Below are 57,671 nucleotides of genomic sequence, written 5' to 3' on the forward strand. Positions count from 1 at the left end.
TTGGCAGTTTTTCCAAGTACATTTGGGGCTTTGTCGATGGAAAACCAATCGTAAACAACCGAAAAAGCCTGAGCGAAGTTCAAGCTACAACTCCCCTCTCCGATGCCATCAGCAAAGACTTAAAAAAGCGCGGATTCAAGTTTGTCGGCTCCACCGTAGTGTACGCCCACATGCAGGCCACCGGAATGGTCGACGACCACGTAGCCGATTGTTGGAAAAGAAATTAACACACAATTACCGTTTTAATCCTCCAAAACACAAGTTACACCTGTAACAACTTTAAACTTTTAAACGTTTAAACTTCTAAACTTTTTTAATTACATTTGCTTCACACTTTAGGGGTGTCTGCAATCGCAGGCTGAGATTTTACCCTCTGAACCTGATCTAGTTCATACTAGCGTAGGGAAAAGTAAGATGACTTCCATGTACCATTGCGTGTACTATTCTAGCCATTCCTAAAGTATAACTTATACTAAATTCAAAAAGGAATGGAACTAAAAATCAACAATCAAACCAAACAATTCCCCCTTGACAGTCTCACTGTGCAAGCGCTTCTTGACTTGGAAATTCCCGAAAAACAAAACGGAATCGCCCTAGCCATTAACAATACCGTGATTCCAAAATCCGATTGGAATTCTCATTTCCTAAACCCAACAGACGACATTCTCATCATTTCTGCCACACAAGGCGGGTAAAATAATCATGTCCTTTTGGGCGTGCCACCATTAGGAAAAGGGGGCAACCAAGCTTTACGCTTATTCGCCCCCTTTCCCCAATGCTGTCGGGCTATCCGCGCTACTTCGGTAGCCAGCTTCTATCCCTCACGCAATCCCCCAAACCAAGAACTTTTCATTTTCAACTAAAAAGATAACTACTCACAACATAAAAGCAAAAGCTATGAACAACGAAGAAAAAATCTCTAGAACCCCCTTTCCAAACTCCAAAAAAATATATATCGAGGGAGAAATCCACCCGATAAAAGTAGCCATGCGAGAAATCTCCTTGGCTGACACCAAAATGTCCAACGGACGAATCGAAAAAAATCCACCCGTAACCGTTTACGACACTTCCGGCCCTTTTACCGACCCCAATATCGAAATCGACATCAGAAAAGGATTGCCCCGTATTCGCGAACAATGGATACTAGACCGCAATGACGTAGAAGAACTAACCGAAATCTCCTCAGAATATGGAAAAACACGCTTGAATGACGAAAAATTAAACGACTTACGTTTTGAATATTTACACAAACCAATGCGTGCCAAAAAAGGAGCCAATGTTTCACAATTGTATTACGCCAAACAAGGTGTCATCACTCCCGAAATGGAATATATAGCCATTCGAGAAAACCAGCGCATCGAACAACTGAACGAGCAAACCCAAGCCATGCAATGCCAACACCAAGGCCATAGTTTTGGAGCCCAAACCCCAAAAATCAAAATCACCCCCGAATTCGTAAGGAGTGAAGTCGCCAGAGGTCGCGCCATTATCCCAAACAACATCAACCATCCCGAAAGTGAACCTATGATTGTGGGACGCAATTTCTTGGTAAAAATAAACGCTAACATCGGGAATAGTGCCGTAACGTCAAGCATCGAGGAAGAAGTTGAAAAAGCCGTCTGGGCCTGCCGTTGGGGAGCCGATACCATTATGGATTTATCCACAGGAAAAAACATACACGAAACCAGAGAATGGATTATCCGTAATTCCCCAGTTCCAATCGGAACTGTGCCTATCTACCAAGCCCTCGAAAAAGTAAACGGAATCGCCGAAGATTTAACTTGGGAAGTATTTCGTGACACCCTTATAGAACAAGCCGAACAAGGAGTTTCCTATTTCACTATTCACGCCGGAGTATTATTGCGATACATTCATTTAACCGCAAACCGAGTTACTGGAATTGTTTCCCGAGGCGGTTCGATTATGGCAAAATGGTGCTTATTTCATCACAAAGAAAACTTCCTTTACATCCATTTTGAAGAGATTTGCGAAATCATGAAACAATACGATGTCGCTTTCTCTCTAGGAGACGGTTTACGCCCAGGCTCCATCGCCGATGCCAATGATGCCGCACAATTCGCCGAATTGGAAACACTTGGCGAACTGACAAAAATAGCCTGGAAACACGATGTCCAAGTTTTCATCGAAGGCCCCGGTCACGTCCCAATGCACATGATCAAAGAAAACATGGATAAACAATTGGAACATTGCGATGAAGCGCCTTTTTATACTTTGGGCCCATTAACAACTGATATTGCTCCAGGTTATGACCACATCACTTCTGCCATTGGAGCTGCAATGATTGGTTGGTACGGATGCGCAATGTTATGCTATGTAACGCCAAAAGAACACTTAGGCTTACCCAACAAAAAAGATGTCAAAGACGGAGTGATAACCTATAAAATTGCCGCACACGCTGCCGACTTGGCCAAAGGTCATCCCGGTTCGCAATACCGCGACAATGCCTTGAGTAAAGCGCGTTTCGAATTCCGTTGGGAAGACCAGTTCAATTTATCTCTAGATCCAGATACAGCAAGAGAATTCCATGACGAAACATTACCGGCAGATGGCGCCAAAGTAGCACACTTCTGTTCGATGTGCGGCCCTAAATTCTGTTCAATGAAAATATCACAGGAAATCCGTGATGTCGCCGAAGCCGAAAAAGGTATGGCTGCAAAATCAGAAGAGTTTATTGAACAGGGTAAAGAAATTTATATCTAAGAAAATAGATTATGATTGTAATCACAAATCCAGTTTCGATAGCCAATGAAATCGACACCATTCATTCTCTTTTTGGGAATGGATTGGAGTTGCTTCATATTCGCAAACCTGATTTATCTGCCGCAGAAATGAGATCATACTTGTCGGAAATAAAATCGGATTTAAGAGGACAATTGGTTTTGCACAGCCATCATCATTTGACTTCGTCATTTGGTATAAATCGTATTCACTTTAGCGAAAGCGAAAGAAAAAAAACAGCAACCATATTCGGAAAATCAGCATTTGAAACATACAAAACAAAAGGTTTCCATTTATCGACTTCGGTTCATAATATGGAAGATTTCAATGCTTTGGATCACGTGTTTGAATATGCTTTTTTGAGCCCTATTTTTCCAAGCATTTCTAAAGAAAATTATTTTTCAAAAATAGATTGGTTTCAAGTCATTAAAAGCAGAACTAATTATTCGACAAAACTCATCGCTTTGGGCGGAATAGAATCAAAAAACGCGGAGCAAACATTACAAAATGGCTTTGATAATGTAGCCTTGCTAGGAACCATTTGGAATCAAAACAATCCCATTAAAAACTTTAAATCATGTCAGAAAATCGTCCAATCGTCTTAACAATCGCAGGATTTGATCCTTCGGGTGGAGCGGGGGTTTTGGCAGACATCAAAACTTTTGAGCAACATAAAGTGTATGGTTTTGCCATCAACACTGCCAATACCATTCAAACCGAAAATGTGTTCCATAAAATCCAATGGACAGCTATCGATTTTGTTTTAGAATCCATAACAACCCTTTTGAATAGTTATGTCATCAGCGCTGTTAAAATAGGCATTGTACCATCATTGGATTATTTGAAACAAATTGTTTTTTGCCTAAAAAAGCATTCACCATCAATCAAAATTATTTGGGATCCAATTTTGAAATCTTCAACCGAATTTGATTTTTTGTCCATAGAAAATCAGGAGACTTTGATCGAAATCCTGCAACAAATTGTGTTGATTACTCCAAATTACAACGAAATCAAACATTTTAATCCTGAAGAAAAAGACCCGCAAAAGATAGCAAAATTCTATTCTGATTATTGTCCAATTTTACTAAAAGGCGGACATAACAGTAATGAAATTGGAGTCGATTATTTATTTACTACAAATAACATTTATACATATCTGCCAAAAACAATCGAATGTTATGAAAAACACGGCTCAGGCTGCGTACTATCTTCCGCAATTACGACCCACCTTGCATTGGGTCAAAATCTGCAAACAGCTTGTGGAAATGCAAAAACATATACTGAAAACTATTTACTATCTAACCCAACTAAACTAGGATTCCATCATGTATAACAAACTACAATACATCTCTCAAGGAGAAAGCGTCGAAGAACAATTGTACAACATTCATCAAGCCCTCGACAATGGCTGTGATTGGATACAAATGCGATTCAAACATCAAAAACCGAAAAAAGCACTGGCTTTGGCGGAAGCCACCAAATTTTTGTGTGAAGAATATCTAGCCAATTTCATCATCAATGATGATGTGCATTTGGCAGAGCACATTAATGCTGACGGTGTTCATCTTGGCCTTTCGGATATGGGCGTTGCAGATGCACGAGCCATACTGGGTAAAACAAAAATCATCGGTGCGACCGCAAACACTTATGAAGATATAATCCGTCAAGCCAACAACGGCTGTGATTATATTGGCTTAGGGCCTTTCCAACACACAAAAACCAAGGACAATCTCAGTCCAATACTTGGAATAGAAGGTTATCGTTCCATAATTATTCAAATGGAACAGGCGCAAATTGATGTACCCGTTTATGCTATTGGAGGCATTACCTTGGGAGATGTTAATACTCTGATTAAAACAGGAATTCATGGAATTGCAGTTTCTGGAATTATTACCAAAAGCGATGACAAACAAGAACTCATTACACAACTTAACGAGAAATTATATGGCAATGTCATTGTTTAGGATAGGAGACAAAACACTAGAGTCCCGATTATTTTTAGGAACTGGGAAATTTGGTTCCAATATAGAAATGAAAGAAGCAATACTGGCTTCCGAAAGTGAATTGGTAACCGTGGCCTTAAAACGAATCGATCTGGAAACCGACACCGATGCGATTTTAAATCACTTGAAACATCCGAGAATAAATTTATTGCCCAATACTTCTGGAGCACGGAATGCCAAAGAAGCTATTTTTGCGGCGCAATTGGCCAGAGAAGCACTGGAAACAAATTGGTTAAAACTCGAAATTCATCCCGACCCGAAATACTTGATGCCCGACCCCATAGAAACCCTGAAAGCCACTGAAGAACTGGCTAAATTAGGATTCATCGTTTTGCCTTACATTCACGCCGATCCGGTTTTGTGCAAACATTTGGAAAATGCAGGAACAGCAGCTGTAATGCCATTGGGTTCCCCTATCGGAAGCAACAAAGGATTGAAAACTATAGATTTTCTGGAAATAATCATCGAACAAAGTTTGGTTCCGGTTATTATCGACGCTGGAATTGGAGCACCATCCGATGCCGCAAAAGCAATGGAAATGGGAGCTGATGCAGTACTAGTCAATACCGCAATTGCCGTAGCCGGAAATCCAAAATTGATGGCCGAAGCCTTTAAGGAAGCCGTAATCGCTGGACGAAAAGCATTTGAGGCAAAACTGGGACAACAATACAAACATGCAGTTGCTTCAAGTCCTTTGACTTCGTTTTTATATGAATAATATTTATTTAACCGCAAAGTTCACAAAGAAAGAACGCTAAGCCCGCAAAGCTTTGCGAACCTTGCGAAAAACTTAGCGCTCTTTGCGTTTAAAATTATGAACACATTCAAATCCGTTTTTGAACAATACGACTGGGATACTATTCAAACCAAAATATACAAAACGACCATCAAACAAGTGGAACAAACATTGGCAAAAAGCAAAAGAAACCTTGACGATTTCATGGCTTTGATTTCGCCGGCAGCAACAACCTATTTGGAGCAAATGGCACAAGAATGCCATGAATTGACCAAAAAGCGTTTTGGAAAAACCATTCAGATGTATGCTCCGCTTTATTTAAGCAATGAATGCCAAAACATTTGCACCTATTGCGGATTCAGTTTGGATAACAAAATCAAACGCAAAACATTATCAGATTCTGAAATAAAACTGGAAGTCGAAGCCTTGAAAACAGCAGGCTTTGATCACGTTTTATTGGTTACGGGAGAAGCCAATTACACCGTAAACATCAATTATTTCCTAAATGCAATTGATCAAATAAAAGAGCAGTTCTCAACCATTTCGGTGGAAGTACAGCCCCTTTCCACCGAGGAATACCAAAAACTGCACGAAGCTGGAGTGTATTCAGTTTTGGTGTATCAGGAAACCTATCATCAGGAGGTGTACAAAAAGTACCATACCAGAGGCAAAAAGTCCAATTTTGATTTTCGTTTGGAAACACCCGACCGAATTGGAAAAGCTGGAATTCACAAGATTGGATTGGGTGTTTTATTGGGGCTGGAAGATTGGCGAACGGACAGTTTTTTTAATGCTTTGCATTTAGAATATTTGCAAAAAACCTATTGGCAGACAAAATATTCAGTTTCCTTTCCGAGATTGCGGCCTGCTGAAGGAATTATCGAACCCAACTTTATTATGGACGATAAAGATTTAACGCAATTGATTTGTGCGTATCGCTTGTGGAATGAAGATTTGGAGATTTCTATTTCCACTCGTGAGAATGAAATTTTCAGGAATAATATCATTCCAATTGGCGTAACGAGTATGAGTGCAGGATCCAAAACCAATCCGGGCGGTTACATCGTTGACCCACAATCTTTGGAACAATTTGAGATTAGCGACGAACGTTCGGCCCAAGAAATTGCCAAAATAATTACTGGCAAAGGATACGAACCGGTTTGGAAAGATTGGGATAGAAGTTATGATTGCAGATTTTTGATTAACGATTTTTGATTGCAGATGTATAACCCTAAAATTATAATTAATTATCAAATCTAACTCAAAATAACAATAAGGCATAGCAAACCTATAGCTTTCATTTCAATCAAAAATTATGAAATCGTTAATCTAAAATCTAAAATCCCATGAGTATAGTTCAAGAATATTTAAGATACAACCGCCAAATGATGCTAGCCGAAATAGGAGACGAAGGGCAGGTAAAACTAAAAAAAGCAAAAGTACTGGTCATTGGTGCCGGCGGATTGGGCTGCCCTATCTTGCAATATATCGCTACCGCAGGTGTTGGCACTATCGGAATTGTAGATTTTGATAAAATTGAAATTCATAACCTCCATCGTCAAATTTTATATACACAAAACCAGGTCGGCAAAAGCAAAGCCATAACAGCAAAAGAAACATTGGAAGAAATGAATCCTTTGATTTCCATCGTGGCATTCGAAGAAAAACTGACCTCCGAAAATGCCGCTACAATTATCAAGAATTATGATTTTATTGTTGATGGATCGGATAATTTTGAAACCCGCTATTTGGTCAATGACACTTGCGTGGCTTTAGGAAAAACATTGGTTTATGGAAGTATTTTGAAATTTGAAGGGCAATTGGCCGTTTTCAATCACAACGGAAGCAAAAATCTTCGGGATTTATTTCCGGAACCTCCCAACCCGAAAGACGTGCCCAATTGCAATATGAATGGCGTGTTGGGAACTTTACCCGGAATAATTGGCACCATGATGGCTCACGAAACGTTGAAACTTATAATGGATTTACCTTCTTTAAAGAACGAATTGGTATTGTTCAGCACTTTGAATTGGAGTTTTACAAAAATAAAATTTTAACCATATAAGTAATATAAGTTCATTTAAGCTAGAACGTTAAACTCTTATATGTCCTTATATTACTTATATGGTAAAACTTTTAACAATGCTGTCTTTTTTAAACTATTTACTCTTCAAAATTACCATAAACGCTTCCCGATCTATTTCTCTGCAGCCCAAACTTTCAAGATGCTCGTTATAAACTTGGCAATCTAACAGACGATAATTATCTTTTTTAAGCTGACTTACTAAAGCAATAAACGCCACTTTAGAAGCATTGGAAACCAACGAAAACATACTTTCTCCACAAAAAATATGCCCCAAATCGATTCCATACAATCCGCCAACTAGTTGGTCATTTTGCCAAACTTCAACCGATTTTGCCATTCCAAGTTCGTTGAGCTTGCAATAAGCTTCAATCATTTCATTGGTAATCCAAGTTCCTGTTTGTCCATCGCGTTTTACTTGCCGGCAATTGGAAATAACATCCCTAAAGTTTTGATTGAAAGTAACTGTAAAAATGTTCCTGTTTAGGATGTTTCGCATACTTTTGGAAACAATCAATTCGTCCAAGAATAATACCATTCTTGGATTAGGTGACCACCAAATAATGGGTTCCCCTTCATTAAACCAAGGAAAAATTCCGCTTCTATAAGCTAGCAGCAAACGCTCTGGAGTCAAGTCACCTCCAAAGGCAAGAATTCCATCGCTGTCGGCGTGAGAAACTGGAGGAAAGAATAAATCTTTAGATAAATAATACATTTCTAGATTTCAATATCAATGGCAATTTCAAAAACAAAAAAGCCAGAAATTCAAGTAAACTCAAACTTCTGACTTCTAACTTTTGACTTCTTTTTGTCTTAGAATGGCAAATCGTCTGCTTCTTCTTCATTTAAGTTAGTTGCTGGCGCAAAAGTTGCAGCAGCTGGCATTGCTGGCGCTTGTTGAGCTGGTGCATCTGCAGCCAATCTTTCAATTCTCCAACCTTGAATACTGTTGAAATATCTTGTTTCTCCTTGTGGATTAACCCATTCTCTTCCTCTCAAATTGATAGAAACCTTTACAGCTTCACCAATATTATAACTGTTTAGCAAATCACATTTATCTTGAGTAAATTCAATTAAAATGTGTTGTGGATATTGCTCATCTGTAGTAACAACAAGTTCTCTTTTTTTGAATGCCGCACTTACTTGTTGCTCAGGATTAACAACTTTAACTTTTCCTAATACTTCCATCTTCTTTTTGTTTTATTATTGTTACTTTGATTCTATTTTTTTAGCTAAAAGCACTTTCCATGCCGAAAGTACATCATTGTCTAAAAGATATCTTTTGGCTTCTAAGTGCTGTTTTTCAAGGTCATCAGAACTCAAAACGGCCTTTACTGCAAAATTTTGGTTTACAAATATACTAACTTCCTCTTTAGTAGGCAAGGCTTCAATATTCCCTAACATCCCTAAATCGTTTCCATCAAAAACGGAACTATTTTTAACAAAATCAGGTATTGAATCAACTCCAACTCCCAGAGTTGTAAGCGGTTTTGGCACCTCAAACAATCCTTGATTTGATCGGGAATACCAATTGGCTCCCAATCTTGAAACCAAGTCAATTTTATGTTGATCGATAGCTCCATTTTCATTTAACACCGCTTCATTAATATGAATACGAACCACTTCACAAAGAATTAAATTCCCTGCACCACCTTCTGTTCCCAAAGGAATTATCTGCGTCACTTTGCATTCAAACTGCACAGGCGATTCTTTTACTCGGTATGGTTTTACCACATCGGAAGGAACCGGCGTAAATCCAGCTTTTAAAAACTCGTCAACACCTTCCGCGTATTCTGTACTGGCCAAAGAAGTTTGCTGCACCATATCATAATTCACTACATTGATTACGACTTCGGAAGTGGCTTCGGCATTTATCAAGGTGTGTTTAACCGTATTGTCCCTTACGCGTCTTGCAGGTGAAAAAATAAGCACTGGCGGATTGGCACTGAACACATTAAAAAAACTAAAAGGAGACAAATTTGGAATTCCATTTTTACCGATAGTACTAGCAAAAGCAATAGGTCGAGGCCCAACTGAGCTTTGTAAGTAACCCTGTAGTTTTACGGTGTCTATGCTTTTTGGATCAATGCTAATCATAAAATTTTTATTTGGACAAAAATAACAAAATAGCAGTTAGATTATCGATAATTCAACAATTATATTAGGAGAATAAATGCCCTAGCCCTGATGGAAACGACATCCTTTTGTGCCGGGGTTCGGCACAAAAGATATAGTGGACAGCAGGAATTAGCTCCAAAGAACAATGATGATCGATAAAATGAATACAATGATTTTTCGCACCTACACAATCCAAAGTCCATTATTTCGTTATATTTATACCACAAATTTACTTTTATGAATTTTTCTGAAAATAGCAACCCCATACGTTGGATCATTATTTTTATTTCTTTTTTGATAATTACCATTATTCTTTGGAATACCTATACTTTTTTTCAAATATTCAAAAATGAGGAGCGAATAAAAATGAATCTTTGGGCTACAGCCGAAAAAACATTAATAAATGCCCAAGAAAATACCGAAGTGGATTTACCACTACAAATTTTCAACAATAACACCACGATTCCGCTTATATTGACTGAGAATGACAGCATTATTAACTCCGTAAATATTGACGAGGAAATCATAAAAAACAAAAAAAGGGCTATTGAATATTTGAACGAATTAAAAAGCGAAAATGAGCCTATCAAAATCATTTATGCCCCAGGAAAATCACAGGAATTATATTATGGCAATTCTTCCTTGATAGACAAACTGAAATATTATCCAATCGCTTTGTCACTAATCATCGTTTTGTGTGGCATTCTTATTTATAATTTTTACCTCAGCCACAAAATGTCAACCCAAAACAAATTGTGGGCAGGAATGGCTAAAGAAACGGCTCACCAAATAGGAACTCCTCTTTCTTCCTTAATCGGTTGGCTGGAAATTTTAAAAATGGAAAATATTGATGAATCCATAACTCTTGAGATCGAAAAAGATATCGAACGTTTACTGACTATTACCGATCGTTTTTCTAAAATTGGTTCCGAACCCAAATTAGAATTAAAAGACGCAGTTGAAGAAACCAAACAATCTTATAATTATTTAATTTCTCGTTTTTCGGACCAAATTGAATTTTCATTCAAAGCGCCTTCCAAACCAATACGCATTTTTCTGAATCCCACTTTACACAGTTGGACGATAGAAAATCTAGTCAAAAATGCCATTGATGCGATGAAAGGAAGAGGAAAATTGTCAATGGAAATTGAAGAAGACAATCATCATCTAAAAATAAACGTAACCGATACTGGTAGTGGCATTCCTAAAAAAGAATTCCATCGTATTTTTGAAACCGGTTTTACCACCAAAAAAAGAGGATGGGGACTTGGGCTTTCCTTAACCAAAAGAATTGTTGAGGAATACCACAAGGGCACTATCAAAGTACTGCATTCTGAGATAGGAAAAGGAACAACGATGCAAATTATCTTAAGGAAAACGTAGATTTTATCAGCTATATTTAATTTTTAACATATAAGTCACATAAGTTTTTTAAAACTGTTTATTCGCTTAGTCGTTAAAAAGAGAATATAAGTCAAATATCTTTACTTGAATGAACTTTTAATTTTACTTCATTTGTTTCGACTAAAAACTTATATGACTTATATGTTTAACAATTCGTCTGACAAAATACTGTCACCTGAAGCAGCAAGCGCTCTTATCTAACCGGGATTCCGAAAAAAGTCGTCGTGTTAAACATTCCTTTTCTCCCAGATTTACTTTTGCTTAAATAGTCGTTTACAAATTTTTCTTGTACTTCGATTTGTTTGAGAACATCAATGATAGAATTTTTTAATGATTTTACACTTGCAGTATTGCTGTCATTATAAGCACCAATTTTATAAATGCGGCTTTGACAATCCATTATTTTCTGTTTTGGAGATTCAATCATAGCTTTAATCTCTTCGTCTGGCAAGACTGGTTTGAATCTATTATTCCTATAATAAATAAAATCATTAAACATTGCTATCGCTTGATTGTAATCGTCACTTATTGCCTGCATCTTATCCATCGCTTCATTATTCTGCAAGGCATCAACATCACTCTTTTTTGAAAGAGCCATCTCTTGAATCAATTTATTTCTGATTCCATTTTTCTCCATTCGACTTAAAGTCATTTTTGCTTTATCCAGATCCGACATATTATCATACTCCCCTATTTGAGTAACGAAATCAAAATTGACTTTAGTTTTATTCAACTGAATCTTTCCGTCAATAAATTCTTGATTCGTAATTGGCTGATTTAAAAACTGCCATAAATAATCAAAAGGCATATGCGATGCAATAAATTGATTTGGGGCAACCTTATAATTTAAATTGCTTATTTTCTTAAAAAACTTTCTTTTGTCAACATAACCCGCTCCCCAAGTGGGGTCAAAAAGCCACCAAATATTGTCAATTCTAGCGGCACACCAAGCATGTGAGAGTATATCTACTTTCCCATTTTGTTTGGTATAACCGTAAACGAGATAGGATTTGACTCCCACTTTTTTGACAATATCATTAAAAACCTCAGCATAATGGATACAAACTCCTTTTTTGGTTAGCACCGCGTTTTTTATTTTATCCTGAGAAATCTCTTTGTAATCAATGGATTCTATATTCTCAATATCGTAGCTGATGTTTGAGGCTGTCCAATAGAAAGCAGCTCTTACTTTATCATTTTCAGATTTGAAATTAGCATTGATATATTCTGCAATTCCAACAGTTGTGTTACTCAAATTATTAGGAATCTTGTCCATTTTAGCATCAACCAAATCATAAATTCCTTTTGTTTGACCAAAACTGACAACAGTAAACATCAAAAATAAAAACATGTTTTTCATAACTATCCCTTTTTTAGGCATAAAAAAACACGAACCTTTTAAATTACTTTCAAAAGATTCGTGTTCTTAGCCTTTATACTTTTACAAATTTGCCTGAATACTTTTCGCCAAAGATTCAAATTCTTCTTTTGTCAAACTCACTTTGTGTCTGAATGTCATTTCTCCCATTTCATTCAAAGGAATTAAGTGAACATGTGCATGAGGTACTTCAAGTCCTATAACAGCCATTCCAATTCTTTTGCAAGGAACCGTTTTCTCCAAGGCAATGGCCACTTTTTTGGAAAAAGCCATCAAACCAAGATACAAATCATCTTCAATATCAAAAAACTTGTCTACTTCTTTCTTAGGAATACAAAGTGTATGTCCTTTTGCATTTGGGTTAACATCTAGAAAAGCCAAGAAATTTTCATCCTCTGCTACTTTGTAACAAGGGATTTCTCCGTCGATTATTTTTTTAAAAATAGAACTCATTTTGATTGATTTATTTCTAAAATCGATTATTTAGATAAACGATTTAACAATTAAAAACTATTCTCTTGAAATCTCAAGAATTTCAAATTTTAATACACCGTTAGGCACTGTAATTTCAGCAACTTCGCCTACTTTTTTACCCAATAAACCTTTCCCGATAGGAGAAGTAACCGATATTTTACCAGTTTTCAAATCAGCTTCACTTTCGGCTACCAATGTGTATTTCATTTCCATTCCATTGGTTTGGTTTTTGATTTTCACAATCGACAAAACCAACACTTTAGAAAGGTCCAAATGTGTTTCATCAATTAATCTTGCATTAGAATGCACCTCTTCCAATTTTGCAATTCTCATTTCAAGCATTCCTTGAGCTTCTTTGGCTGCATCATATTCTGCATTCTCCGATAAATCTCCTTTATCTCTTGCCTCAGCTATATCTGCAGATGCCTTTGGGCGCATCACACTTTTTAAATAATCTAATTCGTCTCTTAATTTTTTTAATCCTTCCGCTGTGTAATAAGATATTGCGCTCATAATTTCGTCATTTATATAAAATAGAAAAAATCCCATCAGGACGGGATTTCTTTCCACAAAGATAGTATATTTTTGTTTTTAGTTTACAATTATATGTTAATCATAACAAATTCAAAGTTAAATAAATTAAATTTGTTTCGCTAATAGTTTACACTTAATTTTTGACATGAAAAAATACTTCCTTATAATTATTATCTCGCTTTTTTTCCTGGGATGCAGCAACAATGAAAACTCCAATAAAAACCCATATATACCCAATTATTCTTTCTCAGTAGACTTGAATCTGAACTTTCCCCTTTATTCAAACTTAAAGTACGTTAGTAATCCAATTTATTATGCTGATGCGGGTGCTAGAGGTATAATTGTCATCTATACAGGAAGTGGCTACAATGCTTTTGATGCTGCTTGCCCTAATCAAGAATTAAGTTCTTGCTCAACAATGACTATCAATGGGATCAATGCCGTTTGTTCTTGTGACAAAAAAGAATACAATCTTTTCACAGGTCAAGCAACTACAGCAGCGACTTACCCAATGAAACAATACCGCGTACAAGTAATAAGTGAAACCCTTATTCGTGTTTATAATTAAGTCCGTTCGGGCGTGTCACCATAAAGAAAAGGGAGCTACTCATCGTACTGGTGAGTCGCTCCCTTTCCTTTATGCTGTCAGGCTGTCCGCGTTACTTCGGTAACTTGCTTCCATCCTTCACGCGTAACCAAGATATTATTTTCTAAAACTTCAAACTCAATCCTACCAAGAAATTAATACCAGCTTGAGGATAATATCCCGCCCCTTCAATTGTTGTAATAGCAGGCGGATTACTGTAATCATCATCATACGTGTAAAAATATCCATTACTCACATACTTCAAATCAAAAATATTATTGACTAAAGCCGAAATCAAAATTGATTTGAAAATAGTTTTAGGTCTAAACTCATAAGACACATTCAAATCATTGACAAAATAGCTATCCAATTTTGAACCTTCAGAGTCTATGTTTGCCATATACTGCTCTCCCACAAACTTGGAATACAAGGATATTTGAAAATCACGAATAGGTGTAAATCCCAAACGGTTACCTGCCACTACATTTGGCGAATAAGCAATATTAGTGTCTCCTAAATTTTGCAAAACACCGTCTCTTGTAAAATAAAAATCTTTGTTTTTGTTTTGGCTCAAAGTCAAATTCGGTTGCAACACCCATTTTTCCGAAAGTTGAAAAGTAGCATCCAACTCCACTCCGAGCCTGTAACTGTCACCACTATTGGCTCTTATTGGAGCGCCCACATCATTCAATTCTCCTGTCAAAACCAATTGGTCTTGGTATTTCATATAATACGCATTGGCATTCAGCTTAATTTTATCCGAAATATAACGCCATCCCAACTCAAAATCATTTAGCTTCTCTGGTTTTGGACTTCCATTTTCATAATCGGTTCTATTGGGTTCTCTGTTCGCTCTAGCGTAGGAGAAATACAAACTGTTGATTTCATTCAATTCATAAGTAACACCCGCTTTTGGATTAAAGAAATTAAAATTATCGTCCACCAAACCTGTTTCTGTCGAATTTGCTTTATACGTAACGTTTCGTAATTGCAAATCGGCAAACAAACTCCATTTATCAGCTACTTTATAATTCGCTTTTGCAAAAATATTACCATCCGTTTTCGAAGCAAAATCATCATAGTAATGATCACCCAACTCGGTTTGTGAAGCGTATCTTGCCCAGATAACTTTTCCAAAATGGTCTCCTTGATATTTATTCCATCCACCTCCTAAAATGACGTCCCAATTGTCTTTTTTATAATTGGCAGAAAAAGTCGTTCCGTAAAAATCATTATCCAACCATTTTTGACGCACAAGATCAGTCGTATTTACAGTTGGCGCAACAGGAATTGGTGCTAAACCATAATCAGTAAAACCCTGATCTTCTTTATACTCTTCATAGTATCCTTTACCCTTTGTATAATGAAATGCCAGATTCGTACTCCAATTTTCAGAAATTCTTTCATTCCAATGCAATTGATAATGATCTTGTTGGTAATTGTCAGTTTGATTGTCATAAAAACGAATATTACCAAACTCATCTGTAAACATGCCGGCAGCATTGAACGTTCGGTCACTTTCTAAAGTAGTCGCATCGACGCCAAACCAAGATTGGTACGTTTTTTCGGTTCCACCAAAAGCCAGTGCTTTGATTAAAGTCGTTTTCCCCACATAAGTTCCTTGAAGAAAATACGATTTAAGATCAGAACTTGCACGATCAACATATCCATCCGATTTCAATACCGACAAACGACCTGCAATTTCAAAATGATCATTCATCAAACCTGTGCTAAATTTCACAGTATTTTTAAAAGTATTAAAACTTCCGTAAGAACTGGAAATTTCACCCGAAGCCTTATCTGAATAAGAATCGGTCAACATATTCAAACTCGCGCCAAAAGCTGCAGCTCCATTTGTAGAAGTTCCCACACCGCGTTGCAATTGCAAACTCTCTACCGACGACGCAAAATCAGGCATATTTACCCAATAGGTTCCTTGGCTTTCAGAATCGTTGTATGGAATTCCGTTGATAGTTACATTCACACGGGTAGCATCACTACCACGCACACGAATTCCAGTATAACCCACGCCATTTCCGGCATCCGAAGTAGTTACCACAGAAGGCAAGTAATTCATCAAAATAGGGATATCCTGACCTAAATTTCTGGCTTTAATGTCTTTTTTATCCAAATTACTGAACGTTACAGGCGTTTTTGTGGTCACACGTATAGCCGAAACCAAAACTTCATCGAGTTGATTGACTTTTGTGCTGTCTTTTACTTGCGCAAAAGAGAGTAACGATGTTATAGAAAAGAAAATAGAAAATAGAAAACGTTTTGAGAATTGAGTCGTTTTCAAGTTGGTGCTTTTAAAGCTAAATAAATTTTTCATCCGTAAAAAATTACGAATAAAAGGGGGAATTATTCTTTTGTTTAAATTAATAAATGATTGTTCTACAACAAATAGATAGTGTGCACGCTATTTTTTTTTGTCGTTTTTTCCCTTGGCAGCATTACCCGCCCAGGTTCTTTGGGTATGATCTCAGCTCGTTATTTGGAGCACCCCTTTGAGACGACGCAAAACTAATTATAAATTGTGAATTATAAATTATGAATTGCGAAAAAATTTAAAAATCTGGTTTCCTCCTATTTTGTTTGGTTACGGACAGGCTTTTTTTATCCTTAATCCTCTTTCGGATTACTGACTTTGGAATTTTTGTAGGCTTTCGTTCTTTGGGAACATGCAATCCTTTTTTTATTATTTCCAAAAAACGCTTGGTAACAATCTCTTTGTTTTTGAGTTGGCTACGGTCTTCATCGCAATTCAAGATTAATACTAAATCGGCCGTTAGTCTGTTTTGCAAATTAGCTTCTAAAAGCAACTTTTCTTCCTGCGAAAATCCTTGAGAACTAGACAAGTCAAAAGTAAGCACTACTTTGGACGAAACTTTATTAACGTTTTGTCCTCCAGCGCCACTACTTCTTACTGCTTTATATTTCACCTCCGAGAGGATCGTTTGAATTTCCATTTTATAACGGTTGATGCGCTTGTTTTAATAAATCATTTACAGTTTTTACCGGATTGAATGTAAACAACGGAACCTCGACAAAAACGGTTAACCAATTGGCCATAGCTCCATTCCATAAACCAGGTAGTTCGTATGCTTTCAAATCAATTCCCGCGTGATTTTTATGCACGATAAAACCACTATTTGGGTCGATAAACTGTCTTAAATCGAATTTTTCACCTTGGTAATTCTTCAATCCGCAAACTAGATCTACTGGATTAAAGTGAGTGGCACTAGCCAGTATTTTCAATTGTTGCTTGCTGCTCAAATCAACCTGTGAGGTTTCTACTATCTGCAAACTTAACCTCCCATTAGTTCCTCTCACCCAAAATGGTCCTCCACCAGGTTCTCCTTCATTTTTAACCATTCCACAAACACGAATCGGTTTATTTAGTATCTCTTTTAGCTTGCTGATTTGGTTCTTCAATTTAAATTTATGGAAATCATCATTCAATTCAACATTCAACTCTTTTTTTAGAAAAAATAAAATTTCACTAATTTTTTCTACAGTCATTTCCTGAGCATCCAATTCATTTAAATACCCAAAAATTTGATGCTGCAACTCTAAAAGGATTCCGCCTAATGCTTTTTTATAAAAAGATATTTGCTGAATATTATTTTGAATCACATTGTCTATATTTTTGATAAAAACAACATCGGCATCAATTGCATTTAAATTTTCAATCAAAGCACCGTGACCCCCAGGCCTAAAAACCAGCATCCCTTTTTCATTTCGAAAAGGTTTATTTTTTAAATCTACAGCAATGGTATCCGTTTCTTTTTTTTGATACGAATAACTCACTTCTATACTTGTATTTGATTTTTCTTCGATTTTACCTTTCACCTTTTCGATAATTTCTTCAAATTGTGATTGATGATTATCTGAAACCGTGAGATGTAAATTGGATTGATTATTGGAGGCAGCATAAAAACCACATTCATACAAATGCTCTTCAATAGGCGTTGCAACATGTGTTGGATATTTATGAAACGGAAGAATCCCTTTGGGTTTATTGGCAAAATCGAAATATTCCGGAGACAACAGCGTCTTTATAAAATAATAATTTTTATAATCGCGATCCAAAGAGTTAAAATCTGGATATATTTCTTTCAGCTTTTTATCTACTTCTTCAAAAAAAGAAAATTTATCCATCCCAACAATAAAAAGAGATAATTCCGTGTCTTTTTTTCTGTTGATGTAGGCGTTTATGGTTTCATTTCCGAAATCAAATTCATTCAGAAAAGTAGTTAAAAATTTAAACATTCTGGATGCAGCACCTGATGCCGGAACAAATTTCTTTATTTTGAATGCATTTTTATTCGCATCAAAAAAAGTTGCCTTTTGCCCAAATTCAGCCTCCGATAATTTAAGAATCCCATCATTTAAAGTCGCTGGTTGAACCAAAACACTTTTTAAAATTCCTTCATTAAAAATGGCCAGTTGCTTGTTTATCTTTTCCAAAGGAATACTGTGCTCGTAAATTTGCAAAAAATCGAGAGAAGTGAATCCCATTTGCAAAGCCTTAGTCAAATCTTCAATAATGGCTACCGCTTTTTTCAAACGTGTTTCCTTGTTACCAGAGATAGTAATAAACGGCTTTTTATTATCAATCAAGGATTGTTTAAACACTTCAAATACTGTTTCTCTACCTTCAGGACTGTCTCTCAAACCATCATCTTCCCAAGGCACATCAATATCCGTCAGGAAAAACAAATCATATTGATGGGCACGGGCAGCCTTGTCCAATAAAGAATCACAAAAATTATAATACAATTCAGAGAACACTTTAGTTACAAGCAAATTGGTGTCGCAAAAAAGGTATTTATTGGCAATTAATGCACTTTCGTTTTCCAATTTGGTTTGACCATAAGCAATGGGAAGCATATCATCAATATCACAAATACCACGTCCGCTATCTAATTTTTCCTGTAGATAATCGCGTGCAAATTCGGGAACCCAAACCGTTTTATAATATTCGGCGAGTTGTGTGGCCAAAGTGGTTTTACCGGTAGATTCGGGACCAAAAATAGCAATTTTTATAATTGGCGAAGCTCCAGATTTTGAGAGCTGTTCAAGATTTTCTTCCATTCTAAATAGCCATAAACGGCAATAATTGTAAATACTATATATTGAAAACTGGTAAAGGTATATCCTTTTGCAAAATAAAGCGGTATAGAAAGTAAATCTCCTACAATCCAAAAAATCCAATTCTCGATTTTCCTTTTGGCCATTAACCACATACCAACAAAAAATATTGCTGTCAAAAAGGTATCTACGTATGAATACCAACTTTTAAATTTATCAAAATAAAGATACACTAATATTACGAAGACAAGTGTTAACATAAAAATAGCAATAGCTAGAAAATGCTCTTTTTTTGTCATTCCCGAAATTGGAAATTCATCAACATCTCCTTTTTTTCGAGTCCAGTGGTACCAGCCATAAATACTCATTATGAAATAATAGACATTAATCATTGAATCTCCCAACAAACTCCACTGCCAAAGTAAATATGCATATATAAACGTACTGATTAATCCAGTTGGAAAAACCCAAATATTATCTTTTTTGGCGCACCAAACACTCCAAAGCCCAAAAAAAACGGCAATCAATTCCAAATATACTTCGTGAAGAGGATAACCTTTGTATTGTGCAAAAAAATAGTCAAACATTTGATTTTAGATTGTTGATTAACGATTTTAGACTTTTAGATTTCTCCTTATACTCAAAAAAATCTAGATTATTTTCAAAAGCGGTTCCAATAACAACCAAATCAGCTCCAGCTTCATAAGCTTTTTGAATGCCCTGCAAATCTATAATTCCGCCACCAACAATTAGAGGAATTTCAATATTATTTGATACTTTTTTTATCATTTCAAAAGGGACAGCCTTTTTTGCGCCACTTCCCGCTTCAAGATAAATTAGTTTATGCCCGAGCATTTCCCCTGCCTGTGCGGTGTGCATAGCATAATCGCTATTATTCCTATCCAATGGTTTTGTGTTACTCACTCTGGCAACTGCCGTTTCGCTGCCACTTTCGATTAACATATAACCTGTCGAAATAATTTCGAGTTGGGTTTTCTTCAAAATGGGTACTGCATCTACTTGATGATCTATCAAATAATCCGGATTTCGGCCTGATATTAAGGACAGGAACAAAATTGCATCGGCATTTGCAGAAATTTGGGATGGGTTTCCCGGAAAAAGGACAATTGGCAAATTTATTCTTTCTTTTAGACAAATAATCAATTCATCCAAAATATTATTTTGGACATGGCTGCCGCCAATGAAAATATGCGTTGCCGGTGACTGATAGATTTTTTCGATTAAATACCCCAAATTGTCCCAAACAATTTTGTCCGGATCCAAAAGAATGGCAAGTAATTTTCGATTTTCAGTTTTGGCCTGAATTATGGCATTATAAATATTCGTCATACGCAGTCACACAGAGATTAACTAAGAGGACACAAATCTACTCAAAGATTTAAAATTATTTTTTATTATTCGAAAGCGTAAACAAGTGTGAAACTTTGTTTTAAACCATTTGTATCATTTGATTCAAATTCCTCAAAACACACACAAAAATCTCTGATTATATCATCAAAATGAAGTTCCGTTTTAATTTTTTCGTCGCATAATTCAAAAGCTTCTACTTTAATATGATCTCTAAAACTGATTCCTTTTTCGTTCCTAATTTTAAAAATAGCTTCTTTTGCACCCCAAATCACAGTCAGTTTTCTTATGTATTCTATTCTTTCTTCAGGGTTTAAAAAGAGAAACTCCGTATCGGCGAATTTATCGGCAATGCGGATAATTTTTTCACGTTGCAATTCGATATCAATCCCAACAACTTCATCACTTAAAATTACGGCAGAAAATTGATGGGAATGGGTAATGGAAATATGTTTTCCGTCATACAAATGTGGTTTCCCGAATTCGTCATAATACAAATCAAAGTCTGTATAGCCCGCTTTCTGAAACAGTTTACGAACACTTAAAAAAGCACGCTGATGCATTTCGGACTTCATGCAGTTCAATCGGTTCATATTGCTATCATTGAGAACGACTGCCTCAAAAAGCTCTTGATAGGATTCGGTTATTTCCCAAACAAAAATTTTAGTTGATGAATTTAGGACTATTGTTTTGTATAAAGGCATTCTTGAATTATGAGTTGTGAATTATAAATTATGAATTGATAAACTCCATGTATAATTTAGCCCCGATAGAAGTGAAAATCCTTTTTGTCTCGTTTTTTTCGAGACAAAAAGATTGCAGCGAATAGCGGGATTAGCTCCAAAAAAAATTATTTATCTAATGTCCAAAAGATTAAGACATTAAACAAATCACAAATCTCGCATAAATTAGTTTATTTCTAAACTTATTGCCTAAATTTGCAAAAAATTTTACAATACAAATATACTATAAATGAGTACAACGACTATGCCTTTTGTGGCTTTCAAAGTAAAAGACATTTCTCTAGCAGCCTGGGGAAGAAAAGAAATTGAACTAGCTGAAGCTGAAATGCCAGGTTTAATGGCGCTTCGTGCTGAATATAAAGACGAACAACCTCTTAAAGGTGCTCGTATTGCAGGATGTTTGCACATGACAATTCAAACTGCTGTTTTGATCGAAACATTGATTGCTCTTGGTGCTGAAGTAACTTGGAGTTCTTGTAACATTTTCTCTACTCAAGATCAAGCTGCTGCTGCTATTGCTGCCGCTGGAATTCAAGTTTATGCTTGGAAAGGTTTGAACGAAGTAGATTTTGACTGGTGTATCGAGCAAACTTTATTCTTTGGTGAAGACAGAAAACCATTAAATATGATTCTTGATGATGGTGGAGATTTGACTAATATGGTTATTGACCGTTACCCAGAATTGGTTGCTGGAATCAAAGGATTGTCTGAAGAAACTACAACAGGTGTACACAGATTATACGAAAGAGTAAAAGCTGGAACATTACCAATGCCTGCTATCAACGTAAACGACTCGGTTACTAAATCTAAATTTGACAACAAATACGGATGTAAAGAAAGTGCTGTTGACGCGGTTCGTCGTGCTACAGACATTATGTTGGCTGGAAAAAGAGTAATCGTTTGTGGATACGGAGACGTTGGAAAAGGAACTGCAGCTTCTTTTAGAGGTGCTGGATCTATCGTAACTGTTACTGAAATCGATCCAATTTGTGCTTTACAAGCTGCAATGGACGGTTTTGAAGTTAAAAAATTAGATACTGTTGTTGCTAATGCTGATATTATCATCACTACAACTGGAAATAAAGACATCGTTTTGGGTTCTCATTTCGAAAAAATGAAAGACAAGACTATCGTTTGTAACATCGGACACTTTGATAACGAAATTGACATGGCTTGGTTGAACAAAAACCACGGTGCTTCAAAAATCGAAATCAAACCACAAGTTGACAAATATACTATCGCTGGAAAAGACATCATCATTTTGGCTGAAGGCCGTTTGGTAAATCTTGGTTGTGCTACAGGTCACCCAAGTTTTGTAATGAGTAACTCATTTACAAACCAAACTTTGGCTCAAATCGAATTGTGGAAAAACAGCGCTGCTTACAACAATGAAGTTTATATGTTGCCAAAACATTTAGATGAAAAAGTAGCTATGTTACACTTGGCTAAATTAGGCGTTGAATTGGAAACTTTGCGTGACGATCAAGCTGCTTACATTGGAGTTGAAGTTCAAGGTCCATTCAAACCAGAATATTATAGATATTAGTATTAAGATTGTAGATCTTATATAATCTACTCACATATTTCAAACCCGACAGATTTTAAAAATCTGTCGGGTTTTGTTTTTTAATCTAAAATTTAAAGTCAAAAAAATAAAATTTATCAGGACGTACCACCATCCAGGTAAGAGGGCAAAATTACCGTACGTATATTTGCCCTCTTGCCTGTATTCAGCTGGCTATCCACGCTACTTCGGTAACTTGGTCCTATCTCTTACAGGCGATAACAAACTCTTAAAATTAATCAGATATTTTATCATAATTTTAGAAATTAAATATATATTTGAATTCAAAACTAATCTTTGACCCAAATTATGAGAACACAATTTATTTTATTAGTACTAATAATTATACCATTTTTTGTTTTTGCACAATCTAGCAATCAACAAATGCATCAACAAATTAATAATCAGAGACAGAGATGGACAAATGACTGGCAAATGCGAACGATGACATCCCACTCATCAAATAAAATTCAAACTGCTGAAAAAAAAATAGCCAAAGAAGAAGAAAACAAAAATAAATTAGAGGAGAAAGCCGAAAAACTAAAAGCTGATTTAAAAACGAATCAAGACGAACTTGCAAATCTTATAAATAACTCAGCAGGCAACAATAATATTGATCTCCAAAAAGACATCGAAAAATCTCAAGATAAAATTACGAAGTCTGAAGAAAAACTAAACCAAAACAAAACAGAATTAGAATCGAGTTCGAAAAAAATAGAGAATTTAAAAAAACAAGTGGAAACTTCGAAATCAGAAGAAGAAGAAAAAATGGAAAAGGAAGGGAAAACCATATATACCTTATCCAAATAACATAAATAAACCCTTGCAGAAATGTGAGGGTTTTTTTGTTTAATAACGATTCATGAAAATCACTATGAAAGGAAACACCAAGCGCAACAACCTTGTCCAATTAAAAACTGTTCCATAAAAAAAATTAAATTTAAATCCTCTTTTTATTGCTTCAAAAACATAATTTTCAATATCTTAGTGTTTATAATTAAATAAAACGAACCGCTTTTACTCTTTAATTATCAACTCAAAACAAGACGCTTTGAAAAGAAAATCCCCCCTCTTCCTTTTATTTATATTTTTGATATTCTCTCAAATTATTTCATCTCAAGAGAAAAAGCCTAAAGTAGTTTTAGTATTAAGCGGTGGCGGCGCCAAAGGAATAGCGCACATTCCGCTATTGCAAGCATTGGATTCTTTACACATTGTCCCTGACCTTATCGTTGGAAACAGTATGGGAAGTGTTATCGGAGGTTTATATGCCATGGGATATTCCGGCGACAGCATTGCAAGCATAACCCAAAACATTGATTGGGACAAATTGCTCGGCGGAAGTTTATCTCTAAGAAATGTTAGCGTGGAAGAGAAAAGTGAATTTCAACGTTATCTGGCCGGAATAGGTATAAAAGATGGAAAACCAACTAGCGTCAGCTCCTTATTAAACGACCAAAACTTAAGAGAATACCTTTCTGAACTGACTTTTCCAGTTTACAATGTCAAAGATTTTGACAATCTTCCAATTCCATTTAGAGCCATGGCTACAGATGTTGTACATGGAAAAGAAATTGTCTTAAGCAAAGGAAGTTTAGCATTTGCCATGAGAGCAAGTATGTCATTACCCGCTGTTTTTAAACCTATGTCTTATGACGAAACCCTTTTGGTAGATGGAGGTGTAATGAATAATTTTCCAACGGATATTGCCAAACAAATGGGAGCCGATATCATAATTGGTAGCGATGTTGGAGGAGGAATGGAACCTATGGATAAATTAAACAACTTGGTAACTGTACTAATGCAAACCAGCATGTTTCCAAGCAACATCAAAGATCCTGAGAACCGAAAACTATGTGATATCTTGGTGGATCATATGCCTAATTTAAGATTTTCCACAGCAGATTTTAATAAAAGTGACGAAATCTACAAAGATGGTAAAATTGCCACAAAACTCAACTTAGACGCTTTGTCTGCATTAGCCGATAAATTAAAAAACTATAAACAACGCACACACTACCTCCCCAAAGTCCCCAACGAATTTTTGATCGATACAATTGTTTACAAAAATATTAGCAAAGAAAACATTCCCTTGGTAATTGCCCGAACAGATATCAAAGCACATAGAATATACACCACCAAAGATTTGATTCAAGGCATCAATAGAGCTATGGGAACCAATCTTTTTAATCAAATTACCTACAGTTATTTTATAAAAGACGGAGACAAATTAGGCCTAACACTAAATGGTTTTGAATATTCCAAAAATCAGGTCAACGCATCTTTGCACTATGACACTTATAGAGGTGTTGGATTAATTCTTAATTATACAGCCCGAAATATTCTCGCTCAATCCTCTCGTCTTGTCGTTACCGCTGATATTGCAGAACAACCAAAAGCAAGAATCGATTTTCAGAAAAATTTTGGAAAAAACAAAGACTGGTGGTGGGGTTCTGAACTTTATGGAGCATTTTTAAAACAAGAACTCTTTATAAGTGGAAAATCGGCTGACAATATGCTTTACAATGCATTTGAATTCAATAATGAAGCAAACCGAAATTTAAATTCTCTAAGAAGCTATATTGGCCTTGGCTTAAACTACAATTACACAGAGGTAAAACCCAAAAATGATCCCAATTTAAACCCTAACATACTATCCCTTAACAATTACAACTTTGAAGACATTGAGATGAATGCGCATTATTCATACAACAATATGGACAAAGTTTTTTTTGCAACAAACGGAACGATTTTAAGAGCAAACATAAACCGTTCTCTATTTACCGATAGCAATATAAACTATACGGATACGAATTTAACCGATTATTCGGGACAAACAAATGGGTTCACTAAATTCGGATTCGGATTTGAAAAAAGAATGCAGCTAAAAAAGAAAGTTACTTGTATAATGGGTTTTGATGCTAACTTTATTTTTCAAGACAAACTTGAGAATGGTGATGTTTCATTTTCTGATTACGGTTATGCTTCAAAATATTTCCTTGGTGGCATTTTACCTAGTTCTGGCAGCAACCGCTTTTCTTTTCCAGGATTACACGAAGACGAAGTCAATGCTTCTCAATATATGGCGATCAAACTTGGTGCACAAATAAATCCATTAGGGAAAATTTATCTAACTCCTCATTTTAATATTGCAACTGTTGGTTTTGATAATTTCAACGAATACATTGGTGATGCTTTTAATCCAAAAGGGAATTGGGATAATGGCACAGAAACCAGTCTTTTACTATCCGGAGGAGCAGCCGCTTCTTATCTATCTATTTTAGGTCCAATCCATTTTGATGTTTCATGGGTCAATAATATAGACAAAGTGAGATTGTTTTTTAGTGTTGGATTTTCTTTTAATCCATCAAACTAATAACCAAATTACGATCAAAATATATTTTTAATGAACCTCTCAGTACCGATATTGACCCTATACTGAAAGATTCATTTTTGAAATAGCTAAATCATAACTATCTATTTATAAATAAATTATGTAATTTACGTCAAATTTACCAAAAAGTTCATTTTCAAATATTAACCTAAACCATTTCTATTGAAAAAAACATTCGTAGTTTCGTTGATATTATGCACCATCATCTCCCAAGCCCAAACGCTCAAATTAGGTGGACGCTTTCAAAAGACGCAAGAAATGTATTGGGAAAATGGTATTTCAGCCCAATATTCTTTCGCGAAATTTAAACCCAATCAATTTTTCATTGGGTTTGACTACGTAACTTCCAGATTGGGATCTGCCTATAATTCAAACGCTATCAAACAAGATAATTACATCTTTTCTGGCAGTTGGCAATTCAACAAAAATAAACCTTATCATTTTGTTACCCGTTTGAATATGGGCTATTTTTACTCGGATTTAGAAGAGGAAATTTTCAATGAAATTCCAAATACCGCCTTTCTTTTTTCACCTGAAATTGGTTTTACATTCAATATACCACAAGTGCCGGTCTCTCTAAATTTTGGCACTGGATATTATATTATCACAGAAAAAGAAGGCTATTCTCCAGGAACTTTACAGCCTCTATATTTTCATCTTGACATTTATTATACGTTGTTTAAAAAACATAACTAATGAATAAATCAAAACTCATTTTCCTGTTTGCTATTGCGTCTTTATTCTACTCCTGTAGTGACCCAACCATTACGGATGATTTACTAGATGGCAAAGTTATTTTTGATCCTTCATTATATAATCCAGAACAATTTTTGGTCTCGGCTAAATACCCAAATCCAACAACTGAAGATTTAAGCAAACACATTATATTGGTTATTCACGGGTACTCTGCCACCACATTTGAATGGCAGGAATTCAAAGATTGGTCAAACGAATCTACCTATAGAATTTCTCAAGTTTTACTCGACGGACATGGCAGGGATTACGATTCTTTTAAAGCCTCAAAATGGGAAGACTGGCGTTCTGCCATAACTGATGAATATGAAAAACTAATAGCGCTTGGCTACACCAAAATCAGCATCGCCGGCTCATCTACGGGAGGAACCCTAATTCTGGAATTAGTAAAATCCGGTTATTTCAATAGCCATCTGCCTCCTAAAAATTTATTTTTAATCGACCCAATAGTAGTCTCTTCCAACAAACTTCAATCTATTATTGGTATAGTTGGACCAATGATTGTTTATGCTGAATCGGACCAAACTTCAGAAGAAAATAAATACTGGTATCGTTTTAGACCCTATCAAACAATCAATGAACTTAATGATGTAATGAAAGTGGTACGCAAAGGATTAGAAGACGGAATGACACTCCCATCCGGTACTTATTTTAAGGTGTTCCATTCATTACACGATCCCGTGGCAAGCACAACAAGTACCGTATTAATCTACAAAGGCTTAAAAACAAGCACAGGAGCTCACATTGATGCACAAATAATGGACTCTGACATTCATGTATTCACAAGATTAAGTTTGCGATCAAATGTTACTCCTTTACAATATGCCAATCAACTTGATGCATTTAACCAAATAGCGAATAAACTAAATTAATCGACGCAATTAAGAACAATTCTAAAACAAAAAACCCGCTTCTTTCGAAACGGGTTTTGTAATAATATAGAATCTTTATGATTATGCTTCGAATGGAAGTATAGAAACATAAGATTTATTATCTCTTTTCTTTTGGAAGTGAACAACTCCATCTACTCTTGCGTGTAGGGTGTGATCTTTACTGATGTAAACGTTTTCACCTGGATTGTGTTTTGAACCTCTTTGTCTTACGATGATGTTCCCTGCGATAGCAGCTTGTCCACCAAAAATCTTAACGCCTAAACGTTTTGATTCTGATTCTCTACCATTCTTGGAACTACCGACACCTTTCTTGTGAGCCATGACGTATTAGTTTATTTTGTTATTATTCTTGTGTATCTTCTTTTTTAGCTTTTGGAGCTTTTTTTACTTTAGGAGCAACTTCTGCTGCTTCTTCTGTAGTTGCTTCAACTGCTACCTTTTTAGAAGCTGCTTTTTTAGGAGCTCCTCCAACAGTAATACCTTCAATTACAATTTGAGAAAGATATTGTCTGTGACCATTTCTTTTTTTGTATCCTTTTCTTCTTTTCTTTTTGAAAACGATAACTTTATCTCCTTTTAAGTGTTGTAACACTTTAGCTTCTACTGAAGCACCTTCTATAGCTGGGGCGCCTATTGTGATTGAACCGTTATCGTCTACCAAATAAACTTTATCAAAAGAAACTTTTGATCCTTCTTCATTTGCCAAACGGTGAACGTAAACCTTTAGGTCTTTGCTTACTTTAAACTGTTGCCCTGCTATCTCTACGATTGCATACATACTGAATTGTTTTAATAATTTTTAAGGTTGCAAATATACAATTAAATATTTACCCTGCAATCCTTTACTGAAAAATATTTCATAGCTTTTTCTTCACCTATTTCATCCTATTTTTGAAACACTTACCGATGCAAAGTAAAATAACGTTAATATATTCCCAATGATGAATTTACCTACTTTCTACAGGATAAAAAAAGGTATTTTTGCTATGACAAAATCACAAAACAATTACCATTAAAAACAAACAATGATGTCAAGTGCCGTATTAACATTAGGAGGAGTTGCTTCAGCTCAAAAAGTAGTTTTCGAGGAATACGATTTAGACAACGGTTTGCATGTTATTTTACACCATGATGATTCTGCCCCTGTTGTTATTACTTCTGTCATGTATCACGTGGGTGCCAAAGACGAAAATCCAGACCGAACCGGTTTTGCACATTTCTTCGAACATTTATTATTTGAAGGAACCAAAAACATCAAGAGAGGTGAATGGTTTAAAATTGTAACTTCAAATGGAGGAACAAATAACGCCAACACCACCGATGACAGAACCTATTATTACGAAATATTTCCATCAAATAATTTAGAACTGGGACTTTGGATGGAATCCGAAAGGTTAATGCACCCGATAATCAATAAAATTGGAGTCGATACCCAAAATGAAGTCGTAAAAGAAGAAAAAAGAACCAGCTACGACAACAGACCGTACGGAAACATACTGGCAGCCGTAAAAGAAAACATGTTCAAAAACCATCCTTATCGCTGGACAACAATCGGATCTATGGAACATATAGATGCCGCAACACTAGAAGAATTTCAAGCATTCAACAAAAAATTCTATTTGCCGAATAATGCCGTTTTGGTAGTGGCTGGAGATTTTAAAAAAGAACAAGCCAAAGAATGGATACAAAAATACTTTGGTTCAATTCCGAAGGGAGAAGTTGTTCCTAAAAAGACCTTCATCGAAGAACCAATAACTGAAACGATCACAGCTACCTACGAAGACCCCAACATTCAAATCCCAATGTTGGTAGCAAGTTACCGAACTCCATCCATGAAAAGTAGAGACGCCAGAGTATTGGACTTAATCTCTTCGTATTTGAGCGATGGCAAAAGTTCAAAATTATACAAAAAAGTAGTCGACGATAAAAAAATGGCACTACAAATTGGAGCTGTTGGCTTTAGCCAAGAAGATTACGGCATGTACATAATATATGGATTACCAATGGCCAACTTCACCACCAAAGACATGCTTAAAGAAATTGACGAAGAAATTGTAAAAATCCAAACCGATTTGATTTCTGAAAAAGATTATGAAAAACTACAAAACAAATTTGATAATACCTTCGTAAACACGAATGCAACTATAGAAGGAATCGCTAACAATCTGGCATCTTATTACCTATTATACAAAGACATCAACCTAATCAACACCGAAATTGAACTGTACCACTCGATTACACGGGAAGAAATAAGAGAGGTCGCCAACAAATACCTAAATCCAAACCAACGTTTACTTTTAGATTATATACCGGCAAAACCCCTTAATTAAAGAGCCCAATATCATAAAAAGACTATTACAGTATTCATCCTTTTCATCACTAACAGGAATTATGCAAGCAACAGAACGCACGCAACCCAAACCCGGAAAATCACCTATAATCAATATCAAAAAACCGCAAAGCTTTGTTTTGGACAATGGTATGAAGATATTGGTAGTAGAAAATCATAAATTGCCTAAAGTATCCTTCAATCTAACGTTAGACAACGCTCCTTTTGCAGAAGGCAACAAAAAAGGAGTCGATGAATTGACCAGTAACTTAATTGGAAATGGTAGTAAGATAACAACAAAGACTGCTTTCAATGAAGAAATCGACTTTTGGGGAGTAGATATCAATTTTAGTTCCCACGGGGCTACAGCAAATTCACTTTCCAAATACAGTGGAAGAATTTTGGAACTAATGGCAGAAGGTGTCTTACATCCAAATTTCACACAAGAAGATTTTGAAAAAGAAAAGGCCAAATTAATCGAAGGGATGAAAGCCGAAGAAAAAAGCGTTCCTGCAATTGCCAGTCGTGTTGTCGATGCTTTAGCTTTTGGAAAGAACCATCCTTCAGGTGAATTTATGACTGAAGAAACACTAAACAACATAACTCTTGCCGACGTAGAAACAAATTACAAAACTTACTTCGTTCCCGAAAACGCATACTTAGTAATTGTTGGCGATGTTAAATACGATAATGTAAAAATAGTCGTAGAAAAATTATTTGGTTCTTGGGAGAAAAAAAACACGCCAAAAACACCATATGACATCCCTGCTAATGTATCAAATTTACAAATCAATTTAGTTGATGTACCAAATGCAGTTCAGTCTGAAATCACATTGGTAAATACCGTAAGTTTAAAAATGGGAGATTCTGATTTTTTTCCTGCCGTAATTGCCAATCAAATTCTGGGAGGAGATTTCAACAGTTACTTAAACATGAATTTACGTGAAGAACACGCTTGGACTTATGGCGCAAGATCCGGCATAGCAGCTGGAAAATACACTTCCAAATTCTTTGCTAAATCTGCCGTAAGGAATGCCGTTACCGACAGTGCCGTTATGGAATTTATCAAAGAAATAAAACGAATCCGTACCGAGAAAGTTACCGAAGAAGTACTTGCAACCGTAAAAGCAGGTTACATTGGAAGATTTGTAATGCAGGTCGAAAAGCCGCAAGCAGTCGCTCGATACGCTTTAAACATAGAAACTGAAAAACTTCCAGCTGATTTTTACGAGAAATACATACAAACAATCAACGCCGTGACAGCTGATGATGTACTGCGTGTAGCCAACAAATATTTCTTAATAGACAATATGCGAATTGTAATTGCAGGCAAAGGATCTGAGATTGCTCCCGGATTGGAAAAACTAAAAATTCCGATGTTCTATTTTGACAAATATGGAAACCCTATAGAAAAACCGATTTTGAACAAAGAAATCCCAACAGGAATCTCTGTCAAAAATGTACTTGAGAATTACATCAAAGCAATTGGAGGACAGGAAGCAGTTTCGTCGGTAAAATCTATTACTATGATAGGATCAGCCACAATTCCACAGGCCCCAGCACCTTTAACCTATACCTCAAAAACAGACACTAAAGGAAATTCTTTGGTAGAAATTTCAATGGAAGGAATGAGTATGATGAAACAGGTAATTACCCCAAAAGGAGCCTACACCATTGAACAAGGACAACGCAAAGATTTTGAAGGAGAAGAGTTGGCCGAAATGCAAGCATCAGCAACTCCATTTGAAGAACTTCTTTTATTAAAGATGAACGAACTAACTATCGACAGAATTGAAACCATCAATGGAAACGATACCTATGTTGTCAAAAACGGGAAAAACAACTATTTCTACGATACCAAAACCGGACTTAAACTAGCCGAATCTAAAATCATAGATCAAGACGAAGAAACAATTATTGTGACTACCAATTTCAACGATTATCGAGAAGTAAAAAGTGTAAAAATCCCTTTTAATATCATCCAAAACATAGGCATTGAACTGGATATAAAAATGTCTGAAATCACAATCAACGAAGGAGTAAATGACGCCGATTTTCAATAATTCGTATTTTTCTTTTACCAACTGAGTTTGATTATTCCTTTTTTTCTGAATGATGGCAAAAAAAGCAAAAATCTAACTCTTTAGCCCCGATTACTTCACTATACTTTTATTTTCATAGGAGTTCAGTGAACTTCGTTTGCAGTGGAAATCCTTTTGTGCCGGTGTTCGGCACAAAAGATTGAAACGAAAAGCGGGACTATATTTCCAAAAAAGCCAAATCTTTCTGCTCCAAAAAACAACAATTGAACTCAGTTTGGACCAATAAAAAACCATTCAGAACAAGACACAAAAAAACCGCCAATCTCACGAAAGGCGGTTCTTTATTTTATTCTTTAATAACATCTCCCTTTTTATCGTAGAAATGATATTCCAAATACGTGTAAGCGTCACGTGGTATGATTTTCACCCATTTTTTGTGTTCAAAAAACCATCTTGAACGCAATGATGGAAAACCTTTACTGAGGTATGCAGCCACAAACGGATGTACATTAAGCACTACTTTATTGTGGGTTTTTAAAACTCTTTCCAGATCGGAAGCGATTTTGTCAATGATTAATATTGGCGCTTCAATTTCGCCATTTTCATTGTTTGGATCTTCTTCTCTAGTTTTTATGTTAACTTCTGGTCTTACGCGTTGTCTGGTAATTTGGACTAACCCAAATTTACTCGGTGGTAAGATTTTGTGTTTCGCTTTATCGTCGCTCATTTCTTCTCTCAAGAAGTCGAACAAGACTTTACGATTTTCAGGATTAGACATATCGATAAAATCAACTACTATGATTCCGCCCATATCACGAAGACGCAATTGTCTCGCTATTTCGGCGGCTGCAATCATATTGACTTCCATGGCTGTATCCTCTTGGTTGGTAGCTTTATTGGAACGGTTTCCGCTATTTACGTCAATGACGTGTAAAGCTTCTGTGTGTTCTATAATAAGATAAGCCCCTTTACTCATGGAAACTGTTTTCCCAAATGAAGTTTTGATTTGTCTCTCTATATTGTATTTCTCAAAAATTGGTGTGTCTTTGGACTGATAGAACTTGACAATTGATTGTTTGGATGGTGCAATTTCTTGCAAGTAATCCTTTGTTTGGTTGTACAACTCTTCATCATCTATCTGAATACTACTGAAAGTATCATTAAATACATCTCTTAATATTGAAGAAGCTCTGTTGAGCTCTCCTAATACTTTGGAAGGATGATGAGCAGTTGGTAATTTTTTACACATTGCAGTCCATCTGCTTAGCAGGTTCTGCAAATCTTTTTCTAATTCTACTGTGCTTTTGCCTTCGGCTACTGTACGAACAATAACGCCAAATCCTTTTGGTTTGACTGATTGTACAAGACGTTTCAAACGTTCCTTTTCTTTTTTGTCTTCTATTTTTTGTGAAATAGAAACTCGGTCAGAAAACGGAACCAAAACAATAAATCTTCCGGCTAGGGAAAGCTCTGCACTTATCCTTGGTCCTTTGGTTGATATTGGTTCTTTGACAACTTGTACCAAAACAGATTGATTGGCACTAATTACATCTGTAATCGTACCATTCTTGTCTATTTCTTTTTCAAACTGAAAGTTTTTTAGGGAGAAATCTTTTATTTTACCTGCGCTTACAAGTTTTATGAATTTCAGTTGGGAAGCTAAGTTAGGTCCTAAATCATGATAATGTAAAAAGGCATCTTTTTCGAAGCCAACATTTACAAAAGCAGCGTTAAGTCCAGCAACGGGTTTTCTTATTTTGGCAATAAAAATATCACCTACTTGAAAGTTGCTTTTCTCTTCTTCCTTGTGTAATTCAATTAGTTTTCCATCTTTTAATAAGGCAAAATCCACAAAATCAGAACTAGACCGAATGATCAATTCTTTATTCATTTGTAAATTTTTATCCGCACTTTGTGTTTGTTGTTTGTTGTTTGTTGTTTGTTGTTTGAACCATAAACAGAAAACAATAAACCAAAAACTTTTTAGTACAGATGGATTAAACAATAATTTAACAGGTATTGTACCCGGGGAGATTTTAGATTTCTGTCCCGATATCTATCGGGATTGATTCTTGATTTTAGATTTTTTAAATCTGCAATCTTAAATCGGTAATCTACAATCTTAAATCTCAATTTCAATGAACTTAAAAAAGAAAAAAGTAGTTTAAAACTACTTTTTCTTTTTGTGACGGTTAGCTCTCGCTCTTTTTTTACGTTTGTGCGTCGCTACCTTATGTCTCTTTCTTTTTTTACCACTTGGCATATCTAATAGATTTTATGATTAATTAATAGTGTTATTTTGCTTCGTTGTTCACTTTTACACCTTCAACAAAAACTTTCGCAGGTTTGAATGCAGGAATGTTGTGTGCTGGAATTTTAATAGTGGTATTTTTGGAAATATTTCTTCCAGTTTTTTCAGCTCTTGTTTTAACGATAAAACTACCGAAACCTCTTAGGTAAACATTGTCACCAGTTTCAAGTGAGTTTTTTACTTCGTTCATAAAAGTCTCTACGGTTGCTTGCACATCCCCTTTTTCAAGACCTAATTTTTCTGAAATCTTCGCTACGATATCTGCTTTCGTCATTTTCTTTCCTTTTTATTATGTTGTAATAATTTTTTTGAGTTTGCAAATATATGAATTTAAAAAACAATAAATCAACCTAATTCGTTAAATTTTAATTACATAAACAATTACTTTTGTTTTCAAATTTTTTACAATGAAATTTCACAACACGCTAATTAAGTGGTACTTACAAAACAAGCGCGATTTACCGTGGCGAAAAACGACCAATCCTTACCCGATTTGGCTCTCCGAAATCATGCTTCAACAAACAAGAGTGGCTCAAGGAACACCTTATTTTTTATCATTTACTACGGCTTTTCCGACTGTTTTTGATCTGGCAAAAGCCAATGAAGAACAAGTCCTAAAACTTTGGCAAGGATTAGGGTATTATTCACGCGCACGGAATTTGCACAAAACCGCACAAACCGTCGCCTTTGAAATGAACGGCATCTTTCCGGACAATTATGCCGACTTGCTAAAACTTAAAGGAATTGGCGACTACACTGCCGCGGCAATTGCGTCCTTCTCCTATAATGAATGTGTTCCCGTGGTTGACGGAAATGTGTTCCGGGTACTTTCACGCTATTTTGACGTGGAAACCGACATTGCACAAGCTTCAGCCAAAAAAGAATTCGCTGCTTTGGCTTTCGAACTAATGCCAAAAGACAACCCTGCGCTATTCAACCAAGCCATAATGGAATTTGGCGCACTGCAATGCGTACCGAAAAATCCAAATTGCACCGAATGTGTCTTTAATAATAGCTGTGCCGCTCTGCAAAAAAAGAAAGTAGATCAATTACCCGTAAAATTAAAGAAAACTAAAGTTCGAAATCGCTACTTTAATTATATAGTAGCCGTCGATGATTTGGAGAACACTATCATCCAGAAACGCACCGCCAAAGGAATTTGGCACAATCTATATGAGTTCCCTTTAATCGAAACCGACAAAGTCGAAGATTTCGAAACCGTGGCCCAACAAATCAGCCAAAATTTTTTCCAGGAAAACAAAATAGAGAGCCTATTGGAATACAATGAAGAAAGTATCGTCCATAAACTCTCGCACCAACATTTGCACATCAAGTTTTGGAAAGCAAGTTTAAAAGGCACAATCGAAAATGGTATTGACCTCGAAACAGCCAAAACTTTCCCATTCCCGATCGTGATTCATAATTTCATAGAAGAGAAACTGTGAAATTAATTGGGGGTGACCCTATAAAACAACGGGGCCAAATTATAGCAACGCGAATTTTGCCCCATTGTTTTATAGCGTCGGGCTATTCGCGCTACTTCGGTAACTAGCTGCTATCCCTCACCCAAGTCAAGGAACAAGAAGTTCAGTATTTATGATGACATTTAACAACAAGAGTCTTTATAGCTTTCTTCCTAAATACCATTACAAAACATAAGTTGAACAAATAGTGATGTTAAATTAAAGCCAAACCATTTTGCTTGTTGCGTAGGATATTTCTACTTTTATAACATAAAAACACTTCACTTTGAAAAAAATTATCCTTTTATTAAGTCTGAATCTTGGATTGACAATATTTGCGCAAACCAATCCCGAAACAATCAAGAAAAACCAAGAAGCCATAATCGAAGAATTTGTTACAAATTGTGCCGAAAAACATAATTATAATTATGAAATGACCGAATGGCAACAATGTCTTGATACCGGAATACAAAAAGACAGTACCATATCATATTTGTGGCAACAAAAAGCCATGCCTTATTTCAAAGCTAGAAAATACGAAGTTGGGATGGTATATTTAGACAAAGCCGTACAACTGAATCCTCAAAAACATCAAGCTTACAGAGCTTTTATCAAATGTATTTTTGCCAAAACGTACAAGGAATCCATTTCGGATTTCGAAGATTGCATCAAGAAATTTGGAAATAGCTACGTAATGGACCATACCTATAATTTTTATATTGGCTTATGCTATTTGCAACTGAATGAATATGCCAAAGCAGAGAAACTTTTTGGAGAATACAATGATGATATTTTTAAAAACCGACAAGGACTAGAGCATCCTACCGCTTTATTTTATTATGGAGTTTCAAAATATGAACAAAAAAAATGGGAAGAAGCAATTGTTATTTTTGATAAAGCACTAAAATTGTACCCTAATCTATCTGATGCAAAATATTATAAAACGATTTGCTTGGTTCGATTGAATAAAAAAGAAGAAGCAAATAAGTTATATGAAGAAGCAAAACAAGACGGGAAAGCGGGTTATACATTAAATGAGGACAATGTCGTTTATGAAATGTATCCTTATCAAGTACGATGGAAATCATAAATCAATGCCTACTTCATTATTAATCTCAATGTTAATGCAAACAATAATATGAAATCAAAACAATCTTTATTAATCGGATTACTCTTTATAACGACTCTTTCTTTTGCACAAACCAATCCTTTAATCGTCCCTTCAAATATCGTTTTACCAAAAGACACTTTGATAGCCAATCATCTTCTGAAATCCTTAAATGGTTTTTTGAGTCAAAAAGAAAGCCCAAACAAAGAGAATGTTTTTGTCTTAAAAGATGATTTACTTGAAACTTCAATCCTTTTGGACGAAATGAAAGGAATTGAGAAAAGTGTCAAATTCAAAGATGATAATTTCTACAAAGGTTATTTGACCAATGTGGTGCAAATCGACAAAAGCAATTTCATAATCCAATTCTCTTATATAGGTATAAATGAAAACACACCAGTTTTAAACGCCAGTTTTGAAATTCTTGCTAAATACATAGACGACAAATTCTATTTCCTATCCCCTTTGCAACGCAATACTCTCTCTTGGCAAACCAAAAAAATAGGAAATGCTACTTTCCATTTTAAAAAAGAACTAAACACCAAAGTCGCCACTGAGTATGTAAAAGATGTCGCATTGTTTGACAAGAAACTAAATGCCCAGCAGGACAATATCAGTTGGTACGGATGCAACGATATGCCGGAACTGCTTAAAAGCATTGGAGTTTTGTATAAATTAGAATATAATGGACGTTCTGTGAGCACTTTTAATGCCAATGAAAACAATACTACTTTATTGGTAAATGGAACTTATAATACCAATTTCAATAGTTTTGACCCCCACGATTTATGGCACGAACGAGCTAGAAATGCTATTCCAAAAAATACAATCAACAAACCAGTTGATGAGGGTTGCGCTTACCTTTACGGAGGAAGTTGGGGAATCACTTGGTCACAAATCCTAAAGACATTCAAAGAAAAAGTAGCCTCCAATCCAAAATCAGATTGGTTGAGTTTGTATGACGGGTTTTATAATTTTGGCGAAAGCAAAGAAAAACACCTTATCGTGAGCTATTTGATTAACGCTTTAATCGTTGAAAAAATCGAAAAAGAAAAAGGATTCCCTGCCATTATTGAATTGCTTAGTTGTGGTAAATACGAAAAAAACAATGATAATTATTTCAAGGTTCTTGAGAAACTAACAGGAATCAACAGAAGCAACTTTAACGAAAGCGTTTGGGCATTAATCAAAAAAAGCGGGAAGTAGCAAAAGTAATTTGGGGTTAGTAAAACTGAATTAACCGAGATTACGCATTAGACATAAAACCTATTAGTTATAACACAGATTTCACAGATTATCACAAATTAATCTGTGTAAATCTGTGTTATAAGCTCTTTAATCCTGAATCCGGGATTAATGCAATTATTTATAGGAATCCCATAAAAGTAGTTTTCAAAAAATAATGTACCTTTGATAGAAATACCACCAAATCATGAACGGAACATTAAATAAAGTGATGCTTATAGGCCATCTTGGCGACGATGTCAAAATGCATTATTTTGACGGAGGAAACTGTATCGGAAGATTTCAATTAGCCACAAATGAAGTCTATGTCAACAAAACGACCAACGAAAAAATCACTTCTACCGAATGGCACAATCTAGTAGTTCGCAACAAAGCGGCTGAAATCTGCGAAAAATACCTTTCGAAAGGAGATAAGATTTATGTAGAGGGTAGAATAAAATCAAGACAATGGCAAGCCGAAGACGGTTCGACAAAACATACAATGGAAATTCAGGTGACCGAGTTTACTTTTTTGACTACCAAGAAAGATACTGAAAGCAATAAAGCAATAAATTCTTCGGAATCCACAAAAAACACTAACTTTGACCCACAAAATAACGACTTGCCTATCAATGACTTGCCGTTTTAATTGTTTAACTAATTTATAAGAATTTGGACCCAGAGCCCAGTTTAGAGATTGCCTCTCAAGTTGACCTTACCTTAATATTCGGTTTTATCGGAATTATTATTTTGCTGTTTTGCTCTGCAATAGTTTCGGGTGCCGAAGTAGCATTATTCTCCTTATCGCAAAAAGATTTAGACGATTCCTTTCAGGAAAATAATTCCAAAGGAAGAATAATATCCCGCCTTTTGGAGAAACCAAAAAAACTCTTGGCAACATTACTCGTAGCCAATAATTTCATTAACATTGCAGTTGTTATTCTATTTTCATTTGTTGGAAAAGATCTTTTTGCAGCGATACAATCGCCTGTTTTAAAATTCATAACCGAAGTAATTTTAGTTACTTTCCTGTTATTGCTTTTTGGTGAAGTTTTGCCAAAAGTATATGCCAGCAGAAACAATATAAAGTTTGCCCAATTAATTGCTTATCCCGTTTCAGGATTAGACAAAGTATTGTCACCAGTAAGTATTCCAATGCGTTCGATCACCTTGTATTTACAGAATAAATTGGGAAAACAAAAATCAAATTTCTCGATAGACCAACTATCTCAAGCTTTAGAACTGACCGATACTGGTGAGACTTCAACCGAAGAACAAAAAATACTGGAAGGAATCGTGTCTTTTGGAAACACAGACACTAAACAAGTCATGAGTCCAAGAATAGACATTTTTGCTTTGGAAATCACCGAGTCTTTTGCAGTAATTTACCCAAAAATCATAGAAAAAGGATTCTCCAGAATTCCTGTGTATCGAGATAATATTGACCAAATAGAAGGCGTTTTGTTTGTCAAAGATTTACTTCCATATATCAATGATATCGAATTTGACTGGACCACTTTATTAAGAGAGCCCTTCTTTGTTCCCGAAAATAAAAAATTGGACAATTTGCTCAAAGATTTTCAAAGTTTGAAAAGCCATTTGGCCATTGTGGTTGATGAATATGGAGGAACATCAGGATTGGTTTCGTTAGAGGATGTTATTGAAGAAATAGTTGGGGAAATCAGTGATGAATATGATGATGCACCCGTTAATTTTTCTAAAATTGATGATAAAAATTATATTTTTGAAGGCAAAATAAACCTGAAAGATTTCTATAGGATTATTGATGTTGATGAAGATTTATTTGAAGAGAAAAAAGGGGAAGCAGAAACGTTGGCAGGATTTATTCTTGAAATTTTAGGCAATTTTCCTAAAAAGGGGCATAAAATAGTTTTTGAAAACTGTACGTTTGTCATCGAATCCGCGGACCAAAAACGTATCAAACAAATTAAAGTAACGATTGAATAAAATTAAAATGCTTAAAAAATTTACAGCTATAGCGCTACTTTTTACATTCTTTTATACTGTAGTTGGATGTAAAAATGATGTTTTGCCTAAACCAGCCAGTTATTTAAGACTAGATTACCCCGAAGCGGAATATGTCACACTTAAAGGTCATTGCCCATTTGAATTTGATATGAATTCCAAAGCAATTATCAAAGAAGACAAGGATTGTGGATATTCTATCACATATCCAAAGATGAAAGCCACTATTTACCTGACCTACAAACCTGTAAATAACAACATAAAAAAACTGCTTAGGGATGCTCAAAAATTAACATACGAGCATGTCATCAAAGCTGATGACATATTAGAACAACCATATCTAAACCCAGATAAAAAAGTGTATGGAATGTTTTATCAAGTAGATGGAAATGCTGCTACCAATTCCCAGTTTTACGCTACTGACAGCATCAAGCATTTTGTAACAGGTTCGGTTTATTTTTATGCCAAACCCAATTTTGACTCCATTATGCCGGCTGCCAGTTATATCAAAAACGACATGCAGCGTTTAATGGAAACCATTAAATGGAAATAAAGAGTATAAAAAAAGCATTCGTCAGTGGCGAATGCTTTTTTTTATAGAATATCAGTCTGTTTAAGACTTCATATTGGAAACTTTGTATGTTTTTCCGTCACCTGCTGCTTGAACCACTTTGGTTAAGCTTTCTGGAGTTTGAACGGTTTTGTCAAAAGTTACAGTAGCCAGTTTTTTGTCAAAATCTACTTTGGCGGTTTGAACGCCATCTAGTGCTGTCAGTTCTTCTTGAATTGTTGCGGCACAACCTATGGCGCAAGTCATTCCTTCTATTTTGAAACTTGCTGTTTGTAAATTGGCGGCAGCAATTTCTTTTTTAACTTTTGGAGCTGTTGCTTCAGTTGAAGCGGCTTCGGTTTTTACTTCGGCCTTGTTGTCTTTACAGCTTGCAAAAAGCAATCCTGAAAGTGCTATAATTGCGATTGATTTTGTAAAATTCATTTTACTACTATTTTAATTGATTAAGTTTCTTCTGATTGATTGCAAAATTAATGAAAAAAGAAGTGGAAGTTTTTAAAATTTTCACAATTTTGCATCAAAACAGTGTTTATGATGTCGAAGCAATTGAAGTGGGTTTATTTGTTTGTTCTATCCTTAATTTGGGGAAGTTCTTTTATATTGATAAAAAAAGGGTTGATCGGATTGACCGCTTTTCAATTGGGATCATTGCGCATTATTTTTGCGGCAATTTTTCTGCTCCTGATTGGGTTTAAGAGTTTGGTTAAAATTCCGCATCATCAATGGAAATATATTGCATTAACTTCACTATTCGGAACATTTGTGCCAGCTTATCTTTTTGCGATAGCCGAGACCCAAATCGACAGTTCGATAACGGCCATTCTAAATTCATTGACACCACTGAACACACTGATTTTGGGAGCCGCTTTTTTTGGAATTACTTTCAGGAGAAGCCAAATTTGGGGAGTAATCATCGGTCTTTTTGGAAGTATGCTTCTAGTTTTTAACGGAGCGGTCAACCATCCCGAACAAAATTACTATTACGCCATTCTGGTTTTGATAGCTTCGATATGTTATGCCACGAACGTCAATCTAATTAAAAGATACTTATCGGATTTGACGCCTTTGAGCATTACGACTGGAAATTTTTTAATATTGCTGTTTCCTGCTTTGGGGATTTTGTTTTTTACTAATTTTTTTGATGTGGTTCATATCGAAAAAGTGCAGCATTCTCTTTGGTTTATATTGATTTTAGGGGTGCTTGGTACTGGGATTGCCAACGTTATCTTCTTCAAATTGATTCAGGTTTCATCGCCTGTTTTTGCGACCTCGGTAACGTATTTAATTCCAATTGTTGCTTTCTTTTGGGGATTGCTGGATAATGAGGTATTGACATTTGTTCAGTGTATTGGCGCTTTTATAATTTTGGTGGGCGTTTATTTATCGGCTAAAAAGTAGTGTCCGGATAGCAGAAAGCAGAATTCAGGTTCCAACAAATAGTCTTGCTACGATCGCATGAGGGATAGAAATAAGCTACCGAAGTAGCATGGATAGCCCGACAGCATAAAAAGAAGGGGGCCGACTCACCGTCATCACGATGAGTTTGCCCTTCTCTTTATGGTAGCATGCCCAAAATATCTTGATTACTCTTTTACAATCTCAATTTTTCTTCGGATTTCGTTTCCAAATTCATCAACAACAGTAATGTAGTGAAACCCCGTCGTAGCCGAAATAGGCATTTCATGGAAAGTTTTGGTTGCGCCTTTGTAAACATTATCGACATACCAAAACAGTTTGCTTTCGCGTTGCGAATGAGCCACTTTTAGAATCACAGGCTGTATTTCGCTGTTGAAATTTTTGGTAAGATAGATTTTGCTGTTGGTTTTAGGATAAATAAAATCCATTGTCGCCGTTTGTGTTCCCATACAATCATCCCGAAACGGAGGCAACGGCAAGTACTCGATATGCTGGCTTTTATAATACCAAGCCATTACTGGAGGCAATACAAACCAATTTTTGGTCACAATATTCTCTATGTTTTCGCAACTACTGTTGACTTGAAATTGCTGTGTTTTGTCCAAATGCACCGTTTTGTGATACGGACAAATGGAAGTGTTTTTCCCTTTTTTGGGAACGAGCTGTTTTATGACAGGACAGCCTTCTTTGGCCAAATGACCGCTCAAACTGCAAACTTCAACTTCTTCCAAATCTTTATACGGAGTATCGAACCATCGCTGTCTTGGCAACAGATTAAAAACATCAAACAAAATGGGTGCTGCGCTGGTAACTCCTGTCAATGTAGGTCTCCCCTCGCCTGTTGCATTTCCTACCCATACACCTACCACATATCTGGCATTAGTTCCTATCGCCCACGCATCACGATTTCCGAAACTTGTTCCCGTTTTCCAAGCAATCTTGAGCGAACTGTCATAAAATTTCCAAGCTTCATCTCCTTCGGGGCGATTGACTTGTTCCATTGCGTTATAAGTTAGCCAAATCGAGCCTGCTCCCAAGATGTTTTTTTGCTTAGTCTCGTCTCCAAAATCGACTTGAAAATTATCATCATAATTTAATTCGGCAAATTCATTGATTCTGTATTGTCCTTGATTTCTATTAAAATAATTCAAAGTTGAGGACAAACCGGCATACGTTCGGCACAAATCCCACAAATTACTTTCGGCTCCTCCCAAAATTAGCGATAAGCCGTAATGATCTGGCGGTTTTGAAATATCCCGCAATTTGAATCGCTGTAATTCTTCATAAAATCTATTCACCCCGAAATCCTGTAGCATCAATACGGCAGGAATATTCAACGAGCGCGACAATGCTCGATGCGCCGGAACCGCGCCGTCAAATGTCAAGTTGAAATTTTGAGGTGTATAACCCGAAATCTGTGTTGGAATATCAGCCACTAAAGTATTGGGCAATAACTCGCCATCGTCGAGCATAGCTCCATACAAGAGCGGTTTAAGAATACTTCCCGTGCTTCTTGGCGCGTCAACAATGTCTACATCCTTTTGATGGTTGCCGTCCGTAGGCGAATTGCCAACATAACTCAATACTTTTCTATTAGACACATCAATAACCAAAATAGCCAAATTATGAACTTCATTTTGCTTGTATTGACTGTAATAATACTTTGCAATTTGATTGACCCTGTTTTGCAGTCCAACTTCTATCGTAGTTTTCACCTGAGTTCCTTGTTGATTCTTGGCTACTCTTTGCAATAAATGAGGTGCAATTTGAGGTAAGTCGTAAGGCTTTTGAGGCAAAGGCTCATCTATCGAAAGTTCGTAGGTCTGGTTGTCGATAATTCCCTCTTGGTTTAGCTTTAACAAAAGTCGGTTGCGTTTACTCAATAATTTGATTTGGTTTTTTCCGGGATAAATCAAACTAGGTGCATTGGGCAAAACGGCCAAAGTAGCACTCTCCGCCCAAGACAATTGATGAGATTGCACGCCAAAATACCGCCAAGAAGCCATTTCGAGACCTACCACATTTCCGCCAAAAGGGGCGTGAGATGCATATAATTCCAAAATTTCGTTTTTAGAATAACCCCACTCTAATCTCGTTGCAAGAATAAGTTCGATTATTTTTTCAAAATAAGTTCGCCCTTTGCCTTTTCTGGACAAACGAATGACTTGTTGTGTCAACGTACTTCCACCGCGAACGACTTTACCTGCTTTTCTGTTTTGCTGAAAAGCATTGACCATCGCCACAGGATTGAATCCGGGATGTTTATAAAAATATTCGTCTTCAAAATAGACGATACACTTCTTGAATTTGTCAGGGACGCTGTCCTGTGCTGGGAATCTCCATTGTCCATCAAGTGCAATTTTGGCACCAAGCAATTCTCCTTCTTTACTTTCTATCACCGTAGAATAAGGTTCCTGAAAAAGAGTTCTAGGCAACGAAAAATAATAAACCACCAACAGCAAAAATGCCATTGATGATTTAAATTTATGCTGTTCTATCCAATTGATAATGCGTTGTAGGAACGCTATTAGTTTGTTTTTCAAAGTAATTTTATTTAACCGTAAGGGTCACAAAGTTATTCGCAAAGTATTATACAAATTTAAGACAATATATTACCTCCATTTTATCTGCACAAATCTGCAAAATCTGCGCGAAAATATTGCACGCAGATTTTGCAGATTCACGCAGATTTTTTCATGAGCCAAACACCTTATTTCAATCAGTGTAAAATCCTTTCTATCCTTGTCATCCGTGACTCATTAATAGCAATGTTTACTTTATCACCTCAACCCAAAAACCTTTGGTTCTTGCCAAAAATGTATTGTCATACATCGCTTCGCATTGCAATCCTGGCAAATAATACGTTCCTAAATAAGAAGCATTCAATAATATTCTAAAAGTTTTTACTTCTCCAGCTTTCAGTCCAAAATAGAAGTTCGTCCTGTCATCGCGAATATCAATATAATCGGCTACGTTATTGGTTGCGTCTCCGTAATCCGTGAAACGGGTATTTACAATTTCGAAACCCGAAGGCAAAATTTGAGATAATGCTACATTTTCTACATGCTCATTTTTCTGGTTTCTAACGGTTACTTCAGCAATAAACTCTGTTCCCTGATTAATTTTGGACACATTAATAACGCCCCCTTTTCTATTTTTGAAAACAATAGAAGCCGAAACATTACTTTGAATAGCATTTTCCTGCCCTATTGGTAGAATTCCTGTATTCAGCACACGAACAAATAACCTGTTTTTTCTATTGTTTTTTAGAGTCAAACTATTCGAGCCCATTTTTACAACCAAACTTCTATCTGCGATCGTTTTCATCGTTTTGATAGTTTGCGCTTTTCCGTCTTTACTAAACTGAACATCGATTCCTTTGGCACCGTTGCTTACCGAAAACTTGGTCATTGCATAAAGGCAATAAGCTGTAGTTTGCGTACTCATCCATTGGTCACTTGACATATCTTTGGCCAATTTTGTTGCCATTGCAAATGCTTTTTGCTTTTGTCCAAGCAATAACATCGTTTCCAAAGCCATTGCACGGTTTCTATCGACAGAACCATAATAGTAATAACTGTAGTTAGAATCATCATCAATTGTACTGTTCAATAATAAAGTCAAACCCGCTGATTTTTGTCCAGCCAATACATAAGCCGCAGCCAAACGCAATTTACTTTCGTTCGAAATACCTTTGGTTTCACGTAATCTGTTCATTGAAGACAAATCGGGTGCACCCGCCAATGCTAAGGTGTACAAGCGATACGCTTGAGCCATATCATTACCGTATCGTTTTTCAAATCGCCATTGTTTGGCTTCTTTTTGTTGATACGAAATCCATTTTGATTTAAAGTTGATAGGCAAAAAATATCCTTTTTTCTCTGCTTCTATCATAAAATGCCCGGCATAGGAAGAACCCCAATCATCTGCCTCTGTACCGCCTTGCCAATACGTTATTCCACCATTCGATAATTGAAAACCTCCCAGTCGGGTAATTCCTGCGGTTACATTTTTTTGAATCAAATCTTTGCGATAGGCATCCAAATCGGCAATATCATTCAAATACAATTGCGGAAAAACAGACGATGTAGTTTGCTCCACACAACCGTGAGGATATTGGATCAAATACTGCAATCTTCCATTCAAATTGATGGTTGGCATCGAAGAAATCTCCAATTTTGCTTTGTTGCTTCCCGAAATACCAAACGTTTTCCAAGAAATAGTTTTAGAACTGTTTGGTTCCAAAATCACGTCGGTAAACGCATTGGTAACAGGATTAGGATTCGTCATATCAATCTCTACATCATATACGGATTTTTCCTTGCCCGAAGTCGCCACAATCTGCACTTTTCCAATTCCGGTAACAGAACCAACAGCCAAATTGAAATAGGCCATTTTTTCGTCAGGTTGGGCAAATGATAAGCTTTGTGTTGCGCTACCTATAACTTTTAATCCATTATTGGTTTTAATCTGAACCGTAACGTTTTTGATGTTTTTTTCCATTGCAAAAACAGTAACCGGAATCGTCACTTTTTCAGATGGAGAAATTTTTCTCGGCAACGAAGCCAAAACCATCAACGGACTGCGCACAGGAGTTGCTTTTTCAACACTTCCATAGGCACTTGTAGTCGCATCACCAGCAACAATCATTGTTTTTACCGAACCAATGTATTTAGGTAATTTTATCTGATGGGTTTTGGTTTGACCTTTCTCCAATTTAAAAGGCCCCATAAAAATCACAACTGGTTTGAAACGATTCGCTTTTTTAGCTTTACCGCCACCCAAATCCTGGTCACCACCAATACTGAAAATCTGATTCACTTTTCCACCATAGGCACCAATCACATCATCATAAATGTCCCAGGTTTTTACACCCAAAGCTTCTCGAACATAAAAACTATCCCAAGCGTTTGGCGCTTTGAAACGCGTTAAATCTAGCAAACCTTCATCAACAATCGCAATTGTATAAGTCATTGCTTTGCCGGATTGCTCGCTTACTTTTACAGCAAATGACTGTTCCGGACGTAACACATCAGGCATCACTAATTTAGGAGCGAGTACCGTGTTTTTGTCCACGACTTCAATCGGAACAATTCCGTACATACGTATTGGTAAATCGTTCTTGGTCGAAGCGTGTGGTTGCAACAACGTAATATTGAAATACACATTCGGCGCCATCGAAGCCGTAATTGGAATACTTACTTTTGTTTCTCCTTTTTTGGTTTCTGCCCAAAGTGTTTGCACTACTTTCGAACCATTTTCGATAGAGATAAAAGCCCTTCCCCCTTCACTCGAAGGGAAAGAAATTTGAGCATTTTCGCCCACAGCATATTTTTCTTTATCGGTAGAAAAAACCAACATATTCGCCGTTGAAGCATCAGTGTTTTTGGTTTTCCCAGACCACATTGGCCAATCGATATTTACAGTTAAAGCCGTAGCGTGTCCTCCAACCTCATCGGAGACTCTAATTAAATAACGTCCCCACTCTTCATCGGTCAATGCAAAACTTACACTCCCTTTCCCTCTTGAATCGGTGTTTATTCTAAAAGTTTTATAGGAAGTCGTAGCATCATCCGAGTTATAATTAGACAGATTATCGCTTGAAGCATCCCACCACCAGCGCCATTCTACTTTATAGACTTTTACTTCCAGATTTTTGACCGATTTTGGTCTGCCGTTTTCATCAACTGTAACAACATCAAATTGATTCACTTTACGGGTTTCCAACATACCGTATTTATTAGGCTCCGGTGATTTCAAACCAACATAAGTATTGAATGGAGAATAGGTAGTCGAGATAACATCGGTGCTGAAATCACCGCCTTCCTCATACACTTTTGTGATGAACGAAGCCTTGAGCATACCAGGCGCCACTCCTTGTATTTTTGGATTTATAGCAGTATTGGCTTTTCCGTTGGCATCTAATTTACCCGAAAAAACAGTAATTTCCTCGGTGCTGAATTGTCGTACCAAATCATCAAAAGTAAATTTTTCATAGTTTTTGAAAGTAGTTGTTTGTGGCGAAAATTTAGCCTGCATTTCGACATTCAAATTTTTGGCGACAGCCCCGTGAAGCCACGTCACCTCAAGATTACTTGTGTTTGGGTACGAAGACGAAAGCACCGCTCTTTTGAACGTATTTTTAATTTTCAAACGATTCGGTTTGATGGTTTCGATTTTGATGTTTTTGTAAAACTTCGCTCCACCGACACTGACCATTGCCTCCCAACTTCCCGTTGGTGCATCTGCTTCTGTTGGCACGGTAAAAGCGTAATGATTCCACTCATTTATTTTTTGAACCGTTTGATACGTCACTTTTCCGTTAGGATCGCTCAATCTGAATTTTATAGGATGTCCCAACGGCAATTTATTCGAAGCATCGTTCAAAATAAAGGACAAATACAAATTATCGCCAGGACGCCAAACCCCGCGTTCCCCATAAATAAAGCCTTTGAGACCTTTCTGCAACGTTTCGCCCGAAACATTAAAATTACTCACTGACAACGAATTTCCGTCATCGAGACGTACATAAGTGGATTGCGTTCCATAAGTCACAATGGCAAAATAGGCAAAGGTGTCCAACTGAAAACTGGCAATCCCTTCACTACTTGTTGTGCCTGTAGCCAATTTTTGCTGTTGAAAACTATACAAGTCCACTCTTGCATTTGAAATGGGTTCGGTAGTAATGATATTATTTACGGCAAATAAATACGATTTATTTTCTCCTCTTTTGGCAATTACCCCAACATCCGACGCCAAAATATTTGTTCCGATCTTGGCATTATAATAATACGAACTAGAACATGGATCTTGACTTTCCCTCCATTCATAATCATCATAGTAGTAATCATCGTAGGCATTTTGACTGTAATTCACCTCTTTTTCATCCACTTCTTCTGCTTCCTCATTGTCGCTATCATCTGCTTCTGAGTTTTCACATTTGTATAAAGAATAGGCTTTTTTATACGAGAACTCCACTCTGTAAATAGCCCCCGGTTCTGGAGTTATAATTTTGGACAAATCCAAAGCAAAAGTGTTCCATTTGCTTGGATTGACTAACTTGTTTTCATTGAGATAAAGCGTTGATTTAGCAACGGGCTGTCCGACCCTTTTCAAATTTCGGGTGCCGTTCAACTCATTATCCTGCAAAAATTGAAGAATGTTATTTTTGTAAATTTTATATACTTTGACATCAACCGCACTAAGATTTACGGCTTCAAAATTAAGTTTTAAATTACTGGAACTTGGCAAAATAGTACCGTTCTTGATGAAACGAACGTTGGGTTTAATTTCATCAAATGAAATTTTCTCGGTGTAATTTTCATTTAATTTCTTGCCGTATTCACTTTCAATCCCTTGAAAAACTTCCAGTAATAATTCTCCTGAGAGCTTTTGGGAAGTAAGCGCAGGTTCAGGTTCCACAACTTCAGGTTCTGCGACTGTGGCAGTATCGACAGCAACAGAAGTAGAATCTGAAACTGCAACTTCAGTAGCCACTTCAACCGGTTTTTCAACGGCTTTTTCATTATTAAAATAAACTTTCAACACATTTCCTTGGGTCGAAAACTTTAAATTATTGGTATTTTGAATTGCCACCAATCCTTTAAAATCCTGTCCTTTCTCCAATGGTTCCGAAAAATTAATAGACAAAGATTGATTGTTCCCTTCCTGCATTTCGGTTTTAATGACTTTGAACTCATTCAGTGCCGTAATCGGGAAATCAATGGTTCCTTTTTGGTCCATATCATAATCGCTTCCGTCGTATTTTATCTCGAGATTACTTGCAGAATCCACTCGCTGAATGCTGTCGATTCTGAATTTAAATTCTTTGCCAACAGTATTCGATTTCTCGAAAATAATTTTCAAATCATTACCGTTATGTTCGGCTTCAACCAATTTTTTGGCAGTTTCAAAATCGATATTGTCTGCTGTTTTCAGCACACAATTCAGATATTGGTATTCCTTGCTGTAAGACTGAACATCGAGCGTGTTCACAATAAAATCCTGCTTGATGGTTTTTACCGTGAAATTAAAATTGGAAAGTTCCTTATTTTTTTCAGCCACTTTTGGATTCAGTTTATCCAAATGCAGAGTCACCTGATATTCCGTACCCGAGTCCAGCTTTTTTTCAGGAATAAAAGCAATCGTATTGTTCGAAAGTGCTACCACTTTTCCGTGCACATTTGGAGAAATGTCGAATAAATCATCGTCCAAAACCTGATTGACTTTCCAATTGTTATTATCAAAAGCCAAAACCACGCGAATATCCGATTGTGCCGAGACAATTCCCCCCGTAAAACTGACTATATACTCTTTAAATAATGAAAAATCGGAATTAAAATCGGCGGCTGATTTTCGGCCGCAAGCCTGAAACAAAACACATACAAAAAACACGAAAATTAATCCTTTTGTTTTCACTTTTATTTAGAGTTAATGGGTTACAAATTAAAATTTTGGCAACATATCGCAGTCAAAACCATAACTGCAAAAACACATATTATATTGTAGTAAAAGTATAGTATTTATTTTATTATTTTAAGAAGAAAATTCTTTGGGGGTAAAATATTTTTTGAAGGTAATTTTTAGGAACTATTTCCAGCTATTCGTTACAAACGAAGTTCACTAAACTCCTATGAAAATAAAAATTAAGTGAAGTAATCTTTTTATTTTTAAAGGAAAAATAAAAAGATTACTTCACACGAGCGGAGCGAACTGGCGAAGCAATCTGGGCTAGGGATTTCGGTTAAAAAGACTATTTTCTTCTCTCAGCAAAAAACCGTTTCACCAGTTCCGAAGCTTCATTCGCCATAACCCCGCGAACAACAGCAGTTTTTGGATGTAATTGAGTCCCCATTTTCATAAAACCACGATGATCATCGCTGGCTCCATAAACAATTTTGGTAATCTGGCTCCAATACAAAGCTCCGGCGCACATTTGACAAGGTTCCAATGTAACGTAAAGCGTGCAATCTTTAAGGTATTTTCCGCCAAGGAAATTGGCAGCAGCGGTAATGGCCTGCATTTCCGCATGAGCGGTAACGTCATTTAGCAATTCGGTTAAATTATGACTTCGGGCAATTACGGTATTATTTACCACAATTATAGCTCCCACAGGGATTTCGCCTTTAGCAAAAGCCGTTTCAGCTTCCTGCAAAGCTTTCTTCATAAAGTACTCGTCCGTAAAAATGTTTTCCATAAAACAAAAGTACACTTTTGAAGTAATTTTCATTACTTTTAAAATTCAGTAATCGAAATTATGCACACAAAACACAAAATCACCATTCCAAAACCCTGTCACGAAGATTGGAACAAAATGACTTCAAATGACAATGGCCGATTTTGTGAAAGCTGTTCCAAAAATGTAATCGATTTTACCAATATGTTACCTGATGAAATCCAATTATATTTTCAACAGCAGAACAACATTTGCGGACGATTTAAGAATTCTCAATTGAATTCGTTGACGATCCAAATTCCAAATCAAGTTTTATATTCGCAAACGCATTATCACAAAATATTTTTATTGGCTTTATTTATAGCAATGGGAACGACTTTATTTAGTTGTTCTGATAAAAACGGAAGCAAACAAAAAATCGATAAAATTGAAATTGTAAACGAACCTAAACCTGAAACTGATAGAATTGTGGTTGGCGATGCGAAGTACAATCCAAATGATACACTTCATAATATTCCGTCACCTCCACCACCTCCCAAAATAGACCAGGTTAAATTTACAAAACAGCCCAATCAGAAGAAGTACAAATATCGTAAACCTAAAAATGATTCACTTATTGAAATGACTACTATGGGTAATATTTCTCCAGAAGTCACTATCGATCTTTCGAGAATCAATAACAAAGTGATTTCAAACAAAACAAAAGATATTGATAAAGAAACCGTGACAATCTGGGAAACTATTTATAACAGTCCTGAATATCCTGGAGGCGAAAATGAATTTAAAAACCATATCCAGAAAAATTATATTTTTCCCAAAAACAGAGAATCCCTAAACGGTAAAATTCAAGCTTCATATATAATTAAAAAAGACGGAAGCTTAAGTGACATTAAAATAATAAAAGATTTAGAAAACGGAACTGGAGAAGAGTTTGTCCAACTTTTAAAAACAGCTAAAAATTGGCGTCCAGGTCTTCAAAATGGAAAACCAGTAAGTAATAAATACTACATAACCTTATATGTCAAAACAAAAGTCCTAAAAAAATCTTTTTTTAGGACTGAATATATTTCAAAAATTGATTCAATTTCCATTAAAGACGAGCAAACGTATTAAACAAAACTTTCAATTTAAAACCGTAAATTCGCTTTTTAAACTATAATGAAAAGCAACTTACTCGAACATATCCATTCCCCAATCGATTTACGCTTACTTGACGAAGCGCAACTTCCTCAATTGGCTCAAGAATTACGCGATTTTATAATCAATATTGTCGCGACCAAAGAAGGTCATCTTGGCGCTAGTCTTGGCGTGGTGGAACTCACGATTGCTTTGCATTATATCTTTAACACTCCCGACGATTTATTGGTTTGGGATGTGGGCCATCAGGCTTACGGACATAAAATCCTTACCGAAAGGAAAACCATTTTTCACACAAATCGTCAATTGGGCGGTATTTCGGGTTTCCCAAAAAGAAGTGAAAGCATTTATGACACTTTTGGCGTAGGCCACTCCTCCACTTCTATTTCGGCAGCTTTGGGAATGGCGATAGCTTCTAATTTAAAAGGCGATTTCAACAAACAACACATTGCAGTAATCGGCGATGCTTCGATAGCATCAGGAATGGCCTTTGAAGGTCTAAATCATGCGGGAGTAACTGATGCTAATTTATTGGTAATTCTAAATGATAACGCTATCGGAATTGACCCGAGTGTAGGTGCGCTCAAAAAATATCTTACTTCCGTAAAAGAGGGGAAAAACCCGAGACAAAACAATATGATTCGGTCATTGAATTTTGATTATTCCGGACCAATTGATGGTAATGATATTTTTGCAGTAATCAAAGAATTGAAGCGGCTGAAAAAAATAAAAGGGCCGAAGTTTCTGCACCTTATTACCACCAAAGGCAAAGGCCTTCAACAAGCAGAAGAAAACCAAGTCAAGTACCACGCTCCTGGTAAATTCGATGCCACAACTGGTGAAATCATTCCAAAACAAGAAGAGAATTTACCTCCAAAATACCAAGACGTTTTTGGATTAACCATTTTGAATTTGGCCACAAAGAATGAAAAAATTGTTGGAATCACTCCAGCAATGCCTTCTGGAAGTTCTTTGAAATTCATGATGGATGCCTTTCCGAAAAGAGCTTTTGATGTAGGAATTGCGGAACAGCATGCCGTAACCTTGTCTGCTGGAATGGCAACTCAAGGAATGATTGTGTATTGCAATATATATTCTACTTTTTTACAAAGAGCTTACGACCAAGTGATTCATGATGTGGCATTACAAAATTTACCCGTTATTTTTTGTTTGGACAGAGCCGGTTTAGTTGGCGAAGATGGCGCAACGCATCACGGTGTTTTTGATTTGGCCTACTTACGCTGTATTCCAAACATGATTATTTATGCCCCGTTGAATGAAATTGATTTACAAAATATTTTATATACCGCACAATTGGGCTTAAACCATCCCATTGCGATACGCTATCCGCGAGGACGAGGTGTAACCAATAATTGGAAAAAATTACATTTAGGAAAATACGAAAAAATAGAAATCGGGAAAGCAAAACTTCTGCAAAGTGGCTCAAAAGTAGCTATCTTATCTACGGGCACAATTGGGAACAATGTGACATTGGCCTTAGCCAAAATACAACATCCTGAAAATTTTGCCCATTATGATTTTGCTTTTGTAAAACCTCTTGATGAAAACGAGCTACATGCTATTTTTAACCAATTCGAAACGATTATAACTATTGAGGATGGAATCATAAAAGGCGGATTTGGAAGTGCAATTCTGGAATTTGCGGCTACCCATAATTATACCTCTAAAATACAACTTTTAGGAATACCAGATGTATTTATTGAACAAGGTTCTATTGATGAATTACAACAATATTGTAAAATCTCCGTTGATAGTTTAGAAATAATTTTCTCAAGTTATTGAAATTAATTACTTTGCAACCTTAAAATACCACAGCCTTACTATGACCTTTGTAACCAAACCTATTCTAGTTATATTTTTACTACTTTCAATATGTAGTTTCGCACAAATTAAAATAATTACCACTAAAGCGGACACCATAAATGCAAACAAGATTGATCAGGCTCTTACAACCATTATAACATCAAAGCCGGATACTGTTTCATATTGGACCAACAAGAACATTATGGGAATCGACATTTCAGAAATTGCATTTGTTAACTGGAGTGCTGGGGGTACCAGTGCCATAACAGGACTGGTAAGAGGGCATCTTAAACGAGATTACAAAGACGACAATCAAGTTTGGGCAAGTGAACTTATTTTCAGATATGGCATGAACAAACAAGAAGGAATTGAACTCAGAAAAACAGATGATGTTTTTAAAATCAACTCCACATATGGATATAGAACAAACACATCATCAAATTGGTATCATTCGGCTAAATTCAACTTCAATACCCAATTTACCGATGGATACAATTATCCAAATACCAAAAACCCTATTTCAAAACCATTTGCTCCGGCATATACCTTTTTAGGAATTGGATCAGAGTACATTTATAAACCCGAAAAATTAAACCTCTATTTATCTCCCCTAACATTAAAAAGCACACTTGTCCTTGACCAAACTTTAGCCGATGCAGGTGCCTATGGTGTCAAGAAAGCAGTTTATGATGTAGATGGAAATTTAATTTTCAAGGGAGAACGTTCCAAAACAGAGCTTGGTATCTTAGCAACTTCTTATATTGAAAAAGAAGTTTTTACCAATATAATCATAAAAAACCGTTTGTCTTTGTACACCGATTATCTACACAATTTCGGCAATATCGATGTTGATTGGCAATCTTACGCAGATTTAAAAGTAAATGAATACGTAAAAGCAAACGTTGGTTTCAATTTGGTTTATGACGAAGACATTGATGTCATTAAAGAAGAAAATGGCGTAAAAATTAATGAAGGCGCAAAAGTACAGCTAAAGCAAGTATTGGGAATTGGTCTAGAATATGTTTTTTAAAACAATACTTAAATAAAATAAAAACGCCCTCAAACAGTCAACTATTTGAGGGCTTTTTCGTTATATTCGTTTTTCAACTAACTCTTTGCTGCCGTTATTGTTTTGTAAAACAACAGGGCATTCCCATCTGTCAGCATCGAAACAAAATGACAAATATGAAGCAATCTTTCATATAGATTTTCTTTTTCCAAATGGTGTTTTTCGGGTAACATTTTCAGGATAAGATTGTCATAATTGGACATTTTTCCTTCGAATTTATTATTGAAAGCCGTTACAAATTTATCCAAAAGCGTTTGTATAATTTGGTAGCCAACAATCTCCTTTTCCACTACTTCACGGCTTTGATAGATATTCTTGACGCTAATTTTGATGATATCGTCCATTTGGGCTTTGTACTTGCTTTTGTCAGTTAAGGCAAAAGGAAATTTTCCTTGCATGATTGCCTCTTCATTTTCAACGAATACTTTCACTGCGTCATTAATCAGACTTCCTATAGCCAGCGCGCGCAAGTAACTGATTCGGTCTTCTTTGGTTTCTAAAGTCTTGTATTTTGAAGTATCAATACTGTCTTTCACCAATTTGATTAAATATTCCAAAGCAAAATCTTCGGAAACCAAGCCTAAATTGATTCCATCTTCAAAATCAATTATGGTGTAACAAATGTCGTCGGCTGCTTCAACAAGATAAGCGAGTGGATGTCTTTCAAAACCAATATCATTTCCTGTTTTATTGGCAATCATTCCCATATCGGAAGCGACTTCCTGAAAGAAAGCTTTATCGGTTTGAAAAAAACCATATTTCTTATCAGCTATGTTTTTAGTTGGCTTTTTAGGCAAACTCTCTTTTGGATATTTCATAAAAGCACCAAGCGTGGCGTAGGAAAGTCTGATTCCGCCTTCAACACCCGGACGCGAACTGTTCAAAACTGAAAATCCGTTGGCATTTCCCTCAAAATCAATTAGATCTTGCCATTCTTTGGCCGTTAATTGCTCTTTGTATTTCAAACCATTTCCTATCGAAAAATATTCCCCAATGGCTTTTTCTCCCGAATGCCCAAAAGGTGGATTCCCTATATCATGAGCCAAAGATGCGGCGGCCACAATAGCTCCAAAATCATTCATCTGATAACCGTGAACTTCCTGCAAATACGGATATTTCTCCAATATTTTTTTACCAACCAATCGTCCCAAAGAACGTCCCACAACCGAAACCTCGAGACTGTGCGTTAAACGAGTGTGTACAAAATCGGTTTTGGAAAGTGGAATCACTTGCGTTTTGTCCTGCAAACTTCTAAAAGCAGAGGAGAATATGATTCGGTCATAATCAACTTCAAAGCCCAAACGGGTTTCGTCCTGTTCGATTCTTAATCTTTTACCTGTATCTCCTTGTCTTTTTAGTGATAATAATTGTTCCCAGTTCATGATGTATTTTTCGGATTTGTTTTCAAAGATAGAGAAATAGATAGATTTTAAAAACAAAAGTATTTTTGTAAAGACAAGTGTTTTCATGTCAATAAACAACGATAAAAACTCATTCTTCAAGAAGCTTTTTTTGCTTTTCAATCTCTGCCGCAATAATATTGTTTTTCACTTCTTTGAGTAAATGATTTTTCGCTTCCGCAAAAGTAATATCATAGATATGATTTACTTTTTGGAATTCTACAGGATATTTTGCGAGCAACTTTGTATAATAACTATCTAAAACTTCTTTGGAAGGAGCCGTAAATTCCAGTTGCATTTCAAAACGGCGCACCAAGGCTTCGTCTATCATCTGTATTTGATTGGTGGCAGCTATTAATACTGACCGATTGGGGAAATTATCTATAAGCTGAATAATCGAGTTTACTACCCGTTTCATTTCTGTACTGTCTTTGTTATCATAATCTCTGATTTGACCCAAGGAATCAAATTCATCGAAGAACAAAACAGAACTTTCGTATTGCACTTCCTTGAACAGTCCTTCGATATTCTTGGAGGTTTCGCCCAATTTGGAAGAAACAATTCGGGAGAGATTGACAATGATTAGCTTTTTATCCAGTTTTCTTGCAATCGCTTTAGCAGTCATTGTTTTGCCACAGCCTGTTTTGCCGTGCAACAGTATTTTATTGACCACTGGCAACTCGTATTGCTCCAAAACCTGACGAAACTGATATTCCTTCAAGAATTGATTGATTTGCTCGGAAACAGCTTCA

At 36.1% G+C, this 57,671-nt stretch carries 50 protein-coding genes and 1 riboswitch (2 of these 51 running past the window's edge); of the genes, 28 read left to right on the forward strand and 22 right to left on the reverse strand.

The features are described from left to right. From C8C85_RS05900 to C8C85_RS05940, 9 genes are all read left to right on the forward strand, one after another. A protein-coding gene (locus tag C8C85_RS05900; RefSeq protein ID WP_116796243.1) for a DNA-3-methyladenine glycosylase I crosses the window boundary here: on the forward strand, window positions 1-227 show its final stretch. It extends 337 nt beyond the left edge of the window; only the last 227 of its 564 coding nucleotides appear in the window; its start codon lies off the left edge, out of view; it ends in the stop codon at window positions 225-227. A gap of 100 nt (window positions 228-327) precedes the next feature. Beyond that, window positions 328-423, forward strand: a riboswitch (TPP riboswitch). 65 nt (window positions 424-488) lie between these two features. Then, on the forward strand, window positions 489-695 hold the full coding sequence (gene thiS, locus C8C85_RS05905) for a sulfur carrier protein ThiS (RefSeq protein ID WP_116796244.1): 207 nt from the start codon (window positions 489-491) through the stop codon (window positions 693-695). Between the two features lie 202 nt (window positions 696-897). After that, entirely contained in the window at window positions 898-2,721 is a 1,824-nt protein-coding gene (gene thiC / locus C8C85_RS05910) for a phosphomethylpyrimidine synthase ThiC (RefSeq protein WP_116796245.1), read from the forward strand. An 11-nt stretch (window positions 2,722-2,732) separates the two neighbouring features. Next, window positions 2,733-3,344 (forward strand): thiamine phosphate synthase, encoded by a 612-nt coding sequence (locus tag C8C85_RS05915; protein WP_116796246.1) that lies wholly within the window; start codon window positions 2,733-2,735, stop codon window positions 3,342-3,344. Further along, complete coding sequence (locus C8C85_RS05920) at window positions 3,317-4,072, forward strand: hydroxymethylpyrimidine/phosphomethylpyrimidine kinase (protein WP_116796247.1); 756 nt, start codon at window positions 3,317-3,319, stop codon at window positions 4,070-4,072. Before C8C85_RS05915 ends, C8C85_RS05920 begins: the two co-directional genes overlap by 28 nt. Further along, window positions 4,065-4,703, forward strand: coding sequence for a thiamine phosphate synthase (locus tag C8C85_RS05925; RefSeq protein WP_116796248.1), 639 nt, complete (start codon window positions 4,065-4,067; stop codon window positions 4,701-4,703). Before C8C85_RS05920 ends, C8C85_RS05925 begins: the two co-directional genes overlap by 8 nt. Beyond that, a complete protein-coding gene (locus tag C8C85_RS05930) occupies window positions 4,684-5,460 on the forward strand; it encodes a thiazole synthase (RefSeq protein WP_165818099.1) in 777 nt (258 codons plus the stop codon). The genes C8C85_RS05925 and C8C85_RS05930 overlap by 20 nt, the downstream gene beginning before the upstream one ends. 96 nt (window positions 5,461-5,556) lie before the next feature. Beyond that, complete coding sequence (gene thiH, locus C8C85_RS05935; protein WP_116796250.1) at window positions 5,557-6,693, forward strand: 2-iminoacetate synthase ThiH; 1,137 nt, start codon at window positions 5,557-5,559, stop codon at window positions 6,691-6,693. 131 nt (window positions 6,694-6,824) lie between these two features. Beyond that, window positions 6,825-7,535, forward strand: a complete 711-nt coding sequence (locus C8C85_RS05940) for a HesA/MoeB/ThiF family protein (protein WP_116796251.1) — start codon at window positions 6,825-6,827, stop codon at window positions 7,533-7,535. A 102-nt stretch (window positions 7,536-7,637) separates the two neighbouring features. Here the strand turns inward: C8C85_RS05940 and aat are convergent, their stop codons facing one another. The 3 genes from aat to C8C85_RS05955 form a co-directional block, all read right to left on the reverse strand. Beyond that, a complete protein-coding gene (gene aat, locus C8C85_RS05945) occupies window positions 7,638-8,276 on the reverse strand; it encodes a leucyl/phenylalanyl-tRNA--protein transferase (RefSeq protein ID WP_116796252.1) in 639 nt (212 codons plus the stop codon). Window positions 8,277-8,374: 98 nt separating this feature from the next. Next, complete coding sequence (locus C8C85_RS05950; protein WP_116796253.1) at window positions 8,375-8,749, reverse strand: DUF3127 domain-containing protein; 375 nt, start codon at window positions 8,747-8,749, stop codon at window positions 8,375-8,377. Window positions 8,750-8,770: 21 nt separating this feature from the next. Next, window positions 8,771-9,658, reverse strand: a complete 888-nt coding sequence (locus C8C85_RS05955; RefSeq protein WP_116796254.1) for a flavin reductase family protein — start codon at window positions 9,656-9,658, stop codon at window positions 8,771-8,773. A gap of 258 nt (window positions 9,659-9,916) precedes the next feature. On the opposite strand from C8C85_RS05955, the gene C8C85_RS05960 reads away from it, so the two are divergent. Continuing rightward, window positions 9,917-11,062: a sensor histidine kinase gene (locus tag C8C85_RS05960; RefSeq protein WP_116796255.1), complete on the forward strand. Its 1,146-nt coding sequence runs from the start codon at window positions 9,917-9,919 to the stop codon at window positions 11,060-11,062. A 214-nt stretch (window positions 11,063-11,276) separates the two neighbouring features. Here the strand turns inward: C8C85_RS05960 and C8C85_RS05965 are convergent, their stop codons facing one another. From C8C85_RS05965 to greA, 3 genes are all read right to left on the reverse strand, one after another. After that, window positions 11,277-12,443: a transglutaminase domain-containing protein gene (locus C8C85_RS05965; RefSeq protein ID WP_165818100.1), complete on the reverse strand. Its 1,167-nt coding sequence runs from the start codon at window positions 12,441-12,443 to the stop codon at window positions 11,277-11,279. An 81-nt stretch (window positions 12,444-12,524) separates the two neighbouring features. Next, window positions 12,525-12,914 carry an HIT family protein gene (locus C8C85_RS05970; protein ID WP_116796257.1) on the reverse strand — a complete coding sequence of 130 codons (390 nt, stop codon included), beginning with the start codon at window positions 12,912-12,914 and terminating at the stop codon, window positions 12,525-12,527. A gap of 57 nt (window positions 12,915-12,971) precedes the next feature. After that, window positions 12,972-13,448 (reverse strand): transcription elongation factor GreA, encoded by a 477-nt coding sequence (greA, locus tag C8C85_RS05975; protein ID WP_116798394.1) that lies wholly within the window; start codon window positions 13,446-13,448, stop codon window positions 12,972-12,974. A gap of 166 nt (window positions 13,449-13,614) precedes the next feature. Between greA and C8C85_RS05980 the strand changes: the two genes are divergently transcribed. Continuing rightward, entirely contained in the window at window positions 13,615-14,037 is a 423-nt protein-coding gene (locus C8C85_RS05980) for a Rieske (2Fe-2S) protein (RefSeq protein ID WP_116796258.1), read from the forward strand. 142 nt (window positions 14,038-14,179) lie between these two features. On the opposite strand, the gene C8C85_RS05985 is transcribed toward C8C85_RS05980, so the two are convergent. The 6 genes from C8C85_RS05985 to C8C85_RS06010 form a co-directional block, all read right to left on the reverse strand. Then, window positions 14,180-16,387 (reverse strand): TonB-dependent receptor, encoded by a 2,208-nt coding sequence (locus C8C85_RS05985; RefSeq protein WP_116796259.1) that lies wholly within the window; start codon window positions 16,385-16,387, stop codon window positions 14,180-14,182. A gap of 235 nt (window positions 16,388-16,622) precedes the next feature. Further along, window positions 16,623-17,024, reverse strand: coding sequence for an alternative ribosome rescue aminoacyl-tRNA hydrolase ArfB (gene arfB, locus C8C85_RS05990; protein ID WP_116796260.1), 402 nt, complete (start codon window positions 17,022-17,024; stop codon window positions 16,623-16,625). Between the two features lies 1 nt (window position 17,025). Further along, a complete protein-coding gene (locus C8C85_RS05995; protein ID WP_116796261.1) occupies window positions 17,026-19,152 on the reverse strand; it encodes a DUF4301 family protein in 2,127 nt (708 codons plus the stop codon). Then, window positions 19,101-19,736: a nicotinamide riboside transporter PnuC gene (gene pnuC / locus C8C85_RS06000; RefSeq protein WP_116796262.1), complete on the reverse strand. Its 636-nt coding sequence runs from the start codon at window positions 19,734-19,736 to the stop codon at window positions 19,101-19,103. The genes C8C85_RS05995 and pnuC overlap by 52 nt, the downstream gene beginning before the upstream one ends. Then, window positions 19,729-20,499, reverse strand: a complete 771-nt coding sequence (locus C8C85_RS06005; protein ID WP_116796263.1) for a geranylgeranylglyceryl/heptaprenylglyceryl phosphate synthase — start codon at window positions 20,497-20,499, stop codon at window positions 19,729-19,731. The genes pnuC and C8C85_RS06005 overlap by 8 nt, the downstream gene beginning before the upstream one ends. A 65-nt stretch (window positions 20,500-20,564) precedes the next feature. Next, window positions 20,565-21,221, reverse strand: coding sequence for a 4'-phosphopantetheinyl transferase family protein (locus C8C85_RS06010; protein WP_116796264.1), 657 nt, complete (start codon window positions 21,219-21,221; stop codon window positions 20,565-20,567). A 268-nt stretch (window positions 21,222-21,489) separates the two neighbouring features. Between C8C85_RS06010 and ahcY the strand changes: the two genes are divergently transcribed. The 5 genes from ahcY (at window position 21,490) to C8C85_RS06035 (ending at window position 27,843) form a co-directional block, all read left to right on the forward strand. After that, complete coding sequence (gene ahcY, locus C8C85_RS06015; protein WP_116796265.1) at window positions 21,490-22,806, forward strand: adenosylhomocysteinase; 1,317 nt, start codon at window positions 21,490-21,492, stop codon at window positions 22,804-22,806. Window positions 22,807-23,133: 327 nt separating this feature from the next. Continuing rightward, window positions 23,134-23,634, forward strand: a complete 501-nt coding sequence (locus C8C85_RS06020) for a hypothetical protein (RefSeq protein ID WP_116796266.1) — start codon at window positions 23,134-23,136, stop codon at window positions 23,632-23,634. 241 nt (window positions 23,635-23,875) lie between these two features. Next, the gene (locus C8C85_RS06025; RefSeq protein WP_243412073.1) at window positions 23,876-26,200 is read left to right on the forward strand and encodes a patatin-like phospholipase family protein; all 2,325 of its coding nucleotides are present in this window, start codon (window positions 23,876-23,878) and stop codon (window positions 26,198-26,200) included. Between the two features lie 180 nt (window positions 26,201-26,380). Then, the gene (locus C8C85_RS06030; RefSeq protein ID WP_116796267.1) at window positions 26,381-26,914 is read left to right on the forward strand and encodes a hypothetical protein; all 534 of its coding nucleotides are present in this window, start codon (window positions 26,381-26,383) and stop codon (window positions 26,912-26,914) included. Next, window positions 26,914-27,843 carry an alpha/beta hydrolase gene (locus C8C85_RS06035; RefSeq protein WP_116796268.1) on the forward strand — a complete coding sequence of 310 codons (930 nt, stop codon included), beginning with the start codon at window positions 26,914-26,916 and terminating at the stop codon, window positions 27,841-27,843. The genes C8C85_RS06030 and C8C85_RS06035 overlap by 1 nt, the downstream gene beginning before the upstream one ends. Before the next feature lie 81 nt (window positions 27,844-27,924). On the opposite strand, the gene rpmA is transcribed toward C8C85_RS06035, so the two are convergent. Beyond that, window positions 27,925-28,185: a 50S ribosomal protein L27 gene (gene rpmA / locus C8C85_RS06040; RefSeq protein WP_100432219.1), complete on the reverse strand. Its 261-nt coding sequence runs from the start codon at window positions 28,183-28,185 to the stop codon at window positions 27,925-27,927. A gap of 22 nt (window positions 28,186-28,207) precedes the next feature. Beyond that, a complete protein-coding gene (gene rplU, locus C8C85_RS06045; protein WP_116796269.1) occupies window positions 28,208-28,642 on the reverse strand; it encodes a 50S ribosomal protein L21 in 435 nt (144 codons plus the stop codon). Between the two features lie 250 nt (window positions 28,643-28,892). Between rplU and C8C85_RS06050 the strand changes: the two genes are divergently transcribed. Continuing rightward, complete coding sequence (locus C8C85_RS06050; protein WP_116796270.1) at window positions 28,893-30,194, forward strand: M16 family metallopeptidase; 1,302 nt, start codon at window positions 28,893-28,895, stop codon at window positions 30,192-30,194. 61 nt (window positions 30,195-30,255) lie between these two features. Beyond that, a complete protein-coding gene (locus tag C8C85_RS06055; RefSeq protein ID WP_116796271.1) occupies window positions 30,256-32,256 on the forward strand; it encodes a M16 family metallopeptidase in 2,001 nt (666 codons plus the stop codon). A 325-nt stretch (window positions 32,257-32,581) separates the two neighbouring features. Here the strand turns inward: C8C85_RS06055 and C8C85_RS06060 are convergent, their stop codons facing one another. Further along, window positions 32,582-34,126: a ribonuclease E/G gene (locus C8C85_RS06060; RefSeq protein WP_116798396.1), complete on the reverse strand. Its 1,545-nt coding sequence runs from the start codon at window positions 34,124-34,126 to the stop codon at window positions 32,582-32,584. Window positions 34,127-34,529: 403 nt separating this feature from the next. Beyond that, window positions 34,530-34,820, reverse strand: a complete 291-nt coding sequence (locus tag C8C85_RS06065; protein WP_035634379.1) for an HU family DNA-binding protein — start codon at window positions 34,818-34,820, stop codon at window positions 34,530-34,532. 133 nt (window positions 34,821-34,953) lie between these two features. On the opposite strand from C8C85_RS06065, the gene mutY reads away from it, so the two are divergent. The 6 genes from mutY (at window position 34,954) to gldD (ending at window position 40,880) form a co-directional block, all read left to right on the forward strand. Then, window positions 34,954-35,991 carry an A/G-specific adenine glycosylase gene (gene mutY / locus C8C85_RS06070; RefSeq protein ID WP_116796272.1) on the forward strand — a complete coding sequence of 346 codons (1,038 nt, stop codon included), beginning with the start codon at window positions 34,954-34,956 and terminating at the stop codon, window positions 35,989-35,991. A 304-nt stretch (window positions 35,992-36,295) separates the two neighbouring features. Continuing rightward, window positions 36,296-37,099 (forward strand): tetratricopeptide repeat protein, encoded by an 804-nt coding sequence (locus C8C85_RS06075; RefSeq protein WP_243412074.1) that lies wholly within the window; start codon window positions 36,296-36,298, stop codon window positions 37,097-37,099. Between the two features lie 48 nt (window positions 37,100-37,147). After that, window positions 37,148-38,323 carry a hypothetical protein gene (locus C8C85_RS06080; RefSeq protein WP_116796273.1) on the forward strand — a complete coding sequence of 392 codons (1,176 nt, stop codon included), beginning with the start codon at window positions 37,148-37,150 and terminating at the stop codon, window positions 38,321-38,323. A gap of 226 nt (window positions 38,324-38,549) precedes the next feature. Continuing rightward, entirely contained in the window at window positions 38,550-38,990 is a 441-nt protein-coding gene (locus C8C85_RS06085; RefSeq protein ID WP_116796274.1) for a single-stranded DNA-binding protein, read from the forward strand. Window positions 38,991-39,013: 23 nt separating this feature from the next. Then, entirely contained in the window at window positions 39,014-40,309 is a 1,296-nt protein-coding gene (locus C8C85_RS06090) for a gliding motility-associated protein GldE (protein WP_116796275.1), read from the forward strand. A gap of 7 nt (window positions 40,310-40,316) precedes the next feature. Beyond that, on the forward strand, window positions 40,317-40,880 hold the full coding sequence (gldD, locus tag C8C85_RS06095) for a gliding motility lipoprotein GldD (protein WP_116796276.1): 564 nt from the start codon (window positions 40,317-40,319) through the stop codon (window positions 40,878-40,880). A gap of 60 nt (window positions 40,881-40,940) precedes the next feature. On the opposite strand, the gene C8C85_RS06100 is transcribed toward gldD, so the two are convergent. After that, window positions 40,941-41,321 carry a heavy-metal-associated domain-containing protein gene (locus C8C85_RS06100; RefSeq protein ID WP_116796277.1) on the reverse strand — a complete coding sequence of 127 codons (381 nt, stop codon included), beginning with the start codon at window positions 41,319-41,321 and terminating at the stop codon, window positions 40,941-40,943. A gap of 108 nt (window positions 41,322-41,429) precedes the next feature. Here C8C85_RS06100 and C8C85_RS06105 point away from each other — a divergent pair, with 108 nt between their 5' ends. After that, window positions 41,430-42,296: a DMT family transporter gene (locus C8C85_RS06105; RefSeq protein WP_116796278.1), complete on the forward strand. Its 867-nt coding sequence runs from the start codon at window positions 41,430-41,432 to the stop codon at window positions 42,294-42,296. 185 nt (window positions 42,297-42,481) lie between these two features. Here C8C85_RS06105 and pbpC read toward each other — a convergent pair whose 3' ends face one another. From pbpC to C8C85_RS06120, 3 genes are all read right to left on the reverse strand, one after another. After that, window positions 42,482-44,857 carry a penicillin-binding protein 1C gene (gene pbpC, locus C8C85_RS06110; protein WP_116796279.1) on the reverse strand — a complete coding sequence of 792 codons (2,376 nt, stop codon included), beginning with the start codon at window positions 44,855-44,857 and terminating at the stop codon, window positions 42,482-42,484. Window positions 44,858-45,086: 229 nt separating this feature from the next. After that, window positions 45,087-50,732 carry an alpha-2-macroglobulin family protein gene (locus C8C85_RS06115; protein WP_116796280.1) on the reverse strand — a complete coding sequence of 1,882 codons (5,646 nt, stop codon included), beginning with the start codon at window positions 50,730-50,732 and terminating at the stop codon, window positions 45,087-45,089. A gap of 334 nt (window positions 50,733-51,066) precedes the next feature. Next, window positions 51,067-51,510, reverse strand: a complete 444-nt coding sequence (locus tag C8C85_RS06120) for a nucleoside deaminase (RefSeq protein WP_116798398.1) — start codon at window positions 51,508-51,510, stop codon at window positions 51,067-51,069. Window positions 51,511-51,570: 60 nt separating this feature from the next. On the opposite strand from C8C85_RS06120, the gene C8C85_RS06125 reads away from it, so the two are divergent. The 3 genes from C8C85_RS06125 to C8C85_RS06135 are packed head-to-tail and all read left to right on the forward strand — an operon-like array spanning window position 51,571 to window position 55,480. Beyond that, window positions 51,571-52,602: an energy transducer TonB gene (locus tag C8C85_RS06125; protein ID WP_116796281.1), complete on the forward strand. Its 1,032-nt coding sequence runs from the start codon at window positions 51,571-51,573 to the stop codon at window positions 52,600-52,602. A gap of 45 nt (window positions 52,603-52,647) precedes the next feature. Continuing rightward, window positions 52,648-54,429 carry a 1-deoxy-D-xylulose-5-phosphate synthase gene (locus C8C85_RS06130; protein ID WP_116796282.1) on the forward strand — a complete coding sequence of 594 codons (1,782 nt, stop codon included), beginning with the start codon at window positions 52,648-52,650 and terminating at the stop codon, window positions 54,427-54,429. Window positions 54,430-54,469: 40 nt separating this feature from the next. Further along, window positions 54,470-55,480: a DUF3078 domain-containing protein gene (locus C8C85_RS06135; RefSeq protein WP_116796283.1), complete on the forward strand. Its 1,011-nt coding sequence runs from the start codon at window positions 54,470-54,472 to the stop codon at window positions 55,478-55,480. A gap of 77 nt (window positions 55,481-55,557) precedes the next feature. Here C8C85_RS06135 and C8C85_RS06140 read toward each other — a convergent pair whose 3' ends face one another. Both C8C85_RS06140 and C8C85_RS06145 read right to left on the reverse strand, forming a co-directional pair. Next, a complete protein-coding gene (locus C8C85_RS06140; RefSeq protein WP_116798399.1) occupies window positions 55,558-56,901 on the reverse strand; it encodes a deoxyguanosinetriphosphate triphosphohydrolase in 1,344 nt (447 codons plus the stop codon). A gap of 109 nt (window positions 56,902-57,010) precedes the next feature. Continuing rightward, window positions 57,011-57,671, reverse strand: partial view of an AAA family ATPase gene (locus tag C8C85_RS06145; RefSeq protein WP_116796284.1) — the 3' portion only. 59 nt of this gene lie beyond the right edge of the window; only the last 661 of its 720 coding nucleotides appear in the window; the start codon falls outside the window, past its right edge — the gene reads right to left on this strand; it ends in the stop codon at window positions 57,011-57,013.

The sequence above is a fragment of the Flavobacterium sp. 103 genome (genome assembly GCF_003096795.1).
Lineage (GTDB): Bacteria > Bacteroidota > Bacteroidia > Flavobacteriales > Flavobacteriaceae > Flavobacterium.

Excerpts from the sequence above, each read along its gene's own strand:
- C8C85_RS05995 (WP_116796261.1), bottom strand. The coding sequence starts at position 19,152 with ATGGAAGAAAATCTTGAACAGCTCTCAAAATCTGGAGCTTCGCCAATT.
- C8C85_RS05955 (WP_116796254.1), bottom strand. The coding sequence starts at position 9,658 with ATGATTAGCATTGATCCAAAAAGCATAGACACCGTAAAACTACAGGGT.
- thiH (WP_116796250.1), top strand. The coding sequence starts at position 5,557 with ATGAACACATTCAAATCCGTTTTTGAACAATACGACTGGGATACTATT.
- ahcY (WP_116796265.1), top strand. The coding sequence starts at position 21,490 with ATGAGTACAACGACTATGCCTTTTGTGGCTTTCAAAGTAAAAGACATT.
- gldD (WP_116796276.1), top strand. The coding sequence starts at position 40,317 with ATGCTTAAAAAATTTACAGCTATAGCGCTACTTTTTACATTCTTTTAT.
- pnuC (WP_116796262.1), bottom strand. The coding sequence starts at position 19,736 with ATGTTTGACTATTTTTTTGCACAATACAAAGGTTATCCTCTTCACGAA.
- C8C85_RS06065 (WP_035634379.1), bottom strand. The coding sequence starts at position 34,820 with ATGACGAAAGCAGATATCGTAGCGAAGATTTCAGAAAAATTAGGTCTT.
- C8C85_RS05965 (WP_165818100.1), bottom strand. The coding sequence starts at position 12,443 with ATGAAAAACATGTTTTTATTTTTGATGTTTACTGTTGTCAGTTTTGGT.
- rplU (WP_116796269.1), bottom strand. The coding sequence starts at position 28,642 with ATGTATGCAATCGTAGAGATAGCAGGGCAACAGTTTAAAGTAAGCAAA.
- C8C85_RS06060 (WP_116798396.1), bottom strand. The coding sequence starts at position 34,126 with ATGAATAAAGAATTGATCATTCGGTCTAGTTCTGATTTTGTGGATTTT.
- C8C85_RS06005 (WP_116796263.1), bottom strand. The coding sequence starts at position 20,499 with ATGACGAATATTTATAATGCCATAATTCAGGCCAAAACTGAAAATCGA.
- C8C85_RS06130 (WP_116796282.1), top strand. The coding sequence starts at position 52,648 with ATGAAAAGCAACTTACTCGAACATATCCATTCCCCAATCGATTTACGC.
- C8C85_RS06140 (WP_116798399.1), bottom strand. The coding sequence starts at position 56,901 with ATGAACTGGGAACAATTATTATCACTAAAAAGACAAGGAGATACAGGT.
- C8C85_RS05985 (WP_116796259.1), bottom strand. The coding sequence starts at position 16,387 with ATGAAAAATTTATTTAGCTTTAAAAGCACCAACTTGAAAACGACTCAA.
- C8C85_RS06100 (WP_116796277.1), bottom strand. The coding sequence starts at position 41,321 with ATGAATTTTACAAAATCAATCGCAATTATAGCACTTTCAGGATTGCTT.
- C8C85_RS05930 (WP_165818099.1), top strand. The coding sequence starts at position 4,684 with ATGGCAATGTCATTGTTTAGGATAGGAGACAAAACACTAGAGTCCCGA.
- C8C85_RS06055 (WP_116796271.1), top strand. The coding sequence starts at position 30,256 with ATGCAAGCAACAGAACGCACGCAACCCAAACCCGGAAAATCACCTATA.
- C8C85_RS06120 (WP_116798398.1), bottom strand. The coding sequence starts at position 51,510 with ATGGAAAACATTTTTACGGACGAGTACTTTATGAAGAAAGCTTTGCAG.
- rpmA (WP_100432219.1), bottom strand. The coding sequence starts at position 28,185 with ATGGCTCACAAGAAAGGTGTCGGTAGTTCCAAGAATGGTAGAGAATCA.
- C8C85_RS06125 (WP_116796281.1), top strand. The coding sequence starts at position 51,571 with ATGCACACAAAACACAAAATCACCATTCCAAAACCCTGTCACGAAGAT.
- C8C85_RS05915 (WP_116796246.1), top strand. The coding sequence starts at position 2,733 with ATGATTGTAATCACAAATCCAGTTTCGATAGCCAATGAAATCGACACC.
- C8C85_RS05925 (WP_116796248.1), top strand. The coding sequence starts at position 4,065 with ATGTATAACAAACTACAATACATCTCTCAAGGAGAAAGCGTCGAAGAA.
- C8C85_RS06035 (WP_116796268.1), top strand. The coding sequence starts at position 26,914 with ATGAATAAATCAAAACTCATTTTCCTGTTTGCTATTGCGTCTTTATTC.
- C8C85_RS05960 (WP_116796255.1), top strand. The coding sequence starts at position 9,917 with ATGAATTTTTCTGAAAATAGCAACCCCATACGTTGGATCATTATTTTT.
- C8C85_RS06085 (WP_116796274.1), top strand. The coding sequence starts at position 38,550 with ATGAACGGAACATTAAATAAAGTGATGCTTATAGGCCATCTTGGCGAC.
- greA (WP_116798394.1), bottom strand. The coding sequence starts at position 13,448 with ATGAGCGCAATATCTTATTACACAGCGGAAGGATTAAAAAAATTAAGA.
- arfB (WP_116796260.1), bottom strand. The coding sequence starts at position 17,024 with ATGGAAATTCAAACGATCCTCTCGGAGGTGAAATATAAAGCAGTAAGA.
- mutY (WP_116796272.1), top strand. The coding sequence starts at position 34,954 with ATGAAATTTCACAACACGCTAATTAAGTGGTACTTACAAAACAAGCGC.
- C8C85_RS06010 (WP_116796264.1), bottom strand. The coding sequence starts at position 21,221 with ATGCCTTTATACAAAACAATAGTCCTAAATTCATCAACTAAAATTTTT.
- C8C85_RS05950 (WP_116796253.1), bottom strand. The coding sequence starts at position 8,749 with ATGGAAGTATTAGGAAAAGTTAAAGTTGTTAATCCTGAGCAACAAGTA.
- C8C85_RS06105 (WP_116796278.1), top strand. The coding sequence starts at position 41,430 with ATGATGTCGAAGCAATTGAAGTGGGTTTATTTGTTTGTTCTATCCTTA.
- C8C85_RS06135 (WP_116796283.1), top strand. The coding sequence starts at position 54,470 with ATGACCTTTGTAACCAAACCTATTCTAGTTATATTTTTACTACTTTCA.
- C8C85_RS06050 (WP_116796270.1), top strand. The coding sequence starts at position 28,893 with ATGTCAAGTGCCGTATTAACATTAGGAGGAGTTGCTTCAGCTCAAAAA.
- C8C85_RS05940 (WP_116796251.1), top strand. The coding sequence starts at position 6,825 with ATGAGTATAGTTCAAGAATATTTAAGATACAACCGCCAAATGATGCTA.
- C8C85_RS05980 (WP_116796258.1), top strand. The coding sequence starts at position 13,615 with ATGAAAAAATACTTCCTTATAATTATTATCTCGCTTTTTTTCCTGGGA.
- C8C85_RS06020 (WP_116796266.1), top strand. The coding sequence starts at position 23,134 with ATGAGAACACAATTTATTTTATTAGTACTAATAATTATACCATTTTTT.
- thiC (WP_116796245.1), top strand. The coding sequence starts at position 898 with ATGAACAACGAAGAAAAAATCTCTAGAACCCCCTTTCCAAACTCCAAA.
- C8C85_RS05920 (WP_116796247.1), top strand. The coding sequence starts at position 3,317 with ATGTCAGAAAATCGTCCAATCGTCTTAACAATCGCAGGATTTGATCCT.
- aat (WP_116796252.1), bottom strand. The coding sequence starts at position 8,276 with ATGTATTATTTATCTAAAGATTTATTCTTTCCTCCAGTTTCTCACGCC.
- C8C85_RS06080 (WP_116796273.1), top strand. The coding sequence starts at position 37,148 with ATGAAATCAAAACAATCTTTATTAATCGGATTACTCTTTATAACGACT.
- thiS (WP_116796244.1), top strand. The coding sequence starts at position 489 with ATGGAACTAAAAATCAACAATCAAACCAAACAATTCCCCCTTGACAGT.
- C8C85_RS05970 (WP_116796257.1), bottom strand. The coding sequence starts at position 12,914 with ATGAGTTCTATTTTTAAAAAAATAATCGACGGAGAAATCCCTTGTTAC.